General features: G+C 71.9%; 50 protein-coding genes and 1 tRNA gene (2 of these 51 only partly in view). 23 read left to right on the forward strand and 28 right to left on the reverse strand.

Going from position 1 to position 56,875, the window contains the following annotated elements; genetic code table 11:
• Window positions 1-225, forward strand: the final stretch of a protein-coding gene (locus ACIBA9_RS05755) for an SUKH-3 domain-containing protein (RefSeq protein WP_399360084.1). 270 nt of this gene lie to the left of the window's left edge; only the last 225 of its 495 coding nucleotides appear in the window; the start codon falls outside the window, past its left edge; the stop codon is at window positions 223-225.
• 29 nt (window positions 226-254) lie between these two features.
• Here ACIBA9_RS05755 and ACIBA9_RS05760 read toward each other — a convergent pair whose 3' ends face one another.
• Entirely contained in the window at window positions 255-1,565 is a 1,311-nt protein-coding gene (locus ACIBA9_RS05760) for a sensor histidine kinase (protein WP_399360085.1), read from the reverse strand.
• Window positions 1,566-1,731: 166 nt separating this feature from the next.
• Between ACIBA9_RS05760 and ACIBA9_RS05765 the strand changes: the two genes are divergently transcribed.
• The 7 genes from ACIBA9_RS05765 to ACIBA9_RS05795 all read left to right on the forward strand — a co-directional run bounded on the left by ACIBA9_RS05765 (window position 1,732) and on the right by ACIBA9_RS05795 (window position 7,449).
• Window positions 1,732-2,589: a hypothetical protein gene (locus tag ACIBA9_RS05765; RefSeq protein WP_399360086.1), complete on the forward strand. Its 858-nt coding sequence runs from the start codon at window positions 1,732-1,734 to the stop codon at window positions 2,587-2,589.
• A 28-nt stretch (window positions 2,590-2,617) separates the two neighbouring features.
• Window positions 2,618-2,689 (forward strand) — tRNA-Gln (locus ACIBA9_RS05770).
• Between the two features lie 117 nt (window positions 2,690-2,806).
• On the forward strand, window positions 2,807-4,255 hold the full coding sequence (glmU, locus tag ACIBA9_RS05775) for a bifunctional UDP-N-acetylglucosamine diphosphorylase/glucosamine-1-phosphate N-acetyltransferase GlmU (protein ID WP_399360087.1): 1,449 nt from the start codon (window positions 2,807-2,809) through the stop codon (window positions 4,253-4,255).
• A gap of 154 nt (window positions 4,256-4,409) precedes the next feature.
• Window positions 4,410-5,390, forward strand: coding sequence for a ribose-phosphate diphosphokinase (locus ACIBA9_RS05780; protein ID WP_399360088.1), 981 nt, complete (start codon window positions 4,410-4,412; stop codon window positions 5,388-5,390).
• Window positions 5,391-5,609: 219 nt separating this feature from the next.
• Entirely contained in the window at window positions 5,610-6,209 is a 600-nt protein-coding gene (locus ACIBA9_RS05785; protein ID WP_399360089.1) for a 50S ribosomal protein L25/general stress protein Ctc, read from the forward strand.
• Window positions 6,210-6,284: 75 nt separating this feature from the next.
• The gene (pth, locus tag ACIBA9_RS05790; protein ID WP_362158188.1) at window positions 6,285-6,890 is read left to right on the forward strand and encodes an aminoacyl-tRNA hydrolase; all 606 of its coding nucleotides are present in this window, start codon (window positions 6,285-6,287) and stop codon (window positions 6,888-6,890) included.
• A gap of 52 nt (window positions 6,891-6,942) precedes the next feature.
• Window positions 6,943-7,449, forward strand: coding sequence for a hypothetical protein (locus ACIBA9_RS05795; protein ID WP_399361217.1), 507 nt, complete (start codon window positions 6,943-6,945; stop codon window positions 7,447-7,449).
• A 65-nt stretch (window positions 7,450-7,514) separates the two neighbouring features.
• On the opposite strand, the gene ppc is transcribed toward ACIBA9_RS05795, so the two are convergent.
• A complete protein-coding gene (gene ppc / locus ACIBA9_RS05800) occupies window positions 7,515-10,259 on the reverse strand; it encodes a phosphoenolpyruvate carboxylase (protein ID WP_399360091.1) in 2,745 nt (914 codons plus the stop codon).
• Window positions 10,260-10,558: 299 nt separating this feature from the next.
• On the opposite strand from ppc, the gene ACIBA9_RS05805 reads away from it, so the two are divergent.
• Both ACIBA9_RS05805 and ACIBA9_RS05810 read left to right on the forward strand, forming a co-directional pair.
• Entirely contained in the window at window positions 10,559-11,566 is a 1,008-nt protein-coding gene (locus ACIBA9_RS05805; protein WP_399360092.1) for an acyl-CoA desaturase, read from the forward strand.
• Complete coding sequence (locus ACIBA9_RS05810; RefSeq protein ID WP_362158197.1) at window positions 11,563-12,240, forward strand: TetR/AcrR family transcriptional regulator; 678 nt, start codon at window positions 11,563-11,565, stop codon at window positions 12,238-12,240. The genes ACIBA9_RS05805 and ACIBA9_RS05810 overlap by 4 nt, the downstream gene beginning before the upstream one ends.
• Window positions 12,241-12,317: 77 nt before the next feature.
• On the opposite strand, the gene ACIBA9_RS05815 is transcribed toward ACIBA9_RS05810, so the two are convergent.
• Window positions 12,318-13,130, reverse strand: a complete 813-nt coding sequence (locus ACIBA9_RS05815) for a trans-aconitate 2-methyltransferase (protein WP_399360093.1) — start codon at window positions 13,128-13,130, stop codon at window positions 12,318-12,320.
• A gap of 89 nt (window positions 13,131-13,219) precedes the next feature.
• Here ACIBA9_RS05815 and ACIBA9_RS05820 point away from each other — a divergent pair, with 89 nt between their 5' ends.
• Window positions 13,220-13,717, forward strand: coding sequence for a MarR family winged helix-turn-helix transcriptional regulator (locus tag ACIBA9_RS05820; protein WP_399360094.1), 498 nt, complete (start codon window positions 13,220-13,222; stop codon window positions 13,715-13,717).
• Here ACIBA9_RS05820 and ACIBA9_RS05825 read toward each other — a convergent pair.
• The gene (locus ACIBA9_RS05825) at window positions 13,676-14,443 is read right to left on the reverse strand and encodes a response regulator transcription factor (RefSeq protein ID WP_362158205.1); all 768 of its coding nucleotides are present in this window, start codon (window positions 14,441-14,443) and stop codon (window positions 13,676-13,678) included. The two genes, ACIBA9_RS05820 and ACIBA9_RS05825, sit on opposite strands and share 42 nt — an antisense overlap.
• A 311-nt stretch (window positions 14,444-14,754) precedes the next feature.
• Here ACIBA9_RS05825 and ACIBA9_RS05830 point away from each other — a divergent pair, with 311 nt between their 5' ends.
• The gene (locus tag ACIBA9_RS05830) at window positions 14,755-15,210 is read left to right on the forward strand and encodes a GNAT family N-acetyltransferase (RefSeq protein WP_399361219.1); all 456 of its coding nucleotides are present in this window, start codon (window positions 14,755-14,757) and stop codon (window positions 15,208-15,210) included.
• A gap of 16 nt (window positions 15,211-15,226) precedes the next feature.
• On the opposite strand, the gene galK is transcribed toward ACIBA9_RS05830, so the two are convergent.
• Genes galK through galT form a run of 3 tightly spaced genes read right to left on the reverse strand, consistent with a single transcriptional unit; the run spans window position 15,227 to window position 18,425 of the window.
• Window positions 15,227-16,381 carry a galactokinase gene (gene galK / locus ACIBA9_RS05835; protein WP_399360095.1) on the reverse strand — a complete coding sequence of 385 codons (1,155 nt, stop codon included), beginning with the start codon at window positions 16,379-16,381 and terminating at the stop codon, window positions 15,227-15,229.
• Window positions 16,381-17,343 (reverse strand): UDP-glucose 4-epimerase GalE, encoded by a 963-nt coding sequence (galE, locus tag ACIBA9_RS05840; RefSeq protein ID WP_399360096.1) that lies wholly within the window; start codon window positions 17,341-17,343, stop codon window positions 16,381-16,383. Before galE ends, galK begins: the two co-directional genes overlap by 1 nt.
• Entirely contained in the window at window positions 17,340-18,425 is a 1,086-nt protein-coding gene (gene galT / locus ACIBA9_RS05845; protein ID WP_399360097.1) for a galactose-1-phosphate uridylyltransferase, read from the reverse strand. Before galT ends, galE begins: the two co-directional genes overlap by 4 nt.
• A gap of 176 nt (window positions 18,426-18,601) precedes the next feature.
• Between galT and ACIBA9_RS05850 the strand changes: the two genes are divergently transcribed.
• Entirely contained in the window at window positions 18,602-20,293 is a 1,692-nt protein-coding gene (locus ACIBA9_RS05850) for a sodium:solute symporter family protein (protein WP_399360098.1), read from the forward strand.
• Window positions 20,294-20,314: 21 nt separating this feature from the next.
• Entirely contained in the window at window positions 20,315-20,659 is a 345-nt protein-coding gene (locus ACIBA9_RS05855) for a hypothetical protein (protein ID WP_399360099.1), read from the forward strand.
• A 122-nt stretch (window positions 20,660-20,781) separates the two neighbouring features.
• Here the strand turns inward: ACIBA9_RS05855 and ACIBA9_RS05860 are convergent, their stop codons facing one another.
• The 10 genes from ACIBA9_RS05860 to rsmI all read right to left on the reverse strand — a co-directional run bounded on the left by ACIBA9_RS05860 (window position 20,782) and on the right by rsmI (window position 33,808).
• Window positions 20,782-21,477, reverse strand: coding sequence for a LuxR C-terminal-related transcriptional regulator (locus tag ACIBA9_RS05860; RefSeq protein WP_399360100.1), 696 nt, complete (start codon window positions 21,475-21,477; stop codon window positions 20,782-20,784).
• Between the two features lie 226 nt (window positions 21,478-21,703).
• Complete coding sequence (locus ACIBA9_RS05865; RefSeq protein ID WP_399360101.1) at window positions 21,704-23,554, reverse strand: PQQ-binding-like beta-propeller repeat protein; 1,851 nt, start codon at window positions 23,552-23,554, stop codon at window positions 21,704-21,706.
• Window positions 23,555-23,637: 83 nt separating this feature from the next.
• The gene (locus tag ACIBA9_RS05870; RefSeq protein ID WP_399360102.1) at window positions 23,638-25,476 is read right to left on the reverse strand and encodes a PQQ-binding-like beta-propeller repeat protein; all 1,839 of its coding nucleotides are present in this window, start codon (window positions 25,474-25,476) and stop codon (window positions 23,638-23,640) included.
• Window positions 25,477-25,729: 253 nt separating this feature from the next.
• Complete coding sequence (locus ACIBA9_RS05875) at window positions 25,730-27,538, reverse strand: ABC-F family ATP-binding cassette domain-containing protein (protein ID WP_399360103.1); 1,809 nt, start codon at window positions 27,536-27,538, stop codon at window positions 25,730-25,732.
• A 161-nt stretch (window positions 27,539-27,699) separates the two neighbouring features.
• Entirely contained in the window at window positions 27,700-28,614 is a 915-nt protein-coding gene (locus ACIBA9_RS05880; protein WP_399360104.1) for a 4-(cytidine 5'-diphospho)-2-C-methyl-D-erythritol kinase, read from the reverse strand.
• Window positions 28,615-28,692: 78 nt separating this feature from the next.
• The gene (gene rsmA, locus ACIBA9_RS05885; RefSeq protein WP_399360105.1) at window positions 28,693-29,562 is read right to left on the reverse strand and encodes a 16S rRNA (adenine(1518)-N(6)/adenine(1519)-N(6))-dimethyltransferase RsmA; all 870 of its coding nucleotides are present in this window, start codon (window positions 29,560-29,562) and stop codon (window positions 28,693-28,695) included.
• 65 nt (window positions 29,563-29,627) lie between these two features.
• Entirely contained in the window at window positions 29,628-31,142 is a 1,515-nt protein-coding gene (locus ACIBA9_RS05890; protein ID WP_399360106.1) for a ubiquitin-like domain-containing protein, read from the reverse strand.
• A 150-nt stretch (window positions 31,143-31,292) separates the two neighbouring features.
• Window positions 31,293-32,216, reverse strand: a complete 924-nt coding sequence (locus ACIBA9_RS05895; RefSeq protein ID WP_399360107.1) for a TatD family hydrolase — start codon at window positions 32,214-32,216, stop codon at window positions 31,293-31,295.
• 42 nt (window positions 32,217-32,258) lie between these two features.
• Window positions 32,259-32,675 (reverse strand): hypothetical protein, encoded by a 417-nt coding sequence (locus ACIBA9_RS05900; protein WP_399360109.1) that lies wholly within the window; start codon window positions 32,673-32,675, stop codon window positions 32,259-32,261.
• 284 nt (window positions 32,676-32,959) lie between these two features.
• Window positions 32,960-33,808, reverse strand: a complete 849-nt coding sequence (rsmI, locus tag ACIBA9_RS05905) for a 16S rRNA (cytidine(1402)-2'-O)-methyltransferase (protein WP_399360111.1) — start codon at window positions 33,806-33,808, stop codon at window positions 32,960-32,962.
• Window positions 33,809-33,972: 164 nt separating this feature from the next.
• Here rsmI and ACIBA9_RS05910 point away from each other — a divergent pair, with 164 nt between their 5' ends.
• A complete protein-coding gene (locus ACIBA9_RS05910) occupies window positions 33,973-35,730 on the forward strand; it encodes a dolichyl-phosphate-mannose--protein mannosyltransferase (RefSeq protein ID WP_399360112.1) in 1,758 nt (585 codons plus the stop codon).
• Window positions 35,731-35,767: 37 nt separating this feature from the next.
• On the opposite strand, the gene ACIBA9_RS05915 is transcribed toward ACIBA9_RS05910, so the two are convergent.
• On the reverse strand, window positions 35,768-36,886 hold the full coding sequence (locus tag ACIBA9_RS05915) for a hypothetical protein (protein WP_399360113.1): 1,119 nt from the start codon (window positions 36,884-36,886) through the stop codon (window positions 35,768-35,770).
• Between the two features lie 267 nt (window positions 36,887-37,153).
• Between ACIBA9_RS05915 and ACIBA9_RS05920 the strand changes: the two genes are divergently transcribed.
• From ACIBA9_RS05920 to ACIBA9_RS05930, 3 genes are all read left to right on the forward strand, one after another.
• Window positions 37,154-37,693 (forward strand): tachylectin-related carbohydrate-binding protein, encoded by a 540-nt coding sequence (locus tag ACIBA9_RS05920; protein ID WP_399361222.1) that lies wholly within the window; start codon window positions 37,154-37,156, stop codon window positions 37,691-37,693.
• Between the two features lie 166 nt (window positions 37,694-37,859).
• Window positions 37,860-39,497, forward strand: coding sequence for a penicillin-binding transpeptidase domain-containing protein (locus ACIBA9_RS05925; RefSeq protein WP_399360114.1), 1,638 nt, complete (start codon window positions 37,860-37,862; stop codon window positions 39,495-39,497).
• A 95-nt stretch (window positions 39,498-39,592) separates the two neighbouring features.
• A complete protein-coding gene (locus ACIBA9_RS05930; RefSeq protein ID WP_399360115.1) occupies window positions 39,593-41,260 on the forward strand; it encodes a penicillin-binding transpeptidase domain-containing protein in 1,668 nt (555 codons plus the stop codon).
• Window positions 41,261-41,302: 42 nt separating this feature from the next.
• Here the strand turns inward: ACIBA9_RS05930 and ACIBA9_RS05935 are convergent, their stop codons facing one another.
• Window positions 41,303-41,641, reverse strand: a complete 339-nt coding sequence (locus ACIBA9_RS05935; RefSeq protein WP_362158252.1) for an SsgA family sporulation/cell division regulator — start codon at window positions 41,639-41,641, stop codon at window positions 41,303-41,305.
• Between the two features lie 179 nt (window positions 41,642-41,820).
• On the opposite strand from ACIBA9_RS05935, the gene ACIBA9_RS05940 reads away from it, so the two are divergent.
• From ACIBA9_RS05940 to ACIBA9_RS05955, 4 genes are all read left to right on the forward strand, one after another.
• Window positions 41,821-42,882 (forward strand): energy-coupling factor ABC transporter permease, encoded by a 1,062-nt coding sequence (locus ACIBA9_RS05940; protein ID WP_399360116.1) that lies wholly within the window; start codon window positions 41,821-41,823, stop codon window positions 42,880-42,882.
• Window position 42,883: 1 nt separating this feature from the next.
• Entirely contained in the window at window positions 42,884-43,645 is a 762-nt protein-coding gene (cbiQ, locus tag ACIBA9_RS05945; RefSeq protein ID WP_362158257.1) for a cobalt ECF transporter T component CbiQ, read from the forward strand.
• Complete coding sequence (locus ACIBA9_RS05950) at window positions 43,633-44,397, forward strand: ABC transporter ATP-binding protein (RefSeq protein ID WP_362158260.1); 765 nt, start codon at window positions 43,633-43,635, stop codon at window positions 44,395-44,397. The genes cbiQ and ACIBA9_RS05950 overlap by 13 nt, the downstream gene beginning before the upstream one ends.
• A gap of 103 nt (window positions 44,398-44,500) precedes the next feature.
• The gene (locus ACIBA9_RS05955) at window positions 44,501-45,697 is read left to right on the forward strand and encodes a serine hydrolase domain-containing protein (RefSeq protein ID WP_399360117.1); all 1,197 of its coding nucleotides are present in this window, start codon (window positions 44,501-44,503) and stop codon (window positions 45,695-45,697) included.
• Here ACIBA9_RS05955 and ACIBA9_RS05960 read toward each other — a convergent pair.
• The 6 genes from ACIBA9_RS05960 to ACIBA9_RS05985 all read right to left on the reverse strand — a co-directional run bounded on the left by ACIBA9_RS05960 (window position 45,687) and on the right by ACIBA9_RS05985 (window position 51,507).
• On the reverse strand, window positions 45,687-45,962 hold the full coding sequence (locus ACIBA9_RS05960; RefSeq protein ID WP_362158264.1) for a DUF1876 domain-containing protein: 276 nt from the start codon (window positions 45,960-45,962) through the stop codon (window positions 45,687-45,689). The two genes, ACIBA9_RS05955 and ACIBA9_RS05960, sit on opposite strands and share 11 nt — an antisense overlap.
• Before the next feature lie 90 nt (window positions 45,963-46,052).
• A complete protein-coding gene (locus ACIBA9_RS05965; protein ID WP_399360118.1) occupies window positions 46,053-46,943 on the reverse strand; it encodes an NAD(P)-dependent oxidoreductase in 891 nt (296 codons plus the stop codon).
• 92 nt (window positions 46,944-47,035) lie between these two features.
• Window positions 47,036-47,881, reverse strand: coding sequence for an EamA family transporter (locus ACIBA9_RS05970; RefSeq protein WP_399360119.1), 846 nt, complete (start codon window positions 47,879-47,881; stop codon window positions 47,036-47,038).
• Entirely contained in the window at window positions 47,878-48,393 is a 516-nt protein-coding gene (locus ACIBA9_RS05975) for a YbaK/EbsC family protein (RefSeq protein ID WP_362158273.1), read from the reverse strand. The genes ACIBA9_RS05970 and ACIBA9_RS05975 overlap by 4 nt, the downstream gene beginning before the upstream one ends.
• A gap of 126 nt (window positions 48,394-48,519) precedes the next feature.
• On the reverse strand, window positions 48,520-50,739 hold the full coding sequence (locus ACIBA9_RS05980; protein WP_399360120.1) for an MMPL family transporter: 2,220 nt from the start codon (window positions 50,737-50,739) through the stop codon (window positions 48,520-48,522).
• 162 nt (window positions 50,740-50,901) lie between these two features.
• Entirely contained in the window at window positions 50,902-51,507 is a 606-nt protein-coding gene (locus ACIBA9_RS05985; protein ID WP_362158278.1) for a TetR/AcrR family transcriptional regulator, read from the reverse strand.
• A 168-nt stretch (window positions 51,508-51,675) separates the two neighbouring features.
• Here ACIBA9_RS05985 and ACIBA9_RS05990 point away from each other — a divergent pair, with 168 nt between their 5' ends.
• Window positions 51,676-54,957 carry a S41 family peptidase gene (locus tag ACIBA9_RS05990; protein WP_399360121.1) on the forward strand — a complete coding sequence of 1,094 codons (3,282 nt, stop codon included), beginning with the start codon at window positions 51,676-51,678 and terminating at the stop codon, window positions 54,955-54,957.
• A 111-nt stretch (window positions 54,958-55,068) separates the two neighbouring features.
• Here ACIBA9_RS05990 and ACIBA9_RS05995 read toward each other — a convergent pair whose 3' ends face one another.
• The 3 genes from ACIBA9_RS05995 to ACIBA9_RS06005 form a co-directional block, all read right to left on the reverse strand.
• Window positions 55,069-55,383, reverse strand: coding sequence for a hypothetical protein (locus ACIBA9_RS05995; RefSeq protein ID WP_399360122.1), 315 nt, complete (start codon window positions 55,381-55,383; stop codon window positions 55,069-55,071).
• Between the two features lie 94 nt (window positions 55,384-55,477).
• Window positions 55,478-56,362, reverse strand: coding sequence for an SDR family oxidoreductase (locus ACIBA9_RS06000; protein ID WP_393898884.1), 885 nt, complete (start codon window positions 56,360-56,362; stop codon window positions 55,478-55,480).
• A protein-coding gene (locus ACIBA9_RS06005; protein ID WP_399360123.1) for an alpha/beta fold hydrolase crosses the window boundary here: on the reverse strand, window positions 56,359-56,875 show its 3' portion. It continues 404 nt past the right edge of the window; only the last 517 of its 921 coding nucleotides appear in the window; its start codon lies beyond the right edge, outside the window; the stop codon is at window positions 56,359-56,361. The genes ACIBA9_RS06000 and ACIBA9_RS06005 overlap by 4 nt, the downstream gene beginning before the upstream one ends.

Here is a 56,875-nt window from a genome sequence, read left to right on the forward strand (position 1 = left end):
GGCCTCCACCACGCCCGCACCCTCGGCGACCTCGGCCGCGCCCTCGGCACCGAACTGAGCCCCCTCGGAGAGGAGACCGACACCACGGCCCTCCTCGCCATCGACGCCGAAGGCCGCGTCTACGCCCTCGACCACACCGGCGACTGGTACGTCGGCCCCGACATCGACCACGCCCTGGCCACCCTCGTCACCGGCGTCGAACCCATACGCCTCACCGCCGGCTGACCCGCCCGCCCCAGCGCGGGGACCCACCCCTACGCCGGAATCACCGCCGACACCCGAAAGCCACCCGCCTCCGTCGGCCCCGACACGAACACACCACCCAGCGCCACGACCCGCTCCCGCATCCCCACCAGGCCGTTCCCGCCCGACGGCAACCGCGCCGCCGACGCCGACGAAGGCTCCGGCGGCGGCCCGTTCTCCACCTGCATCGCGATCTCCGACACCCGGTGCGCCAGCCGCACCCGCGTCTTCGCACCCGCCGCGTGCTTGTGGACGTTCGTCAACGCCTCCTGCACCACCCGATACGCCGTCTGCTCGACCTCCGCCGCGTAGGAGCGCCCCTCCCCCTCCACCGACAGGTCCACCACCATCCCCGCCGCCGCCGACTGCCCGACCAGCTCCTCCAGCTCCGACAGCCACGGCCCCTCCGCCGCGCCCTCCTCACCGGCCGCCCGCCAAGCCGCCGCCGCGGCCGCCTCCCGCACCGCCGCCAACGGCACCGGCGCGGCCCGCCGCCCCGCGTCCTCACCGGCCCGCAGCACCCCGAGCATCTCCCGCAGCTCGGTCAACGCCTGCCGGCCCATGTCCCCCACCAGCGCGGCATTGCGCACCGCCTTCTCCGGGTCCTTGCGCGCCACCGCCTGCAACGCCGCCGCGTGCACCACCATCAGACTCACCCGATGCGCGACGACGTCGTGCATCTCCCGGGCGATCCGGGTGCGCTCCTCGCTGCGCGCCCACTCCGCCCGCTCCTCCGCCCGCTCCGCGAGCAGCTGGAGCTCGCGCTCCAGGGAGTCCGCCCGCTCCCGCAGGCTCTCCATCAACCGCCGCCGAGCCCCCACGTACAGACCCAGCAGCACCGGCGGCGCCGTCAGCCCCAGCGACGTCGTGACCGCCGCGAACGGCACGAACCAGTCACCGAGCGTCAGATCACCGCGCGCCATGTCCTGCCGGACCCGCACGAACGTCACGATCATCGTGCCCACCAGCGACATCCCCGCCAGGGCGCCGATGACCCGCCGCGGCAGCTCACACGCCGCCAGCGTGTACAGCCCGACGACGCCCATCAGGAAACCCATCTCGGCCGGCGTGATCGCGATCGCCACCAGCACCACCGCGATCGGCCACCTGCGCCGCACCAGCAGCGCCGAACCGGCGACCAGCCCGAACACGATCCCCACCGCCATCGGCAGGCCCGCGTCCCGGGCGAACGGGATCCCCTCCGCGCCGCACTCCACCGCCGACACCAGCGCGAGACTCCCGTCGAGCACCGCGCTGCGCCACCTCGCCCACCACCAGGGGCCGGTCAAGCCCCTGTCATGGTCTTCCCCCGTCGTGGTCATGTGTCCAGCCTACGGGCGACACGTGCGGCATTTCCGGTGAGTTTCCCCGACCTCCACACACCACACCCACGGCCGTACGGCCTCGAAACCGACCCCGATCGCTCGAACTGGTGAACCCCCGCCGTTCGAGCCCGCGAGGGGGCCTCCCCCGCGGACGGTAGGGCGTATGACACACGGTTTCGGCGAACGCGCCGACCTCGACACCCTCCGCGAGCGGGCCGTCGCCCTGCGCCGCGCCGGCCACAGCCTCCGACGGATCCGGGACGAACTGAAGGTCTTCAACAACGACCTCCTCAACCAGCTGGTCGGGGGCGAACCCCCGCCCGAGCCGACGAAACACCCCCGGGCCAGGGACGACCTGCGAGCCAAGGCCCGCGAACTACGCCTGCGGGGCTGGACCTACGACCGCATCCAGCTCGAACTGGGCTGCTCGAAGAGCTCGGTCTCCCTATGGGTACGGGACCTTCCGAGGCCGGAGCGGCGCGACCCCACGGAGCAGGCGAAGCTCGCGGCCGCGAAACGCTGGGAGCACGAGCTGGCCGTACGGGACGAGACGCGACGCCGGACCAAGTCGGCCGCCGCCGCCGAGATCGGCGCACTGAGCGAACGCGACCTCTTCCTGACGGGCGTCGCCCTCTACTGGGCCGAGGGCGGCAAGGACAAGCCGTACGCACGGCGCGAGAACGTGGAGTTCGTCAACAGCGACCCCGGCGTGATCCGGATCTTCCTCGCCTGGCTGGACCTGCTCGGGGTCGAGCGCGAACGCCTCCGCTGCCGGGTCATGATCCACGCCACGGGGGACATCGCGGGCGCCGAACGCCACTGGGCCGACATCGTCGGCCTCGACGTCTCCATGTTGCAGCGGACCACCATCAAGAGGCACAACCCGAAGACCGTTCGCAAGAACGTCGGCGACAACTACCGGGGCTGCCTTGTCGTCAAGGTCTTGCGGGGAGCGGAGCTGTACCGTCGCATCGAAGGCTGGTGGTGCGGCATAGTAGGTGCCGCGACCTCAACGGACTAGCTAAATGTCCGTTTAGTGAGCTATATAATCCCCTGTGGTGTAATCGGCAACACGGGTCACTTTGGATGATTTGTTCCAGGTTCGAGTCCTGGCAGGGGAGCTGCACACGCGACCGGGCCCTGACACCACCGTCAGGGCCCGCACTCGTACCCCCTCCAACCCGCCCCGGTATCCTGCGGCTGTCACCCCCACCCATCCAGAGCCGAAGGGCAACCCCGTGAGCGCCATCCGCCCGGCAGCCGTCGTCGTTCTCGCAGCGGGTGAGGGCACCCGTATGAAGTCGGCCACACCCAAGGTCCTCCATCAGATCTGCGGCCGCTCCCTGGTCGGCCACGTCCTGGCCGCCGCCCGCGAGTTGGACCCCGCGCAGCTCGTCGTCGTCGTGGGGCACGCCCGTGAGCAGGTCACCGAGCATCTGACCGGGATCGACCCGCAGGCGCGCACGGCCGTACAGGCGGAGCAGAACGGCACCGGGCACGCGGTGCGCATGGGCCTGGAGGAGCTGGGCGGGGCCGTGGACGGCACCGTGGTCGTGGTGTGCGGGGACACCCCGCTGCTGACCTCGGACATGCTGGCGCGGCTCGCGCGGACGCACGAGGCGGACGGCAACGCCGTCACCGTGCTGACCGCCGAGGTGCCGGACGCGACGGGTTACGGCCGGATCGTGCGGGACGAGGCGACCGGTGCGGTGACGGCGATCGTGGAGCACAAGGACGCCTCCGACGCCCAGCGGTCGATCCGGGAGATCAACAGCGGGGTGTTCGCGTTCGACGGGCAGTTGCTCGCGGACGCGTTGAAGAAGGTGCGGACGAACAACAGCCAGGGCGAGGAGTACCTGACCGACGTGCTCGGGATCCTGCGGGAGGCCGGGCACCGGGTCGGTGCCTCGGTGGCCGCGGACCATCGGGAGATCGCCGGGATCAACAACCGGGTGCAGCTCGCCGAGGCCCGCCGGATCCTCAACGACCGGTTGCTGACCCGGGCGATGCTGGACGGCGTGACGGTCGTCGACCCGGCGACCACCTGGGTGGATGTGACCGTGACCTTCGAGCAGGACGCGATCGTGCATCCGGGCACGCAGCTGAGCGGGTCCACGCATCTGGGCGAGGGCGCCGAGGTCGGGCCGAACAGCCGGCTGAAGGACACCAAGGTGGGTCCGGGCGCGCGGGTGGACAACACGGTGTCGGACGGGGCGCGGATCGGCGCTCAGGCGTCCGTGGGGCCGTACGCGTATCTGCGTCCCGGTACCCGGCTGGGTGTGAAGGCGAAGATCGGCACGTATGTGGAGACGAAGAACTCCGCCATCGGCGAGGGGACGAAGGTGCCGCACCTGTCCTATGTCGGTGACGCGACGATCGGTGATCATACGAACATCGGCGCGGCGAGCGTGTTCGTGAACTACGACGGTGAGAACAAGCACCACACCACGATCGGTTCGCACTGCAAGACCGGTTCGGACAACATGTTTGTGGCTCCTGTCACGATCGGGGACGGTGCCTACACCGCCGCCGGGTCCGTGATCACGAAGGATGTGCCGCCCGGTTCGTTGGCCGTGGCCCGTGGCCAGCAGCGGAATATCGAGGGTTGGGTGGCGCGCAAGCGTCCTGGTAGCGCGTCGGCGAAGGCGGCCGAGGCGACGTCCCGGCGGGGCGAGAGCGAGGACTGACCGGAAACGGGCGCGTCGAACACGGCGTACCGTGATAAGTGCACATCCGCACGTGTGCATCCCGCATCCTTGCCAGCTGATACGGCCTCTCCTGCCCAGCCGAGTGGTCGCCGAGCAGCAGGCTGGCTGAGACAACCTCTGAGGAGACAGTGCTGTGACCGGGATCAAGACGACCGGCGAGAAGAAGATGATGTTCTTCTCCGGCCGCGCCCACCCCGAGCTTGCCGAGGAGGTCGCCCAGCAGCTGGGTGTCGGGGTTGTCCCGACGAAGGCCTTCGACTTCGCGAACGGTGAGATCTACGTCCGTTACCAGGAGTCGGCGCGGGGTGCGGACTGCTTCGTGATCCAGAGCCACACGGCTCCGATCAACCAGTGGATCATGGAGCAGCTGATCATGATCGACGCGTTGAAGCGTGCTTCGGCGCGTTCCATCACGGTGATCGTGCCGTTCTACGGTTACGCGCGGCAGGACAAGAAGCACCGGGGTCGTGAGCCGATCTCGGCGCGTCTGATCGCGGATCTGATGAAGACGGCGGGTGCCGACCGCCTGTTGACGGTGGATCTGCACACGGACCAGATCCAGGGCTTCTTCGACGGCCCGGTGGACCATCTGTTCGCGTTGCCGCTGCTGGCGGACTACGTGGGTCGCAAGGTGGACCGGCAGAAGCTGACGGTGGTGTCGCCGGACGCGGGCCGCGTGCGGGTGGCGGACCGGTGGTGTGACCGGCTCGGTGCGCCGCTGGCGATCGTGCACAAGCGGCGTGACAAGGACGTGGCGAACCAGGTGACCGTCCACGAGGTCGTGGGTGAGGTCAAGGGTCGCGTGTGTGTGCTGGTGGACGACATGATCGACACCGGTGGGACGATCTGCGCGGCCGCGGACGCGCTGTTCGCGCATGGCGCGGAGGACGTCATCGTGACGGCGACGCACGGTGTGCTGTCGGGTCCGGCGGCGGACCGGCTGAAGAACTCGCGGGTGAGTGAGTTCGTGTTCACGAACACGCTGCCGACGCCGTCGGAGCTGGGCCGGGATCTGGAGAAGATCACGGTGTTGTCGATCGCTCCGACCATCGCGAGCGCGGTGCGTGAGGTCTTCGAGGATGGCTCGGTGACCAGCCTCTTCGACGAGCAGTGAGGTTTCTGCGGGTCTTTCGCCGCGTTGGTTCGGCGAGCTGACCGAAGATCCTTTTGGTGCGGCCTGCCTCGCCGAGTAAACTACTGCAGTTGCTCGGCGAGGGAGGCCGTACTCCGTTTCAGGACGGGTGCGGTGATCCGTTATCGACGCGCTCTTCGTAGCAGGCCGTTCGTGGCCGGGTGACCACGTCCGTTCCGAGTTCTACGAGGAGTGATCCGTATGTCCGAGGTCAAGCTCACCGCCGAGACCCGCACCGAGTTCGGCAAGGGTGCCGCGCGCCGCATCCGCCGCGACAACAAGGTTCCGGGTGTTCTCTACGGCCACGGTTCCGACCCGCTGCACCTGACCCTCCCGGGCCACGAGCTGCTGCTGGCGCTGCGTACGCCGAACGTCCTGATCTCCCTGGACATCGACGGCAAGACCAACGAGCTGGCGATCCCGAAGTCCGTGGCGCGCGACCCGCTGAAGGGCTTCCTGGAGCACGTCGACCTGCAGCTGGTCAAGCGCGGCGAGAAGGTCACGGTCGAGATCCCGGTCCACACCGAGGGCGAGCTGGCCCCCGGTGGCAACCTGCTCGAGCACGTGCTGAACGCGCTCCCGGTCGAGGCCGAGGCCACCCACATCCCCGAGGCCGTCACGGTCTCCGTCGAGGGCCTGGCGGCCGGTGCCTCCATCCTGGCCAAGGACATCTCCCTGCCGTCCGGCGTGAAGCTGACCGTCGAGGACGACGCCGTCGTCCTGCAGGTCCTGGCCGCGCAGGCCGAGGAGACCGAGGGCGAGGCGTCCGAGGGCGAGGGCGAAGAGGCCGCCGAGGCCTGATCCGGGCCGGCGGCATCATCTGTTCAGCCGTCGCTTCCCTCGCGGGGAGCGGCGGCTGGCGCGTATCAAGGAGACATGGACGTGACCACCCCCGTCAGTGGCGGACCCTGGCTGGTCGTCGGGCTCGGCAATCCCGGGCCGGAGTACGCCATGAACCGGCACAACGTCGGTTTCATGGTGGCCGATCTGCTCGCCGAGCGGATCGGGGGGAAGTTCAAGCGGGCGGGCAAGGCGCAGGCGCAGGTGCTGGAGGGGCGGATCGGTCCGGCGGGGCCGGGGAGCCGCCGGGTGATCCTGGCCAAGCCGATGTCGTACATGAACCTGTCCGGTGGTCCGGTGAACGCGCTGCGGGACTTCTACAAGGTGCCGGTGGGCAACGTCGTCGCGGTCCATGACGAGCTGGACATCGACTACGGCACGCTGCGGCTGAAGCTGGGCGGTGGCGACAACGGGCACAACGGGCTGAAGTCGATGACGAAGGCGATGGGGGCGGACTACCACCGGGTGCGGTTCGGGATCGGGCGGCCGCCGGGGCGGATGCAGGTGGCGGACTTCGTGCTGAAGGACTTCGCGTCGGCGGAGCGCAAGGAGCTGGACTACTTCGTGGACCGGGCGGCGGACGCGGTGGAGTGTCTGGTGACGGAGGGGCTGGAGCGGGCGCAGGGTTCGTACAACTCCTGACTTGTCCGCCCCTGGCGTCCGGGGAAGTTGACCGCGCGTGCCGGCATGGCCAATGATCCCGGCCATGCCCGCCACCCCTGTGTCCGCTCGCCAGGCGTCCGTGTCCGCGTTGCGTCTCGGACGGGTCGCCGCCATGGGGGCTCTCGCCGCGCTGATCGTGTTCGCCGGGGTGTGGGGTTCCTGGGGGACCGCGCAGCACGTGATGCTGCCGAAGGGCCGGGAGCAGGGCACGGTGCGGGTGTCGGCCTGCGCGGGTGACGTGTGTACGGGGCCGTTCAGACCGGTGTCGGCCGGCGCGTCGGCACGCCCGCGGGTGGAGCTGGCGCGGTCGGTCGTGGTGCGCCGGGGGGCGACGTACGACGTCGTGCTGAAGCCCGGCACGGCGGACGCGGTCCGTTCGGGGCCGGCGGGGGTGCTGTACGCGTGGTTGCCGCTGGGCGGGGCGCTGCTGCTGGCCTCGGTGGTGGTCGCGGGCGGGATGCGGCTGACGCGGGCGGCGTGGCTGCTGGGGCTGTCGGGGCTGGCCTTGCTGACGGCGGCGTTCGTGGCGTCGCAGTGAGCGTGGACGGGGCCGCCCCCGGGATCGAGGATCCCGGGGGCGGCTTTTTCGCGTGTGGGTGAGGGTCAGCCGGTGTTGCGCAGGCCGGCGGCCACGCCGTTGACGGTGAGCAGCAGGGCGCGCGCGAGCAGCGGGTCGGGCTCCGCGCCGGCGGCGGCCGCGTCACGCTGGCGCTTGAGCAGGGTGACCTGGAGGTAGGAGATCGGGTCCAGGTAGGCGTCGCGGATGGTGAAGGTCTGCTTCAGTTCGGGCTGGGCGTCGAGCAGTTCCTTCTCGCCGGTGATCCGCAGGACCTCGCGGACGGTCAGTTCGTGTTCGGCCTTGATGGTGTCGAACACGTGCTTGAGTTCGTCGGGGACGAGGGTGTCGACGTAGTGCTGGGCGATCCGCAGGTCGGTCTTGGCGAGGGTCATCTCGACGTTGGACATGAAGTTGCGGAAGAAGTGCCACTGCTGGTGCATCTCGTCGAGCACGGTGTCGCCCTCCTGCCGCAGGCCGCTCTCGCGCAGGGCCTTGAGGCCGGAGCCGACGCCGAACCAGCCGGGGACGATCTGCCGGGACTGGGTCCAGCCGAACACCCACGGGATGGCGCGCAGGCCGTCGAGTGAGACGCCGGAGCCGGGGCGGCGGGAGGGCCGGGAGCCCAGGTGCAGGTCGGCGAGCTGGTCCACCGGTGTCGACGCGAGGAAGTACGTCGGCAGGTCCGGGTCCTCGACGAGGGCGCGGTAGGCGGCGTGGGCGGCTTCCGAGACGACGTCCATCGCGGCGTCCCAGCGGGCGAGGGCCTCGTCGGACTGGCGGGGCGCGGTGTGCAGGGCGGAGGCCTGCAGGGTGGCCGCGACGGTCAGTTCCAGGTTCTCCCGGGCGAGGGAGGGGATGAGGTACTTGTCGGAGATGACCTCGCCCTGCTCGGTGACCTTGATCTCGCCCTCCAGGGTGCCCCAGGGCTGGGCGAGGATGGCGTCGTGGGAGGGGCCGCCGCCGCGGCCGACGGTGCCGCCGCGGCCGTGGAAGAGGCGCAGGCGTACGCCGTAGCGGTGGGCGACGTCGCGCAGCCGGCGCTGGGCGCGGTGGATCTCCCACTGGCTGGTGGTGATGCCGCCGAACTTGGAGGAGTCGGAGTAGCCGAGCATGACCTCCTGGACGTCGCCGCGCAGCGCGACCAGGCGCCGGTAGGACGGGTCGGAGAGCATCTCCTCGAGGATGGTGTCGGCGGCCCGCAGCTCGTCGGTGGTCTCCAGCAGGGGGACGATGCCGATCTTCGCCCAGCCGGCGTGCAGGTCCAGCAGGCCGGCCTCGCGGGCGAGGACGGCGGCGGCGAAGACGTCGTCGGCGCCCTGGCACATGGAGATGATGTAGGACTCGATGACCTCGGGGCCGAAGACCTCCAGGGCCTTCTTGACGGTCTCGAAGACGCCGAGCGTCTTGGTGCCGGCCGCGTCGACGGGTGCCGGGGAGGAGGCGAGGGGCCGCCGGGAGCGCAGTTCCTTGGCGAGGAGCCTGGCCCGGTACTCGCGGGGCATGTCGGCGTAGCGCCAGGACTCCTCGCCGAGGCGGTCGAAGAGCTGGCCGAGGGCGTGGTGGTGGGCGTCGGCGTGTTCGCGCACGTCGAGGGTGGCCAGCTGGAGGCCGAAGGCGGCCAGGGTGCGGATGGTGCGGGCGAGGCGGCCGTCGGCGAAGAGGCCGCCGCGGTGCTCGCGCAGGGAGGTCTGGATGATCCGCAGGTCGCCGAGGAGTTCGCCGGTGCCGAGGTAGTCGCGGCCCTCCTCGTGCGGGATGCCCTTGGCGAGGCGCTGCTTGGTGTTCTCCAGCTTCTGCCGGATGCAGGTGGCCTTGAGCCGGTAGGGCTCCTCGGCGTTGAGCCGCTTGTAGCGGGGGCTGATCTCGGGCAGCTTCTCGAGGTCGGCGCGCAGGGACTCCAGGAGTTCTTCCGTGGCTCCGGTGTAACGGATGGAGTTGGAGAGCAGGCCGCGCAGCTCGTCGATCATCTCCAGGGCGTCGTTGATGCCGTGCTCGTGCTGGAGGATGAGGACGTCCCAGGTCACCTGGGGGGTGACGTTGGGGTTGCCGTCGCGGTCGCCGCCGATCCAGGTGCCGAAGGTGAGGGGGCGGGTCTCGTCGGGCAGCTTGACGCCCACCCGCTCCAGTTCCGCGGTCAGGTCCTCCAGGACGTCGCCCACGGCGTCGGCGTGCAGCTCGTCGAGGTAGTAGATGGCGTTGCGGGCCTCGTCGGCGGGCTCGGGGCGGACCACGCGCAGTTCGTCGGTCTGCCAGACGAGGTCGATGTTCTCGGCGAGGCGGATGTCGTGGCGGCGACGGTCGGAGACGAGGACGGGGGTGTCCAGGAGCGCGGCGATGCGCCTGAGCTTGTTGAGGACCGACCGGCGGGCGGCCTCGGTGGGGTGCGCGGTGAACACCGGGCGCACGTTCAGGTGCCGCACGGTCTGGCGCAGGTGCTCGGGATCGGCCTCCTTGAGCCGGTCGGCGGTGCGGGCGAGCAGGCCGCCCTCGGCCGCCCGCTTGGCGCGCAGCTCGCGGCCGCGGTGCACCTGCTCGGTGATGTTGGCCAGGTGGAAGTAGGTGGAGAAGGCGCGGACCAGCTTGGCCGCGGTTTCCAGTTCGATGCCACGCAGCAACTCGGCGGCGGCCTCGCCGTCCTCACGGGTGAGGTGGCGGACCTTCTCGACCAGTTCGAGGAGCTCGGGGCCCTCCTGCCGGACGAGGGTCTCCCCCAGGAGATCACCCAGGCGGCGGATGTCGGCGCGCAGCTCGCTGCCGGTCGTGGTGGTCTGGTCGTCGGCACTGCTCACAGGTGCGGCTCCTTGCAGTGTTGAAGCTCGTCTGGGAGGGAACCCGTCCGTCTGCCACGCGGCGGCGGGCGCCGCATACGGGCCGGAGCGTCCGGGAAGAAACTTCAGCGGACCGCGCTGTCCGACCGAGACCAGGATAGGTGTCCGTCGGGACGCGCAGGCCACGGGGCTCTTGCCGCCGCCCGGCGCGCTGCCATACTTACGTTGCCGTAGGTTACGGAACCGTAGGGTGCCGTCGAGTCCCTTACGGTCCCGGCGGCCCGCACAGAACTTGACCCTCGACCCCACAGGGGACGCGCATGACCTCGAGTTCCGACGTGATCGACGAAGCCCGTAAGGCCACCGACACATCTCCCCCCTCCGCCACGCTGGGCGGCGAGCAGAAGCGTTCGATCGAACAGATCACGCTGCTCCTGTTCATCGTCGTGCCGTTCCTGGCACTGGTGGCGGCCGTGCCGCTGGCCTGGGGCTGGGGGGTGAGCTGGCTCGACGTGGGCCTGCTGGTCTTCTTCTACTTCCTGGGATGCCACGGCGTCACCATCGGTTTCCACCGGTACTTCACCCACGGTTCGTTCAAGGCCAAGCGGCCCCTGCGGATCGCGCTGGCGATCATGGGGTCGATGGCGGTCGAGGGTCCCCTGGTGCGCTGGGTGGCCGATCACCGCAGGCACCACAGGTTCTCCGACGCCGAGGGCGACCCGCATTCGCCGTGGCGGTTCGGGGAGACGCTGCCGGCGCTGATGAAGGGCCTGTGGTGGGCGCACATCGGCTGGATGTTCGACGAGGAGCAGACCCCGCAGGAGAAGTACGCGCCGGATCTGATCAAGGACAAGGCGATCCGGGCGATCTCCCGCCAGTTCGTGCTGTGGACGGCGCTGTCGCTGGCGCTGCCCGCGCTGATCGGCGGTCTGGTGACGATGTCCTGGTGGGGGGCGTTCACCGGGTTCTTCTGGGGCTCGATGGTGCGGGTGGCGCTGCTGCACCACGTGACGTGGTCGATCAACTCGATCTGTCACGCGGTCGGCAAGCGGCCGTTCAAGTCCCGGGACCGCTCGGGCAACGTGTGGTGGCTGGCGGTCCTGTCCTGCGGCGAGTCCTGGCACAACCTGCACCACGCCGACCCGACGTCGGCCCGGCACGGGGTGATGCGCGGGCAGATCGACTCCTCGGCGCGTTTCATCCGCTGGTTCGAGCTGCTCGGCTGGGCGTATGACGTGCGCTGGCCGTCACGCTCGCGTATCGATTCCCGCCGCGACCGCGACCAGGGTGGCTCCCGGCGCCGGAAGGCGGCGGCCGAGGCGGCATGATGGAGGCCGTGGCGACCGATTCCAGCAGCAATCCCGGCAACGACAAGCAGCGGCGGACCCGCCGGACCCGAATGACCGGCGCCGAGCGCCGCCAGCAGCTGCTGGAGATCGGTCGCACCCTCTTCGCGGCGAAGGGATTCGAGGGCACCTCGGTGGAGGAGATCGCGGCGAAGGCCGGGGTGTCCAAGCCGGTGGTGTACGAGCACTTCGGCGGCAAGGAGGGGCTGTACGCGGTGGTGGTCGACCGCGAGATGCGGCGCCTGCTGGACATGGTGACCAGCTCGCTGACCGCCGGCCACCCCCGCGAGCTGTGCGAACAGGCCGCCTTCGCGCTGCTGGACTACATCGAGGAGTACACGGACGGGTTCCGCATCCTGGTGCGCGACTCGCCCATCCCGCAGTCCACGGGTTCCTTCGCCTCGCTGATCTCGGACATCGCCACCCAGGTGGAGGACATCCTGGGCCGCGAGTTCAAGTCCCGCGGCTTCGACTCCAAGCTGGCCCCGCTGTACGCCCAGGCGCTGGTCGGCATGGTGGCGCTGACCGGCCAGTGGTGGCTGGACGTGCGCCGCCCGAAGAAGGCGGAGGTGGCGGCCCATCTGGTGAACCTGGCCTGGCACGGCCTGGACGGCCTGGAGCAGAAGCCACGGCTGATAGGCCACCGCAAGAGCTGAGGTTCGCCGCGAGAGGTGGCCTCGGCGGGACGGCGGACCGGCTCCGTAACCCGCTCGCAGCCGGTCGGCACCCCTTCTCACGTCTCCTTGACGGCCACCGCGAACAGTCGGCGAAACGGCAGGACCGTGCCGTACGGGGCGGTCGGGTAGGCATCCCGTAGCAGGTCCCGGTATTCGGTGAGGAAGGCGTCGCGGGCCTCGGGGTCGTCGGCCAGGGCGGTCAGGGCGGGGCGCAGGCCGGTGCCCTTGACCCAGTCCAGGACCGGGTCGGGGCCGCGCAGGACGTGGAGGTACGTCGTGCGCCAGACGTCGGTGGAGCAGCCGAGGCGGGCCAGGCGGTCCAGATAGGCGCCGGGGGTGTGCACGGAGTCGGTGCGCCGCAGGATGCCGGCGAGGCGGTCCGTCCAGCGGGGGGTGGCGGCGAGGCCGCGCATCAGGGTGTGCAGCGGGGCGTCGATGTTGTCGGGGACCTGGAAGGCGAAGGCGCCGCCGGGCCCGAGTGCGGCGACCCAGTCGGCGAAGCGGTCGGCGTGGCCGGGCACCCACTGGAGGGTGGCGTTGGAGACGATCAGGTCGTACGGCTCCTGGGGCCTCCAGGTGCGGGCGTCGGCGTGGGCGAAGTCCAGCCGGCCGCCGCCGGGCGTGGGGCCCTCGTGGTCGACGTGCGCCTTGTCGAGCATCTCGGGCGAGTTGTCGTAGCCGGTGATGTGCGCGTCGGGCCAGCGCTCGGCGAGCAGCGCGGTGACGTTGCCGGGGCCGCAGCCGAGGTCGGCGATGCGGGGCCGGCCGCCGGGGAGCTCGGGGACGCGGGCGAGGAGGTCGGCGAAGGGGCGGGCGCGGTGGGCGGCGTGGCGGAGGTACTGGGCCGGGTCCCAGCGGGGCGTCGTCATGCCTCCCACCTTCCCCGTCGAGTTATCTTGATGTCAAGAGACTCGGTATCAAGAGACTTCATGTCGACACAACCACTACACTGATCTCCATGGAGGACGAGGTCGATCGGCTGGTCGCAGCGTGGCGCCGGGAGCGTCCGGACCTCGACGTGGAGCCGCTGGAAGTACTCAGCCGGGTGAGCCGACTCGCCCGGCATCTGGACCGCGCGCGCCGGCTCGCCTTCGCCGAGCACCAGCTGGAGCCGTGGGAGTTCGACGTGCTGACCGCGCTCCGGCGCGCGGGCACGCCGTATCAGCTCTCCCCCGGGCAGTTGCTGACCCAGACCCTGGTCACCTCGGGCACGATGACCAACCGCATCGACCGGCTCACCAAGAAGGGCCTGGTCGAGCGGTTGCCCGATCCCAGCGACCGGCGGGGCGTGCTGGTCCGGCTGACCGGGACCGGCCGGGACCGCGCGGACCAGGCACTGGCGGGCCTGCTGGAGCAGGAGCGGGCGATCCTCGCCGAGCTCTCCCGCGGCCAGCGCGGCGAACTGGCCGGACTGCTACGCCAGTTGACCGCCCCGTTCGACAACATCCCGGGCTAGGTCGACCGGTCCGACGCCGGCCCGCCGGGCGAGTGCCACGGCGGCCAGGGTGGAGTGGACGCCGAGCTTGCCGAGGACGTTCTGCATATGGGTGCGCACGGTGTGCGGGGAGAGGAACAGCCGTTCGGCGACCGCCTTGCGGCCGAGCCCGGCGACCATGCAGCGCAGTACCTCGCGCTCGCGCGGGGTGAGGGACTCCACCAGCCGCTCGCTCTCGGTGCGGTGCCGGCGCGCGGCCGTCAGTTCCCTGAGCACCCCGGTGAGCAGCGCCGGCGGCAGATGGGTCTCGTCGCGCAGCACACCGCGTATCACCGTCAGCAGCCGCGACAGCGAGGAGTCCTTGGCGACCCAGCCCGAGGCGCCGGCCTGCAGGGCGAGGGCCGCGCGGCGCGGGTCGTCCTTCTCGGCGATGACGACGACGCGCACGCCGGGCTGAGCGGTCCGCACCCCGGCGACCAGCGAGATCCCGTCGACCAGGCCCTCCTCGTCACCGGCCTGCACGGGGACGGCCGGGCGGGCGCCGGACAGGGTGCCCCCGAGGTCGGAGTCGGCCAGCAGAACGTCGTAGCGGCGGCCCTCGGCGGCCGCGCGCTCCAGACAGCGCAGCGCGGCCGGGCCGCTGCCGGCGGCGGAGACGTCCACGTCGGGCTCGGCGGCCAGGGCGGCGGCGAGCGACTCGGCGAAGATGCGGTGGTCGTCCACGACCAGGACTCGGATACGAACCACGAAACCCCCTTCCCCAGGCTCCGCGCGGAGCAGGGGATACCCAAGGTCCGGAAAGGGTCCGGCGCGCGCCGGTCCGGAGAACAACCCGGCAACGGTCCGGAAACGACGACTCGCGCGGGTACGACACCCAGCGGAGAGGACGCCCGCCGCACGGCCGCCGCCGTCGCGGGGAGTGCTACCCCCACCGCGGGCACCGTACCCGCCTGTCTCGCCCCCTGATCGGCACCGGCCCCCACCGGCACCGTTTTTCAGAGTACGGATGGGAGCGGACAGGGGAAGGCGATTTGCAGAACTGGCCGTCCGACGCGTTTATGGTGTGCCGCATGTTTCGTATTGAGGCGGAAGTCGACAACGACCGACGTGATCTGCTCCGCTCGCGGCTGCGGGACACCAACCTGGCGGCGTCCCCGGTGCTGGCCGCCCTGCGCGGCACGCCCGGCGAACGCGAAGTCCCCCTGCACGTGTGGGCGTCGGATTCCTCGGGCGGCCTGGCCGGCGGTCTGGTCGGCCACACCTGGGCGACCTGGCTGCACGTCACCTACCTGTGGGTGGACGCCCGGTACCGGGGCGCGGGGCTGGGCGGGCGGCTGCTGGCGCGGGCGGAACGCATCGCCCGCGCCGACCGCGCCTGCACCGCCGCCCGCCTGGAGACCTGGGACTTCCAGGCCCCGGACTTCTACACCGGACAGGGCTACGACGTGGTGTCCGTGATCCCCGACTATCCACCGGGGATCACGGAGTACACCCTGACCAAGCGGCTGCGCTGACGGACGCCCGGGGCCGTCAGTCCAGGCGGTGGGCGCCCGCCGACGGCACCGCCTCGAAGACGCGCGGGGTCGTGAACCCGGCCCCGGCGAAGGCCTCCTCGATCGCCTTGGTGAGGGTGTCCACCTCGGTGACCTCCGTCAGGACGATCGCCGACCCACCGAAGCCGCCGCCCGTCATCCGGGCGCCCAGGGCGCCGGCGGCCAGGGCCGTGTCCACCACCAGGTCCAGCTCCGGACAGGAGATGCGGAAGTCGTCGCGCAGCGAGACATGGCCCTCGGTGAGGACGGGACCGATGGCCCGGACCTCCCCGGAGCGCAGCAGACCGACGACCCGCTCGACCCGCTGGTCCTCCGTCACCACATGCCGGACCAGGCGGCGGACCTCCTCCTCGTCACCCAGGCCCGCGAGGGCGGCGTCCAGGCCGTCGTAGGGCACGTCCCGCAGGGCGTCGACGCCGAGCAGCGCGGCGCCCTTCTCGCAGCCGGCCCGGCGCTTGCCGTACTCGCCGCCGCTGTGGGCGTGCTTGACCTGCGTGTCCACCACCAGCAGGCGCAGACCCCCGGCCGCGAGGTCGAAGGGGATCTGGTGCTGGGACAGGTCCCGGGTGTCGAGGAACAGGGCGTGCCCCGGCTCGCAGCACGCGGACGCCGTCTGGTCCATGATGCCGGTCGGCGCGCCGACGTAGAGGTTCTCGGCGCGCTGGCACAGCCGGGCCAGCTGCCACCGTCGCAGGCCGAGACCGTACAGGTCGTTCAGCGCGAGCGCGACGACGACCTCCAGGGCCGCCGAGGAGGACAGGCCCGCTCCCGTGGGGACGGTGGAGGACAGGTGGATGTCCGCGCCGGCGACCGCGTGGCCCGCCTCGCGCAGCGCCCAGACCACGCCCGCCGGGTACGCCGTCCACTCGGCGTCGCCCCCCGGCGCGAGCGCGGTGGGGGCGAGCTCCACCACGCCGCCCTCGACGTCCGCCGAGTGCAGGCGCAGCACCCCGTCGTCCCGGCGGGAGACCGCCGCGACGACCTGGTGCGGCAGCGCGAACGGCATCACGAAGCCGTCGTTGTAGTCGGTGTGTTCGCCGATCAGGTTGACCCGGCCCGGGGCCGCCCACACCCCCTGCGGCGCGGCCCCGTACAGCTCGGTGAAGCGCTCCGCGACCCGCTGTGCCCCCACTAGTGCTCCTTCGTGTTGCGCCGCGCGAAGTCCCACGCGTCCGCGACGATGCCCGCGAGGTCCGCGCGGGACGGATTCCAGCCCAGCTTCTCGCGGGCGGTGTCCGCCGAGGCGACCAGCACCGCGGGGTCACCGCCCCGGCGCGGGGCGATCACCTCGGGGATCGGGTGGCCGGTGACCTCGCGGACGGTCTCGATGACCTCGCGGACGGAGAACCCGCTGCCGTTGCCGAGGTTGCAGATCAGGTGCTCGCCCGGCCGGGCCGCGGTCAGGGCCAGCAGATGGGCCTCGGCGAGGTCCGCGACGTGGATGTAGTCGCGTACGCAGGTGCCGTCCGGGGTCGGGTAGTCGTCGCCGTAGACGGAGATCGCCTCACGGCGGCCGAGGGCGACCTGGAGGACGAGCGGGATGAGGTGCGACTCGGGGTCGTGCCGCTCGCCGCAGGTGCCGTAGGCGCCGGCCACGTTGAAGTAACGCAGGGACACCGCCGCCAGGCCGTGGGCCTTCGCCTCACTGGTGATCATGTGGTCGACGGCGAGTTTGGTGGCGCCGTAGGCACTGGTGGGCCGGGTCGGCGCACTCTCCACGATCGGCACCTGCTCGGGCTCGCCGTAGGTCGCGGCCGTGGAGGAGAAGACCAGCTTGCGCACTCCCGCCTCGCGCATCGCGCCGAGCAGGGCCATGCTGCCGGCGACGTTGTTGTCCCAGTACTTCTCCGGCTTCACGACCGACTCGCCGACCTGCGAGAAGGCGGCGAAGTGCAGCACGGCGTCGTAGGAGGAGTCGAGCCACTTGGCGGCGTCGCGGATGTCGCCCTCGATGAAGGCGGCGCCGGCCGGGACGCCCTCGCGGAAGCCGGTGGAGAGGTTGTCGAGGACGGTGACCTCGTGGCCGGCCTCCAGCAGATGCCGGGCCACGACCCCGCCGACGTAACCCGCGCCACCCGTCACCAGGTACTTCATGAAGTCGCTACCTCTCGCAGTCGTCCGGCCGCGCGTTCCGGCGGCACGTCGTTGATGAACACGCTCATGCCGGACTCGGAACCCGCGAGGAACTTCAGCTTGCCGGAAGTGCGGCGGATGGTGAAAAGCTCGAGGTGGAGCGCGAAGTCGTCCCGGGTGACACCGTCGAAGTCCGCCAGCGCGCCGAAGGGGGCCTGGTGCCAGGCCGCGATGTACGGCGTCACGCCCTCCCCCTCGCCCGCGCTCGCGCTCCCTCCGGTGTCGAAGAGCCGGTCGAAGCGCCTCAAGAGTTCCAGATAGACCTGGGGGAACTCTGTGCGTGCCGCCTCGTCGAGCGCGAGGAGGTCCGGGACGCGACGCCTGGGGTACAGGTGGACCTCGTAGGGCCAGTGCGCCGCGTACGGCACGAAGGCCACCCAGTGTTCACTCTCAAGGACGACCCGCTCCGCGGCGCTCTCCCGCTCCAGCACGGCGTCGAAGAGGTTCTGGCCGCCGGTGGACTCCTTGTGGGCGGCGAGCGAGCGGAGCATCAGCGCGGTGCGCGGGGTGGTGAAGGGGTAGGCGTAGATCTGCCCGTGCGGGTGGCCCAGGGTCACACCGATCTCGGCGCCGCGGTTCTCGAAGCAGAACACCTGCTCCACGGAGGGCAGATGGGACAGCTCGGACGTGCGGTCGGTCCAGGCGTCGAGCACCAGCCGGGCCTGTTCCTCGGTGAGGCTCGCGAAGGAGGCGTCGTGGTCGGAGGTGAAGCAGACGACCTCGCAGCGGCCGGAGTCGCCGGCGAGCGAGGGGAAGCGGTTCTCGAAGACGACGACGTCGTAGGAGGAGTCCGGGATCTCGCTCAGCCGGTCGCCCCGCGTCGGGCACAGGGGGCACTCGTCGGCCGGCGGGTGGTAGGTGCGGCCCTGGCGGTGTGAGGCGACGGCGACCGCGTCGCCGAGCAGCGGGTCGCGGCGGATCTCGGAGGTGGTGACCGTACGGTCCAGCGGGCGGCGGTCGACGGCGTCCCGCACGGTGTCGTCCCGCAGGTCGTAGTAGATCAGCTCGCGACCGTCGGCCAGCCGGGTCGAGGTCTTCTTCACGCCGGGCTCCTTGCTTCGCACCCACTCACTCAACACGATCAAACATAACAAACCACAACTCGACAACACCTCGGTCGATCACAATCAAACAAAGAACACCACCCGGAGTGTTCAAAAATTGAACACCGCGGCGTAGGTTCCGCATGGATCAGTTCGCGCAACGAAGCGAGTTCTTCATGGAAACCCCCGCAGACGCCCCGACCTATCTGGCGGCGGAGCTACGGCTCCCCACCAACTGGCTGGACTACACGATCCTGGCGATCTACTTCGTCGTCGTCCTCGGCATCGGCTTGGCGGCCCGCCGTTCGGTGAAGACCAGCCTCGACTTCTTCCTGTCCGGACGCTCGCTGCCCGCCTGGATCACCGGCCTCGCCTTCATCTCGGCGAACCTGGCGGCCACCGAGATCCTGGGCATGGCGGCGAACAGCGCCCAGTACGGCGCCTACACCGTGCACTGGTACTGGATCGGCGCCATCCCGGCGATGGTCTTCCTGGGCCTGGTGATGATGCCCTTCTACTACGGCAGCAAGGTCCGCTCGGTCCCCGAGTTCCTGCTGCTGCGCTTCGACAAGGCCGCCCACCTGCTCAGCTCGATCCTGTTCGCGTTCGCCGCCATCCTGATCGCGGGCGTCAACCTCTACGCCCTCGCGATCGTCGTCGAGGCGCTGCTCGGCTGGCCGCAGTGGGTGGCGATCGTCGTCGCCGGCGCCTTCGTGCTCGCCTACATCACGCTCGGCGGTCTGTCCTCGGCCATCTACAACGAGGTCCTGCAGTTCTTCGTGATCCTCGCCGCCCTCATCCCGATCACCATCCTCGGTCTGAAGAAGGTCGGCGGCTGGGGCGGTCTGACCGACAAGCTGAGCGCCACCCACGGGCAGAACTTCACCAGCGCCTGGGGCGGCACCGGCATCGGCAGCGCCAACCCGCTCGGCGCCAACTGGCTGACCATCGTCCTCGGGCTCGGCTTCGTGCTCTCCTTCGGCTACTGGACCACCAACTTCGCCGAGGTGCAGCGCGCCCTGTCCGCGAAGAACCTCTCCGCCGGACAGCGCACCCCGCTGATCGCGGCCTACCCGAAGATCTTCATCGTCTTCCTGGTGATGATCCCGGGCCTGGTCGCCGCCGCGCTCGTCCCCAAGATCGGCACCGCCGGCTCCGGCCTGCAGTACAACGACGCCATCCCCTACCTGATGCAGGAACTGCTGCCCAACGGCGTGCTCGGCATCGCCGTCACCGGGCTGCTGGCGGCCTTCATGGCGGGCATGGCGGCCAACGTGTCGTCCTTCAACACGGTGTTCACCAACGACATCTGGGCCAAGTACGTGGTGCGGGACCGCGAGGACGCCTACTACGTCCGCTTCGGGCGCCTGATCACGGTGATCGGCGTGGCCGCCTCGGTCGGCACGGCGTTCCTGGCGTCGTCGTTCTCGAACATCATGAGCTACCTGCAGACGCTGTTCTCCTTCTTCAACGTGCCGATGTTCGTGGTCTTCATCGTCGGCATGTTCTGGAAGCGCGCGTCCGCCAAGTCCGGGTTCTGGGGCCTGCTGGCCGGCACCACGGCGGCGATGGTCAACTACTTCGTGTTCTACAAGAAGGGGATCATCTCCATCCCCTCCGACCAGGGCGCCAACTTCGTCTCCGCCATCGCCGGATTCGTCGCCGGAGCGGTCGTGATGGTCGCCGTGTCCCTGTTCACCAAGCCCAAGCCGGCGCAGGAGCTGCAGGGTCTGGTCTACGGCACCCGGTCCCCCGGCATGTCCGAACCGCCCGCCGCGGGGGACGACGCCTGGTACCGCAGGCCCGCCCTGCTGGGCTGGGGCGCGGTCGTCCTGGCCGCCGCCTGCTACATCCCGTTCTCGTTCTGACGCGGGAGGATCGAGGAAATCATGAGCGAACACTCCGACCGTCCGGGCCGTTCCGAGCGCTCGGGCTTCTCCGAGCAGGACGTCCAGCGCGAAGTCACCGAACTGGAGGCCAAGTCCGCGACCGCGGCCCGCATCTTCGACCTGCGCCGCATCATCGGCGGCCTGTTCGTGCTGTACGGCGTCATCGTCACGATCGCCGGCATCACCGACTCGCGGTCGGCCATCGACAAGGCCCAGGGCGTCAACATCAACCTGTGGACCGGGATCGGGATGCTGCTGCTGGGGATCTTCTTCCTGGCCTGGCTGAAGCTGCGGCCCACTGTCCCGCCGGCTCCCGCGGAGGTCGCGCGGGAGGGGCAGGAGTAACCGCCGCTCACCCTGGCGAGCACGGGCGCGTGGGACCCGGTCGCGTGGTTCCCCGCGCCCCTTCGGGGCACGGTCGCCTCTCGCCCGCGGGAGGGTGCGGGGGGCTTCGGGTGCCCGGCCGGTCAGGTGGGCGGGGCGGCCGGGGGGTGGAGGGTGGTGGCCGCCCGGTCCAGCAGGCCGGTTCGTGCCGCCAGGGCCGCCGCCTCCAGGCGTGAGCCCACGTCGAGCTTCATCAGCACCCGCTGTACGTGCGTCCGCGCGGTGCTCGGCGCGATGCCCATGCCCGCCGCGATCAGCCGCGTGTCCTCCCCGTCGGCCACCCGCACCAGCACCTCCACCTCGCGCGGCGTGAGCATCCGGAGCAGCCGCTGGGCCTCGTCGTCGGGCTGTGCGGCCGGATTGAGCAGCTCGCCGAACGCCCCCTGCAGCAACTGCGGGGCCACCGCCGCCTCTCCGGCGCGGGCCTTCATGATGGCCCGCTCGACGCCCTCGATCCGCTCGTCGTGCCGCACATACCCCGACGCGCCCGCGGCGAAGGCCGCCGCGATGCCGCGCGGGGACGGCACCGGACCCAGCACCACCACCGCGACCTGCGGCCGCTCCCGTTTGATCTTCACCACCGGGTCGAAGGCGCCCGGCTCGGCCGGTGCCGCCGTACCCAGCAGACAGACCTCCGGCGCCCGCGTGATCACCAGGTCCGCCGCGCCCGCGGCCGGCGCCGCCGCCGCGAGCACGCGGTGGCCGCGCAGCTTCAGAGCCGACGCCAGCGCCTCCGCGAGCAGGCGATGGTCGTCGACGACCATGAGCCGCACTGCCATAGAGCAACCCCCCAGTCCCTCCCCGTGGATGCCCCACTATGGACGTCCACCGGTCCGCCAGGACAGAGGGCCCCCCGGCGCCTCGCCCTTCATGCCCCCGGAAGCTACACGCTTGTTCGACGTCGCGCTGCCGCTCTCGACGAGAAGTGCCCCGGATCGATGAATCCGGGGCACTTCTCGATGGGTCACCCGTTCGGGCGAGGCGGGCGGCGCCGGCCGCGGTCCGTCAGCCGCTCGTGCCGAACCCCATCACCAGGTACTCCTTGCCGTACGTCGAGTCCGTCTTGTGGGCGAACACCGCCGACATGTAGAGGCGGCCCCGCCCGAAGAGGATCTCGGCGTAGTCCGGCAGCAGGCCGGTCTCCGCCTCCCGCACGGTGCGCGTGGAGGGGTTCTCCAGCAGCTTGGTCTGCTTGAAGCTGCCGCCGTCGATGCTGACGATCTGGCCGCCCTTGTCGTACGGCGGCCGCTTGTAGACGAGCAGGTTGGTGCCGTCCATGCGCAGCGGCGACACGATGTAGCCGTCGCCTGCCTCGGCGCGCTGGCCGGTCTGCTTGCCCGTCTTCAGGTCGAACGCGATGACCTCGTTGGTCTTGCTGAAGGACGCGCCCTTGCCGTCGTGCTCCTCGGTCGGCAGGTACAGCCTGCCGTTGCCGGCGACGATCTGCTTGCAGCCGTCGACGCGGGTGATGCCGTCGCAGCGGCCGCCGTAGGTGTCGCCGGGCGCGGAGATGCGGGTGAGCAGTTTGCCGGTCCCGGCGTCGATGGAGAAGTAGTCCGACACCCCGCTGCCGTCGCCGGCGCTGTCACCGACGTCGGCCGCGACCACCAGCGGGTCGGTGGAGACGACGGAGGCGTACTCGACGCCCGCGGGCATCTTGTACTCGGCGATCACCTTCCCCGACTTGGGGTCGATGTTCTGGATGTGCAGCTGCCGGTTGTCGTACTCGCCGCACTTGCGTACGGCGACCAGCCGGGCGCCGCCGGCGTAGCCGGCGTCGTAGCAGGTGTCGCCCGGCTTCGGCTGCCACAGCGGCGCGCCGGAGTCGATGTCGAACGCGGCGCCGCCGTTGAGGCTGCCGACCGCGACGGTGTGCCGGGAGACCGTCACGTTCTGGAAGGTGAGCGGGGTGTCACCGGACTTGACCGACTTCGTCCACAGCTTCTTGCCCGCGCCGAGGTCGATCGCGGCGATCTGGCTGCAGCCCGCGGTGGTGTTCTTCGCGGGCATCCTCGGCTGGAAGGCGACCGCCGTCTTGCCGTCCGAGGTGACCTGGCCGCTGGCCGCGCACACCGGGCCGGGCAGCTTGACCGTCCACAGCCGGGTGCCCTTGGCCGGGTCGTAACCGGTGATCTCGGCGATGCCGCTCTTGGCGTACACCGTGTCGGTCAGCCACGAGCCCGAGGTGACGACCGTGTCGTCCGTCTTGGGCAGCGGGACCTGGAGCAGCACGTGGGAGGCGGGATCGGCCGGCACCTTCTCCTTGCCGCCGGCGGACGTGCCGCCGGCCGAGCCGGTGCCGTTCTTGCCACCGGTGCCGCCCGTGCCGCCGCCGGACGAGGCGGTGTCGTGCCGGTCGCCGTCGCCGCCGGAGGAGTTGGCGTACCAGATGCCGCCGACGACGATCAGCGCGATGGCGACGACCGCCGCGACGACGATGAGCAGGGTGGTGTTGTTCCGCCCGCCCCCGCCCGGCGCGGGATGGGGCTGCATGGGCACGGTCGGCGGCGGGCCCGGGTAGCCGTAGCCCGGCTGCGGGGGCTGGACCGGCTGCGCGTAGGGGTTCTGCGGCTGGGCGCCGTAACCGGGCGGCTGCTGCCGACCGTAGGCCGGGGGCTGGGTGGCGTACGGGTTCTGCCCGCCGCCGGGGTAGCCGTAGCCGGGCTGCGGCTGGGGGGGCGGGGCCGTCTGCGGGTAGCCGTAGCCGGGTTGCGGAGGCTGCGGGGGCGGGCCGGCCGGAGGGGTCGGCGGGCCGGCCACGGGCGGCTGCGGGGGCTGTGGGGTTCCCGGGGTCGGGGGGCCGAAGCCGCCCTGCTGAGGGGGCTGGTTCGGCGGCGGAGGGGGCGGCTGCGTCATGGGAGCGGTTACCTCGGTGAAGCTCGGAAGGCCGTAGGACGGACGGGACTCGGGACTGCGTGCGAGAGGACGGACACCGGGCTTCAGTTGCCGAAGGCCATCATCAGCTTCTCCTTGGAGTCGTCGTTGCCGGAGAGCCGGCCGGCGGAGATGTAGAACCGTCCGCCGGACCAGGCGATGGCACCGTCGTAGAAGGTGTCCTCGATGGCGGCGGTGCCCTGCGGGTTGCGCAGCAGCCGGGTGCTCTGGTGGGAGGAGCCGGTGACCGGGATCGACACCACCTGGCCGCCGGCGTCGTACGAGGGCTGCACGTACGCGATGAGCTTGCCGCCCTCGACCTTCATCGGGGCCATCGGCTCCGCCGCGGGCGACTTGGCCCGCCACTTCGCCTTGCCGTCGGCGAGGCTGATCGCGACGATCTCGTTGGCGCTGCCGGTGGCGTCCGTGGGCAGGTAGAGCGTGTCGGCGTCGACCGCCACGCCCTGGCAGCCCTGCAGGTCGCGTTCGAGGATGGCCCAGCCGCAGCGGGGGGCGAACTTCTCGTCGGCCTTGACCTCGGAACGGAACTTGCCGTCCTTGGTGAAGGTGGAGATGTTCCAGGCCTTCTTGTCCCGGTTGGTCAGATAGACCACGAGCGGGTCGACGGAGTACGTCCGGGCGACCTGCCAGCCCTTCTTGACCGGCTGGGTCCACTTCACCCTGCCGGTCGCCGGGTCGAGATCCGAGATCTCGTCGTGCTCCCTGTCCGTGCCCGCCGCGCAGGAGGCCACCTGGACCAGCCGGTCGGTGCCGCCCGCGAACGCGGTCGGGAAGCAGGCCGCGCCGTACTTCTCCTTGTCGTACAGCTTCTTGCCGCTGCCGATGTCATAGGCCGTGCCCGACTGGGAGCGGCCCACCATCAGGACCTTGCCGCTCACCGTCAGCTCGACGTTGAGCGCGCTGTCGAACAGCCCGCCGTCGGCGACCTCGCCGTGCCAGCCCTTCGCGCCCGTGTCCAGGTCGATCTGCTGGAGCTGGTTGCACTTGGCCCGGTCGCCCGAGCCGTTCATGTACGCCACGACGATCTTGCCGTCGGCCGACTGCCCCGAGGTGGCCGCGCAGATCTTCTGCGGGAAGGTGATCGGGCCCCAGGCGGCGGCGCCGTCGGCGGCGCCGAAGGCGAAGACCTGCTTGTACGCCGCCTTCACCGCGGTCTTGCCGGTGATCCACATGCCGGGCGCGTCCGCGCCGGAACCCGGGGCGTCCGGGGCCGACTTGTACCAGAGCACCTTGGCCTCACCGGCCTGCCGGCCCTGGTTGAGGTCCTCGGGGTCGTCTGCGGCGGCGCTCTGTCCGGACGCGGTCGCCGAGGGGGAGGCCGACCGCTTGCCGTCGTCGCTCTGCTGGGCGACGGGCTTCTTCGCGCCGCCGCCGTCGCCTCCGCTGGTGACGGCGAACACCGTGACGCCGCCGACGACGAGCAGCGCGGCCACCGCGGCGCCGATGATCAGCGCCCGGTTCTTCCCGGGGCCGGACCGGTTCCCGAAGGGCGCGCCGGGCACGGTGGCGGGCGCTGCCGGGTAGGGCGGCTGGTGGGCGTAGCCGTAACCGGGCTGCGGTGCCGCGCCGTAGGGGCCCGGCGGCTGCTGCTGCGGGTAGCCGTAGGGGCCCTGGGCGCCCGGGGCGGCGGGAGCGCCGTACGGGCCGGGCTGCTGGGGGTAGCCGTAGCCGGGCTGGGGCTGCGGCGGGCCGGCGGGCGGCTGGGCCGGGGGCGGCGGCACGGGCGTGGCGCCCGGGGTCGCCTGGGGCGCGCCGAAACCGCTGTGCGCCGGGGGCTGTTGCGGGGGGCCGAAGCCGCCGCCCGGTGGTGGCTGGTCCCCGGGCGGCTGGTCCTGCGGCGCTCCGGGGCCGCCCTGCGGCGGCTGGTTGGGCGGCTGAGTCATCAGCGCTCTTCCCCCTCGTTCACTGATTTTTAGCCACGCCCTGAGGTCCGTGACGCACCCAAGGTCGTATTCAGACGGTTCTCAGGCCGTTCTCGGACGGCTCTTTCGGCTCTTTCTATCACCCGCCACCGACAGCGCACGGCCTCGCTTCCGCCGCCGTTCCCAAGGGAGAACCGGCTCGTGATGGCGCCGTTACGCACCTTCACGCCCCCTTCACGCCCCTCACGCGGGCGGGCGGCCCCGCCCGGCCCGGTCAGGCGTCCTCCGCCAATTCCAGCCAGCGCATCTCCAGTTCGTCGCGCTCGCCGGACAGGTCCCGCAGCTGGGCGTCCAGTTCGGCCACCTTCGCGAAGTCGGTCGCGTTCTCGGCGATCCGGGCGTGCAGCTTCGCCTCCTTCTCGGAGACCTTGTCCAACTGGCGCTCGATCTTCTGGAGTTCCTTCTTGGCGGCACGCTGGTCGGCGGCGCTCTTCTCCGTGGTGGCCGGTTTGGGCGCCGCGGCGGCGCTCTGCGCGGCGACCGTCTCCTCCATGCGCCGGCGCCGCTCCAGGTACTCGTCGATCCCGCGCGGCAGCATCCGCAGCGCGCCGTCACCGAGGAGGGCGAAGACCCGGTCGGTGGTGCGCTCGACGAAGAAGCGGTCGTGGGAGATGACGATCATCGAGCCGGGCCAGCCGTCGAGGACGTCCTCCAGCTGGGTGAGGGTCTCGATGTCGAGGTCGTTGGTGGGCTCGTCGAGGAAGAGGACGTTGGGCTCGTCCATGAGGAGGCGCAGCAGCTGGAGCCGGCGGCGCTCACCACCGGAGAGGTCGCCCACCGGCGTCCACTGCTTCTCCTTGCCGAAGCCGAACGTCTCGCACAGCTGACCGGCGGTCAGCTCGCGTCCCTTGCCGAGGTCGACGCGCTCGCGGATCTGCTGCACGGCCTCCAGGACCCGCCAGGTGGGGTCGAGTTCGGCGACCTCCTGGGAGAGGTAGGCGAGCCGGACCGTCTTGCCGACGACGACCCGTCCGCCCGCGGGCTGCGCCTCGCCCCCCGTGCGGGCCGCGTCGGCCAGGGCCCGCAGCAGGGAGGTCTTGCCGGCGCCGTTGACCCCGACGAGGCCGATCCGGTCGCCCGGCCCGAGCTGCCAGGTGATGTGCTCGAGCAGCACCTTGGGGCCGGCCTGCACGGTGACGTCTTCCAGGTCGAAGACGGTCTTGCCGAGCCGCGAGGAGGCGAAGTTCATCAGCTCGCCGCTGTCCCGGGGCGGCGGCACGTCCGCGATCAGCTCGTTGGCGGCCTCGACGCGAAAGCGCGGCTTGGAGGTACGGGCGGGGGCGCCGCGCCGCAGCCAGGCCAGCTCCTTGCGGATCAGGTTCTGCCGCTTGACCTCCTCGGTGGCCGCGATCCGCTCGCGTTCGGCGCGCGCGAAGACGTAGTCCGAGTAGCCGCCCTCGTACTCGTACACGGCACCGCGCTGTACGTCCCACATGCGGGTTGAGACCTGGTCCAGGAACCACCGGTCGTGGGTCACGCAGACCAGTGCCGAGCGGCGGTTCTGCAGGTGCCGGGCGAGCCAGGCGATGCCCTCGACGTCGAGGTGGTTGGTGGGCTCGTCGAGGACGAGCAGGTCCTGTTCCTCGATGAGCAGCTTGGCGAGCGCGATACGGCGCCGCTCACCGCCGGACAGCGGTCCGATGACGGTGTCCAGGCCCTTGGGGAAGCCCGGCAGGTCCAGCCCGCCGAACAGTCCCGTCAGTACGTCCCGGACCTTGGCGTTGCCGGCCCACTCGTGGTCGGCCATGTCGCCGATGACCTCGTGGCGGACGGTGGCGGCGGGGTCCAGGGAGTCGTGCTGGGTGAGGACGCCGGTGCGCAGCCCGCCGGAGTGGGTGACCCGGCCGGTGTCGGCCTCCTCCAGCTTCGCGAGCATCCGGATGAGGGTGGTCTTGCCGTCGCCGTTGCGGCCGACGACCCCGATCCGGTCCCCCTCCGACACACCGAGCGAGACGCCGTCCAGGAGGGCACGGGTGCCGTAGACCTTGCTGACGTTCTCGACATTGACCAGGTTGACGGCCATTTCACTCCTGCACCACGGGGGTCGGTCAGCCTCCCAGCCTAATGCTCGGCGCGAGCGGTCCCCGCCGCCCGGGACCGGCACCGCTCGTTCCGGCGGCCCCGCACCGGCGGCCGGACCGCCCCGGGCCGGCCTGGGGCGGGCCTGGGGGTGGGCCTCGCTGGTCAGGCGGGGGTGGGCGCCGGCGCCACCACGCTCGCGCCCGGCGCGGGCGCGGTCGCCGTGCGGACGGTCCGGCAGGTGCCCGAGGCGCGCAGGGCCTCGGCCACCTTTGCGCCGGAGTCCGGGTCGCGCACCAGGAAGGCCGTCGTCGGGCCCGAGCCCGAGACCAGGGCGGCCAGGGCGCCGGCGGCGCGCCCCGCGTCGAGGGTGGCGGCCAGCTCCGGGAAGAGGGAGAGGGCGGCGGGCTGGAGGTCGTTGGAGACGGTGGCGGCCAGCGCGTCGGCGTCGCCTTTCGCGAGCGCTTCCAGGAGGTCCGGGGCGGCCATCGGTGCCGGGATGTCGCGCCCCTCGGCCAGCCGGTCGAACTCACGGAAGACCGCCGGGGTGGACAGGCCGCGCCCGGCCATCGCGAACACCCAGTGGAAGGTGCCGCCGGTCTCCAGGGCCGTCAGCCGCTCGCCCCGCCCGACGCCGAGGGCCGCGCCGCCCACCAGGCTGAACGGGACGTCGCTGCCCAGCTCGGCGCAGATCGACAGGAGTTCGGCGCGGGAGGCACCGGTGCCCCACAGCGTGTCGCAGGCGAGCAGCGCGCCCGCGCCGTCGGCGCTGCCGCCCGCCATGCCCCCGGCGACGGGGATGTCCTTGGCGATGTGGAGGTGCACGGCCGGTTCGATGCCGCGCCGGGCGGCGAGCGCGATCGCCGCGCGCGCGGCGAGGTTGGTGCGGTCCAGCGGAACCTGCCCGGCGTCCGGGCCCTCGCAGGTGACCCGCAGCTCGTCGGCGGGGGTGACGGTGACCTCGTCGTACAGGCCGACGGCGAGGAAGACGTTGGCGAGGTCGTGGAATCCGTCGGGACGGGCGGCGCCGACCGCGAGCTGGACGTTGACCTTGGCGGGGACGCGGACCGTGACGCTCACTGCTGACCGGGCTCCTTGGTGTGCGGGCGTGGGCGGCGTTGCCCGACGGTGCCGGGCGCGGTCCGGCACCACCTGGCGTTACGCGGTGGGCGGGGCGTTCTCGGCGATGCGGGCGAACTCCTCGACCGTCAACGACTCCCCGCGTGCCTGCGGCGAGACACCGGCGGCGACCAGGGCGGCCTCCGCGGCGGCGGCGGACCCGGCCCAGCCGGAGAGGGCCGCCCGCAGGGTCTTGCGGCGCTGCGCGAACGCCGCGTCGACCACCGCGAAGACCTGCTTCCTGGTGGCCGTCGTGCGGATCGGCTCGGTGCGCCGGACGAGGGAGACCAGTCCGCTGTCGACGTTCGGAGCGGGCCAGAAGACGTTGCGGCCGATGGCACCGGCCCGCTTGACCTGGGCGTACCAGTTGGCCTTGACGGACGGCACGCCGTACACCCGGGAGCCGGGCGCGGCGGCGAGCCGGTCGGCGACCTCGGACTGCACCATCACCAGTGTGCGCTCGATGCCGGGGAAGGTGTCGAGCATGTGCAGCAGCACCGGCACGGCCACGTTGTAGGGCAGGTTCGCCACCAGGGCGGTGGGGGCGGGGCCGGGCAGTTCGGTGACCCGCATGGCGTCGGAGTGGACCAGCGCGAACCGGTCGGCGCGTTGCGGCATGCGGGCCGCGACGGTCGCGGGCAGCGCGGCGGCGAGCACGTCGTCGATCTCGACCGCGGTGACCCGGTCGGCGCTCTCCAGGAGCGCGAGGGTCAGGGAGCCGAGGCCGGGACCGACCTCGACGACCACGTCGTCGGGGCGGACCCCGGCGGTCCGCACGATACGGCGGACCGTGTTGGCGTCGATCACGAAGTTCTGGCCGCGCTGCTTGGTGGGGCGTACACCGAGCGCTGCCGCCAGCTCACGGATGTCGGCCGGGCCGAGGAGGGCGTCGGGGGTGGGGCTGCTCACGGGACAAGGGTACGGGGGCCCGGCCCGCCCCCTCGCCGGCGGTCCTCGGACCTGTGCGACAGGGCCTAGCCGTGCAGTCGGGCCCCGCAGTGCGGCCAGGGGGTCGCGCCCCGGGTCATGTACAGCTTCTTCGCGCGGAAGGTCTGCTCCTGCGCCGACGCGTCCTGCGGGCGTCCGCTGCCGCCGAGGCTGTGCCAGGTGCGGGTGTCGAACTGGTAGAGCCCGCCGTACGTGCCCGAGGGGTCGACCGCGTGCGGGCGGCCGCCGGACTCGCAGACGGCCAGGGCGTGCCAGTCGAGGTGGTCGGCGCCGTGCACCGAGGGCGGCAGCGGCTTGGTGCCCACCCTCACCAGTTGTCTGCGCGGTCGGCGCACCACCTCGGATCTCTCCCTGCGGGGCTTTTGCCGGACCCCGTTGACGGTGCGCACCAGATAGGTGGTCCGCAGCAGTCCGGGCCGCCCCGGCTCGGCGACGACCTCGGTGCCCTTGAAGAGGGTGGGGTCCTCGGTGCGCTCCGTCTCGTACGGGATCCGCTCCTCCTGGACCTCCCGGGTGCCGCGCACCCGCAGCACGGTCACGGTCTGTCCGTCGCGCGGGAAGCTGTCGGGCGGGACGGAGAGGGTGTCCTGGCCGCGCAGCGTGATCCCGGCCTCCTCGACGGCCTCGTGGACGGTGGCCGCGTTGGTGCGGAGGGTGCGGGCCCGGCCGTCCGCCATGATCGTGACGGCCCGCTCGGTGCGTACGTCGAGGGCGAGCCCGGCGCGTCCGATGCTCTGGGAGCGCGAGGTGGACAGGTAGGCGCCCTCCGCGCGCACGCCGAGTTCGTCCAGGGCCCCCTCCACCGTGCGGGCCGTCGTCCAGACCTCCTGCCGCCGGCCGTCGAGGGTGAGCCGTACGGGGCGCCCGTAGCGCACGGCGACCTCGTCGCCGCTGGCGAGCGCCGTGCCGGGAGCGGGCGCGATCATGTCGTGCGCTCCCACGTGTACGCCCTCTTCGGCGAGCAGTTCGTCGACGTCGTCGGCGAAGGTGTGCAGCGTGCGCGGACGGCCGTCGACGCTGAGTTCGACCGCCTTGTCCTCGGCGACGAACGCGGTGGTGCCGCCGGCCAGGAACGCCACGACCAGGGCCTGCGGGAGCAGGCGGCGCACGGCGGTGTCCGGGCGCTCGGTGTAGCGGGCCCTGCGCCGGCGCGCGGCACGTCCGCTCGCCTCGGCGTGCGAAATGGCGTCGGGCGCCGGTACGGCGACGGCGTACGCCTCCGGCGCGCCCGCCTCGCCGGTGTACGCGGCGCGGGCGCGCGTCCCCTCGGCCGTCCCGCTCCCGCTCTGCCGCGGGAGCAGCGGCTCGCCGGCGCGGGCATGGGCGGGCGGCGCCGCCGGGACGCCGGGCAGTGTCGCGGTCCACGCCTCGGCCGACGCCTCGGTCCGTGTCTCGTACGCGGGCCGGTAGGTGTCCGTGTACGCCATCGCGTAGGTCGGCGTCCGCGCGTCGTGCGGGCCGGGCCACGCGCCGTACGGCGGGCCGGGCGGCGGGGTGTAGGGGCCGTACGCCTCATAGGTCTCGTACTGGGAGTTGCTCACGCCGACACGCTCCAGAGAGCCAGAGGGGTCCGGATCGGGCCCCCAGAACCTAGCGGAGCGCTCGTCACTCTCCAAAGCGGCACGACCACGGAGCGTGGCCACCCTGGCCCCGGCCGACCCCCCGGGCGTTATCGCCTGGTTATCCGCCGGTTACAGTCGGTAGTCGAAGGCTCGGGCGGTGTTCGCGCCCAGCGCTGTCGCCAGCGCGTCTTCGTCGATGCCGCGTACGGCGGCCATCGCGCGGACCGTGACCGGAACGAGATACGGGGCGTTGGGCCGTCCGCGGTACGGGGCCGGGGTCAGGAAGGGCGCGTCGGTCTCCACGAGGACCAGCTCCAGCGGGGCGACGGCGAGCGCGTCCCGCAGATTCCCGGCGTTCTTGAAGGTGACGTTGCCGGCGAAAGACATGAAGTATCCCTCGCGGGCGCAGATCTCGGCCATCTCGGCGTCGCCGGAGTAGCAGTGGAAGACGGTGCGCTCGGGGGCGCCCTCCTCCTTCAGGACGCGCAGGACGTCGGCGTGGGCGTCCCGGTCGTGGATCACGAGCGTCTTGCCGTGCCGCTTGGCGATCTCGATGTGGGCGCGGAAGGACCGCTCCTGCGCCTCCTTGCCCTCGGGGCCGGTGCGGAAGTGGTCCAGGCCCGTCTCGCCGACGCCCTTCACCTGGGGCAGCCCGGCCATCCGGTCGATCTCGGCCAGCGCCTCGTCCAGCGCCGCGTCGCCGCCCGGCTGCCGGGCGCCCTGCCGGGACCAGCCTCCCTCGGGCTCGCCGTGGACGATCCGCGGGGCCTCGTTGGGGTGCAGGGCGACGGTCGCGTGGACGTTGTCGTGGGCGGCCGCGGTCTCGGCGGCCCACCGGGAGCCCTCGAGGTCGCAGCCGACCTGGACGACCGTCGTCACGCCCACCGACGCGGCCTTGGCCAGGCCCTCCTCGACCGTGCCCGACTGCATGTCGAGGTGGGTGTGCGAGTCGGCCACGGGCACCCGCAGGGGCGCCGGGAGCGGAGGCGCGGCGTGCTTGTCGCGCTTGTCGTGCTGGTCCTGCGGGGCGCCGGGGCCGGTGTTCGAGGGCATGTCCCGATCCTACGAAAGGGACACGCCCCGACGGCCGGCCGCTCAGCTCGCCCGGTGCTGGAACGGGTGCAGGAGGTCGGACAGATGCCAGTGGTGCGGCTGCCGGGGCCGTGCGGGTGCCGCCTGCGGCGCGGTCGCCGGCGCCTCGGCCGGGCCGGCCTGGGGCGTGTGCGGGCGCCGCTCCATGCCGCCACGCGCCGACGAGACCTGGCCCGCGCGCATGATCCGCACGAGGTGGCCGTCGCAGTTCTGGCAGCTGGGCCGGCTCAGCGGCGACGGCACGGGCCGGCCGTCCGCCACGTACCGCACGAACGCCTGTCCTTCGGCGTCCCTGTGGTGCTCTATCTCGTACGACTGCTCCCAGCCGTGCCCGCAGCGCATGCAGGCGAACGAATACGACTCGTGAACGACGGCTGTGGCCATACCGCTGAGACCGGTCTGCCCTGCGATGTCACTCATGCCAGCTCCTCTTGTCCGCTGGACACGGGACGGGTGCGTCCCTTCGACCAGTGGACGCCTGCGCGGGCCGGAGCGCAGCAGGCCTGTCGAGTGTTGGAGCCGATTTGGACCTTCCTTGCCGAAAAGGGCCCGTCGGACGCCCGTGCCCTTTGCCATCGGCGACAGCCTTTTGCCCTCCCATGGGGCATCTGCGCTCACCCGAGAAAGGCCGTGCTCAGAGGGTGGGTTCGCGCAGGTCAGGAAGGGCCGAGGAGGAGGGCGCAGGGCCGGCGCCGCCGCGCCGCTCAGCCGGAGGCGCGCTTCGCCGCGACCACCGCGTCGAACACCACCCGCTTGGGCAGCCCCGCCTGCGCCGCCACCGCCGCGATGGCCTCCTTGCGCCGCTCGCCGGCCTCCTCGCGCACCCGCACCCGGCGGACCAGCTCCTCGGCGTCGAGTTCCTCCGGACCCGGTTCGGCGGCGCCCTCCACCACGACCGTGATCTCGCCGCGCACCCCCTCCGCGGCCCACCGCGCCAGCTCCTCCAGCGGACCGCGCCGCACCTCCTCGTACGTCTTGGTCAGCTCGCGGCAGACGGCGGCCCGCCGCTCGGCGCCGAACACCTCGGCCATGGCGGCGAGAGTGTCGTCGAGGCGGTGCGGGGCCTCGAAGTAGACGAGGGTCCGCCGCTCGTCGGCCACCTCGCGCAGCCGGGACAGCCGCTCGCCCGCCTTGCGCGGCAGGAAGCCCTCGAAGCAGAACCGGTCGACGGGCAGCCCGGACAGGGCGAGCGCGGTGAGCACGGCGGACGGTCCGGGCACGGCGGTGACCGGGATGTCCTGCTCCACGGCGGCCGCCACCAGCCGGTACCCCGGGTCGGAGACCGACGGCATACCGGCGTCGGTCACCAGCAGCACGCGCGCGCCGCCGAGCAGCAGCTCGACCAGTTCCGGCGTACGGGCGGACTCGTTGCCCTCGAAGTACGACAGCACGCGGCCCTTGGGCGTCACCCCCAGGGCCTGGGTGAGCCGGCGCAGCCGCCGGGTGTCCTCGGCGGCGACCACGTCGGCGCCGGCCAGCTCCTCGGCCAGCCGGGGCGGCGCGTCCGCGATGGCGCCGATGGGGGTACCTGCGAGGACAAGGGTTCCAGTCACCCCTCCATCCTCCCAGGGCGCGCGCGGGCCTCCTGCCGGGGCGTCCGGGCCGCTGCGGGGCCGCCCCCTCGGACACGGGTTCGACGCACCGGAAAACACATCGCGTCCCGACCGGTACCGCACATGCGCGGGACTCGCACGGAACCGTTCCCTACGATGGCGCGGTGACCAGTACCGCGTCCTCCATGGACCTCCGGCAGGACCAGGCGCCGCACGACCAGCGGCCGCCGTGGCAGCAGCGGCTGCGCCGATTCGGGTACGCGCCGGCGACGGACGCGCCCGAGGGCGACGTACGCGACCGGCTGGTGCCGCCGTACGCGGAGCCGAGCCCCCGGCTGTGGCACGTGCTCGGCGTCTCTCCGGTCCTCGCCGAGCGGCTCACCCGCTGGTCGGGCTGGGGCGGTCCGCTGCTGGTGACGCTGATGGCGGGCCTGATGCGGTTCTGGAACCTGGGCAGCCCGCGCGCGGTGATATTCGACGAGACGTACTACGCCAAGGACGCCTGGGCGCTCGTCCACCACGGTTTCGAGGTCAGCTGGGATAAGTACGGCAAGAACGCCAACGACCTGGTCCTGCAGACGCACGGGCATCTGGCGGTGCCCACGGACCCGGCGTACGTCGTGCACCCCCCGGTGGGCAAGTACGTCATCGGGCTGGGCGAACTGGTCTTCGGATTCGACCCGGTCGGCTGGCGGTTCATGACGGCGCTGCTCGGGACCTTGAGCGTGCTGCTGCTGTGCCGGATCGGGCGGCGGATGTTCCGCTCGACGTTCCTCGGCTGCCTGGCGGGCGCGCTGATGGCGGTGGACGGCCTGCACTTCGTGATGAGCCGGACCTCGCTGCTCGACGGCGTGCTGATGTTCTTCGTGGTGGCCGCGTTCGGCTGCCTGATCGTCGACCGGGACCGCTCACGGCGGAGACTGGCCGCCGCGCTGCCGACCGGCCCCGACGGCCGGGTCCGCCCGGACGCGCACGTCGCGGACACCTTCCGCTTCGGCCCGCGCCCCTGGCGCTGGGGGGCCGGGCTGATGCTGGGCCTGGCCATCGGCACGAAGTGGAACGGGCTGTACGTGCTGGCCGCGTTCTGTGTGATGACGGTGCTGTGGGACGTCGGCGCGCGCAAGGTGGCCGGCGCGCGGCGCCCGTACCTCGCGGTCCTGAAGTACGACACCGGACTCGCCTTCCTCGCGACGGTTCCGGTGGCGGTCGTCGTCTACCTGGTCTCCTGGACCGGCTGGATCCTCTCCCCGGCCGACGGCACCGGCGGCTACTACCGCAACTGGGCGGCCACCGACGGCAGGGGCGGCAGCTGGACCTTCCTGCCCGACTGGCTGCGCAGCCTGTGGCACTACGAGCACGAGGTCTACAACTTCCACGTCCATCTCTCGCAGCCGCACACGTACCAGTCCAACCCGTGGAGCTGGATCGTGCTGGGCCGTCCGGTGTCGTACTTCTACGAGTCCCCCTCCCCCGGCGCCGACGGCTGCCCCGCGGACGCGGGCCAGAAGTGCGCCCGGGAGGTGCTGGCGATCGGTACGCCGCTTCTGTGGTGGGCCGCGTGCCTCGCGATCCTGTACGTGCTGTGGCGCTGGGCGTTCCGCCGGGACTGGCGGGCCGGCGCGATCGCCTGCGGCATCGCGGCCGGCTATCTGCCGTGGTTCATGTACCAGGAGCGGACGATCTTCCTCTTCTACGCGGTCGTCTTCCTGCCGTTCCTGTGCCTGGCGGTGGCCATGATGATCGGCGCGATCGTCGGCCCCCCGGGCTCCAGCGACACCCGCCGAGTGATCGGCGCCTCCACGGCCGGCGTGCTGGTCCTGCTGATCGCCTGGAACTTCATCTACTTCTGGCCCCTCTACACCGGCACCGCGATCCCCATCGACCAGTGGCGGTCGCGGATGTGGCTGGATACCTGGGTCTAGCTGGGCGGACCCGCGCAGCGGAGCGCCGGCCAGCTGGTCAGAAGAGCGCGTCCTGCTCTGCTGCCCTGGGGGCCGAGGCCGGTCCGGGAACGGTTGTAATCATCCCCTCGCGGCGTCGAGCGGCCGGCGTGCCGGTCCAGTAGGTGGTGCACTGCCGGCGGGCGGCCCAAGCCGTGTCCGCCGGCAGGACCGGGTGCCAGACCACTCCGGTGTAGTCCTGCGGAGCGGGATGGGTGCTGCCGGAGGTCCCACCGTCTCGGGTGTAGACGGTGATGCGATAGACCCCGTTCAAGGCCTTCCAGGTCTTCTGGGCAGTGCGGGAGCCGAGCAAGGCAGCGAGCATCTGAAAGCTGTCGATGCGCCCTTGGTCGACCTGCGTCCAGCAGTGTCCGCCGCCCTCGTGCCGATGTCCGTCGCCGGCGATGAGCGCGTCGTAGAGGATCCGGGCTTGGCCGAGTGTCAGCGACGAGATCAAGAGGGGCGGTAGCTGTTTGCCCGGCAGGGTGGCTCGGATCTCGGCCCCGAGATCGGCCCCGATGTAGAAGGGGATGACGCCGTCCGCTCTCCTCTTGTGTTCCTTGAAGGTGTAGCCCCGACTTGTGAAGTACGAGGCGAGGCGGCGGAGCCGCTGGGTCCCCTCGGGGTTGGCTCGTTCCGATTGCGAGACGCTGACGTGGTTCCAGAAGCCGCCCTTCTGCGGTTTGGGGAAGCAGCCTTCCGTGATGATCCAGCCGAGCAGCTCGATGAACTCGTCGGAATAGGGCGACGAAGCGTCGAATGCGCTGGGGGTTCCACCGCCGAAGACGAGTCGGGCCCAGTTCCTGCCGCGCAGGTCCGCCGTGGTGGACCACTGGTGCGGAAGGTCCTGCCCGTTCTTGCGGCCTCGCTCGCTTTGTTCCATCCAGCGGTGCCCTGGCGTGGTCAGCGCGGAGACAGACCTGTGGCTCCACCGGATCAGCGGGCCGTCCTGATCCGATACCCAACGATGCCGGTTGAGGCCGGAAATAGGTGTCCAGCGGATCCGCTTGTGGATGAGATCCATGGTCAGGATGTGATCATCGGCCCGCAACGCGTCGTGGGAGCGCCAACCACCGGGGGTGAGCGCTTCCGTCGCGGCGTCAACTCCATCCGCCGTCAATGATGTTGAGTGGTCCATGAGCCGAGTGTGGCAAGGCGGTCTGACACCACGGGACGGCCCTCCGGCACCGCGCCCGGTACGTCGGGCCGGACGACACCGAGAAGAGCAGTGCCCGAGTGCGCCTACGGTTTCGTCGATGTAACCTGAAAAAGGGTCTTCTGAGCTGCCCCCTTCTCCGGAAAACCGACGCATGCAGCGTGAGATCACCGTGGCATCGTTCGGAAATACACCCCCCGAGGCAACTGCTGGGGGGTCTACGACTGCTTGACCTGACAGGTCACTCGAATTCGCGCGCAGAAGAATCGTGGAGGGAGGAGTGAAATGAGCCTCGCTCACCTCGCGTCAGGCGGCAACGGAATCATATACGGCGTAGTCGCTCAGGACGGGCGCCTGCTCTTCTACCGGGACGAGCACCAAGACGGAACCAACGCACCCAACGGCTCCACCGGCTGGTCCGCCAACTCCGGCAACCAGATCGGCCAACACTGGGAAGGCGCAAGACTCCTGGCCGGTGGCGGAGACGGAATCCTGTACGTGGTGCACCAGGACGGCCGCCTGCTCTTCTACCGAGACGAGCACCAAGACGGAACCAACGCACCCAACGGCTCCACCGGCTGGTCCACCAACTCCGGCAACCAGATCGGCCAACACTGGGAGCAGATCAAACAAATCATCTGCGGACCCAAGGGAGTCATCTACGCCGTGCACCAGGACGGGCGCCTCTTCTACTACCGGGACGAGAGCCGAGACGGAAGCAACGCGCCCGACGGTTCCACCGGGTGGGACACCAACTCCGGCAAGCAGATCGGTCAAGGTTGGGCGTGAGCTCCTCAGGTCCCCGGGGCGCGGCGCCGCCGCGGTCCGGGTCTGATCACGGTTTCGGCAACTTCGGTCGGCGCGGCGGCGCAACCGCCTACAGTGCTTCCGCACCCCCGTTTTTGAACGCGTTCAGGAAAACGGGGAAAACGGGAGAACGGGGAGGATGCGCGCGATGCGTGGAGCGGTCAAGGGCGTGGTCATAGGCGGCGTGTGCGCGGCGATGCTGGGGGGTGCCGGGTACGGCCTCTACAACGTCGCCTCCGCACTGAGCGGTGGCGGCGGTACCGGCGGTGGTGGTACCGCGTCCGTGAAGTCCGGGCCGCCCGGCGCGGACGAGGTGAAGGACACCACGGCGAGGTTCTTCGCCGCGTGGGAGAAGGGCGACGCGCCGGCCGCGGCGTCGTACACGAACTACCCGGAGGCGGCACGGCAGTTACTGACGGCGTACGGCGGCGACGCGCACATCGGCAAGGTGCGCGTCACCCCCGGCGCGGTCACCGGCACGACCGTGCCGTTCACGGTCAGGGCGACGGTGTCGTACGGCGGCACGTCCAGGCCGCTGGCCTACCGCAGCAGCCTGACCGTCGTACGCGGTGAGACCTCGCACCGCCCGCTGGTGGACTGGCGGCCCTCCGTCGTCCATCCGGAGCTGCGCAAGGGGGACACGCTCGTCACCGGCGGCTCCGCGGCCGCGCCCATCCAGGCGGTGGACCGCGACGGCAGGGTGCTCACGGCGGCGAAGTACCCCTCCCTCGCCCCCGTCCTGGACGAGCTGCGCAAGCGGTACGGGGACAAGGCGGGCGGCCGGGCCGGGGTGGAGCTGGACATACGTCATGCCGGCACCGGTGGCACCGGCGCCGCCGACACCCAGCTCCTCACCCTCGTCAAGGGCAGACCCGGCAAGCTCCGTACGACGTTCAGCGCGAGCGCGCAGGCGGCGGCCGAGACGGCCGTGGCGAAGTACCCGAACGCCTCCGTCGTCGCCGTCCAGCCGAGCACCGGCGAGATCCTCGCCGTCGCCAACAACCGTGCCGACGGCTTCGACGCGGCCCTGCTCGGCGAGCGCGCCCCCGGCTCCACGATGAAGATCGTCAGCGCGGCCACCCTCATCGACAACGGCCTGACCAGTGCGGGCGGCAAGGCGCCCTGCCCCGCGACCGCGGTCTGGCAGAGCCAGACGTTCCACAACCTGACGGGCCTGCGGGCGAACGAGAACGCCACCCTCTCCGAGAGCTTCGCCCGTTCCTGCAACACCGCCTTCGTGAAGTTCGCGGACGACGTGTCGCCGGACTCCCTCACCAAGGAGGCCGAGGAGCGGTTCGGGCTCGGACGGAACAACTGGCGGATCGGCGTGCCGTCCTTCGACGGCCGCGTCCCGGCCACCGGCGGCCCCGACACCGCCGCCGCCCTCATCGGCCAGGGCCAGGTCCAGATGAGCCCCCTGAACATGGCCTCCGTGACGGCGACCGCGACGACCGGCGCCTTCCGGCAGCCGGTGCTCGTGCCGCTCTCGCTGGACGGCCGGGAACCGGCACGCGCGCGTGGGCTGTCGTCGGGGACGGTCGCGCAGCTGCGCGCGATGATGAACCGCACCGCGACCAGCGGCACCGCGGCCCCGACCATGGCCGGGCTGAGCGGCAGCATCGGCGCGAAGACCGGCTCGGCGGAGTCCGACGGCCAGGCGAAGTCGGACAGCTGGTTCACCGGGTACCGCGACGACGTGGCGGCGGCCGCGCTGGTCCAGGACGGCGGCCACGGCATCGACGCGGCCGGGCCGATTGTCGCAAGCGTGCTACGGAACGCCCGCTGAGATCACCCCGCGAGGCGGGGACTTTAGGGTGAGGGGCGTCGTTGGGCTGTGCGGGGGCGCGGGGACCCTGGAAAAGGCGTGGAGGAACTGAGGCCGTGGGCAAGAGAAGGCGCGTCGCCGGGCGACGGAAGACCAGACCCGCCGTGCTCGGCGGGATGATCGCCGTCGTCGTCGGCGGCGCCGGGTTCGGCGTCTACGCGCTGTACGGCGGGGGCGCCGCGGCCGACGAGGGGGTGTCCGCCAAGGCCGGCCACCAGGCCGTCAGGACCGGCCCGCTCACCGCGTCGGAGATCCGCACCGCGTCGGCGCGCTTCCTCACCGCCTGGCGGCAGGGCAGGACCGCCGAGGCGGCGGCCGCCACCGACGACCCCGCGGCGGCCCGGCGGCTGCTCACCGGTTACACCAGGGACGCCCACCTGAAGGACGTCACGCTCACCGCCGGGAAGGCGACGGGCGCCAAGGTGCCGTTCTCGGTCAAGGCGACGGTGGCCTACCGCACCCTCAGCGAGCCGCTCGCCTACGGCAGTTCGCTCACCGTCGTCCGCGCCAAGGGCGACGGCAAGCCGCTGGTCGGCTGGCACTCCTCCGTCGTCCACCCGGACCTCGAGGACGGCGACACGCTCGTCACCGGAGCGTCCGGCACCCCGCCCGTCACCGCGCTCGACCGTGACGGCGGCAAGCTGACCGCCGCCAGGTTCCCCTCGCTGGGCACGGTGCTGGACGGGCTGCGGGAGAAGTACGGCAAGAAGGCGGGCGGCCGGGCGGGCGTCGAACTGCGCGTGGTGCGCGGCAAGGCGGCCAGGGCGGCCAAGCTGTCCGACAAGACGCTCGTCGAGCTGAGCAAGGGCACGCCGGGCACGGTGCGCACGACGCTGGACCCCGCCCTGCAGGCGGCGGCCGAGCGGCAGGTCGACCGGCAGGACCGCGCCTCCACGGTCGCCCTGCGTCCCTCGACGGGTGAGATCCTCGCGGTCGCCAACAGCGGGCACGGCTTCAACACCGCCTTCCAGGGCTCCCTCGCCCCCGGCTCCACGATGAAGGTCATCACCGCCTCGCTGCTGATCGACAAGGGTCTGGCGGAGGCGGACAAGAAGCATCCCTGCCCCAAGACGTTCACCTACGGCGGCTGGAAGTTCCACAACGACGACGACTTCGAGATCAAGGGCGGCACGCTCAAGGCGAGCTTCGCCCGCTCCTGCAACACGGCCTTCATCAGCCAGGCGAAGAAGCTGAAGGCCGACGACCTGACCCGGCAGGCGCAGCAGGTCTTCGGCCTGTCCATGGACAACTGGGCGATCGGCGTGCCCACCTTCGACGGCTCGGTGCCGGTGCAGTCGGCGGCGCAGATGGCGGCCTCGCTGATCGGTCAGGGCGGGGTGCGCATGAACCCGCTGAACATGGCCTCCGTGGCGGCGACGGTCAAGTCGGGCACGTTCCACCAGCCGTACCTGGTCTCCCCGTCCGTGGACCACCGCACCCTGGCCACCGCCTCGCGGAGGATGTCGGCCAAGACGCTGTCCCAGCTGCGCGAGATGATGAGCTACACGGCCGGTTACGGCACGGCCGCCAAGGCGATGTCCGGGCTGGGCCCGGACTACGGCGCGAAGACCGGCTCGGCGGAGGTCGACGGCCAGAAGAAGCCCAACGGCTGGTTCACCGCCTACCGGGGCGACCTCGCCGCCGCGGGCGTGGTGCAGGCGGGCGGCCACGGCGGTGACACGGCCGGCCCCATCGTGGCGACGCTGCTGCGGACGGGCAGCTGACCGGGCCCAGCGCCCGGCCCGCGCCGCACGCCGCCCGCCGCCTCAGGTGCGCACCGGCGCCACGGTGTAGGTACGGCGCAGAAATCTGACCAGCGTCTTCGACTCGAACTGCACGACCGCCACACCGCTGTCGGTGTGGAACTCCACGACGGCCTGGACACGTCCGCACGGCCACACACGTACGTCACCGCTCTCGGCCGGTGCCCGCAGTCCCCGTTCCAGCAGCGCGCGGGAGAAGGTCCACTCGTGGGGGCCGGGCAGACCGACCCGCACCGAGCGGGGGTCGCTGTCGGGGTCGTAGCGCAGGATGACGGGCACGGCCCCGGGGTCTTCCTCGTCGGTGACGATGTGGGCCCGCGCGTACTGCTCGACTACAGACATCGGACCGCCCTCTCACGCTGGGTGACGCAAATGGGAACTGCGCATCCGCTTTCTCTCCAATGTCCCATATTTTCCGGTTCTCGCTTCCGGAGACGGAGGATCTCGCGGGCCCGGCGCCCGCCGTCGGACAACCGCGTGGTTCTTGCAAAGGCTTCGCAAGAGGGCTCTAAACTCGACACGTGCATGTACCTGACGGATTCATCGACGCTCCCACTTCCGCGGTCACGGGGGTGATCGCCGCCGGCGCCCTCGCGGTGAGCCTGCGTGGCGCCCGCCGCGAACTCGACGAGCGGACCGCTCCGCTGGCCGGCCTGGTGGCGGCGTTCATCTTCGCCGTACAGATGCTCAACTTCCCCGTCGCGGCCGGAACAAGCGGCCATCTGCTGGGCGGCGCGCTGGCCGCGATACTCGTGGGCCCCTACACGGGCGTGCTGTGCGTGTCGGTCGTGCTGCTCATGCAGGGGGTGCTGTTCGCCGACGGCGGGCTGACCGCCCTGGGCGTGAACATCACCGACATGGCGCTCGTCACCACGGTCGTCTCCTACGCCGTCTTCCGCGGGCTGCTCGCCGTGCTGCCCGGCACGCGGCGTTCGGTGACCGTCGCCTCCTTCGTCGCCGCGCTCGTGTCGGTGCCGGCCGCCGCCGTCGCCTTCACGCTCATGTACGCGATCGGCGGCACCACCGACGTGTCCATCGGCAAGGTCGCCACCGCGATGATCGGCGTGCATGTGCTGATCGGCATCGGCGAGGCGGTCATCACCGCGCTCACCGTCGGCGCCGTCGTCGCCGTACGCCCGGACCTCGTGCACGGTGCGCGCGGCCTGCGCCGGCGACTGCAGCTGCGGGTGAACGGCACCCTGGTGGACGCACCGGCGGCCACGCCGGTCACGGCGCCCGCGGCGGCCCGCACCTCGCGGCGCGCGGTATGGCTGACCGGCCTCGCCACCTCCCTCGTCCTCGCCGGGTTCGTCAGCTTCTACGCCTCCGCCAGCCCCGACGGCCTGGAGAAGGTCGCGCACGACAAGGGGATCGACAGAAGCGAGCGGGCACACTCCTCCGCCGACTCCCCGCTCGCCGGTTACGGCGTCAAGGACATCTCCGACGCCCGGCTGTCCGGCGGCCTCGCGGGCGTGATCGGCGTCGGTGCCACGGTCGTGGCGGGCAGCGCGGTGTTCTGGGCCGTGCGCCGGCGCCGCGACACGGACGTCTCGCCCGCCTCCACGGCGGGCTCCGGCGCCTGACGTGGGAGCGGGACACGCGCACCGGCTCTACCGGCACGGGCACTCGCCCGTGCACGGCCTGCCGCCGCACACCAAGCTGGCCGCCACCTTCCTGTTCGTGGTGGTCGTGGTGTCGACCCCGCGCGAGGCGATGTGGACGTTCGCGGTGTACGCGGTCCTGCTGGCGTTCGTCGCCCACCGGGCGCGGGTGCCCGCCGGCTTCCTGCTCAAGCGGCTGCTGATCGAGGTGCCGTTCGTCGCGTTCGCGGTGCTCATGCCGTTCGTCGCGGAGGGCGAGCGGACGCACGTCCTCGGGATGTCGCTGAGCGTGAGCGGCTTGTGGGGCGCCTTCAACGTGCTCGCCAAGGGCACCCTCGGCGTCGCCGCCTCCGTACTGCTCGCGGCCACCACCGAACTGCGCGAACTGCTGCTCGGGCTGCAGCGGCTGAGGCTGCCGCCGCTGCTGGTGCAGATCGCCTCCTTCATGATCCGCTACGGCGATGTCATCGCCGACGAGATGCGCCGGATGCGGATCGCCCGCGAGTCGCGCGGCTTCGAGGCGAAGGGCGTGCGCCACTGGGGCGTGCTCGCCAAGTCCGCCGGCGCGCTGTTCATCCGCTCCTACGAGCGCGGCGAGCGGGTGCACCTGGCCATGGTCAGCCGGGGCTACGCCGGCTCGATGCCGGTCATCGACGAGGTGACCGCGTCCCGGGCGCAGTGGTCGTACGCCCTCGCCCTCCCCTTCGCCGCCCTCGCCGTCTGTCTGCTGGGATGGATCCTGTGACGACACCCGCCTCCCTGGAGGTCTCCGGCCTCGCGTTCGCCTACCCCGACGGCCACCAGGCCCTGTTCGGCGTCGACTTCACCGTCGCGCGCGGTGAACGGGTCGCGCTGCTGGGCCCGAACGGCGCCGGCAAGACGACCCTGGTGCTGCACCTCAACGGCATCCTGGGCGGTGGCACCGGCACGGTGACCGTGGCCGGGCTGCCCGTCGGCAAGCGGCACATGGCCGCCGTCCGGCAGAAGGTCGGCATCGTCTTCCAGGATCCCGACGACCAGTTGTTCATGCCGACCGTGCGGGAGGACGTGGCGTTCGGGCCGGCCGCCGCCGGGCTCAAGGGCGCCGCGCTGGAGGAACGGGTGGCGAGCGCCCTGGAGCGCGTCGGCATGCGGGAGTTCGCCGACCGCCCGCCGCACCACCTCTCCTTCGGCCAGCGGCGGCGGGTCGCGGTGGCCACGGTGCTGGCGATGGAGCCGGAGATCCTGGTCCTGGACGAGCCGTCCTCCAACCTCGACCCGGCCTCCCGGCGCGAACTCGCCGACATCCTGCGCTCCCTGGACGTGACGGTCCTGATGGTGACCCACGACCTGCCCTACGCCCTGGAGCTGTGCCCGCGCGCCCTGATCCTCAGCGACGGCGTGATCGCGGCGGACGGCCCGACCGGCGAACTGCTCTCCGACGAGGCGCTGATGGGGGCGCACCGCCTGGAGCTGCCGTTCGGATTCGATCCGCGAGCGGTGGCCGACCGGCGCTGACGGTGAGAGACACCTCACGTCCGCCCCCGGCCCACCGAGGAATCGGGAGGCGCGCGGGCACTGTTGCACCCACTGTCGCAGGCGATGGGAAGGGACGGCGGGCGTGGACGTGAACGGCACTGTGGCCGAGGGTTTCGAGCCGGTCCGGGAGGCGTTCGCGGCGAACTTCGCGCTGCTGGGCGAGCGCGGCGCGGCCGTCGCCGTCTACCGCGACGGGCACCGGGTCGTGGACCTGTGGGCCGGCGCCAAGGACGTGGACGGCGACGCGGACGGCGACGCCCCCTGGGAGCGCGGGACCGCGCAGATCGTGCGCTCGGCGACCAAGGGCGTCGCCGCCGCCGCGCTCCTGCTGTTGCACCAGCGCGGCGAGCTGGACCTGGACGCCCCGGTCGGCGCCTACTGGCCGGAGTACAAGGCGGCCGGCAAGGAGCACACGCGCGTGTGGCATCTGCCGGCGCACCGCGCGGGAGTGCCGGTGCTGGACCGTCCCCTGACCCCGGCGGAGGCCGCCGACCCCGACCTCGCGGCGGCGGCCGTCGCCGCGCAGGCGCCGGTGTGGGAGCCGGGCACCGAGCACGGCTACCACGCGCAGACCTACAGCTGGCTCACCGGCGAGCTGATCCGGCGTGTCACCGGCCGCCCGGCGGGCGAGTGGATCGCGGACGAGATCGCGGGGCCCGTCGGCGCCGACCTGTGGCTCGGCCTGCCGCCGTCGCGGCGGGAGCGCGCGGGACGCGTCGGTCCCCTCAGGGCGCCCACGGCCCCGGGCGCCCTGAGGACGCGCCCCAAGCGCGCGGTCGCCGAGGCCTACGCCGACCCGCACTCCCTGACCAGCCGGGCGTTCGCCGCGATCACCCCGCTGCCGGACGAGAACGACCCCGCCTACCGTGCCGCCGCCCTGCCCGCCTCCAACGGCATCGCCACCGCCGACGGGCTGGCCCGTGTCTACGCCTCGCTCATCGGCGAGGTGGACGGCGGCACCCGCCTGTTCACCCCGGAGACGACCCGGCTGGCCGGCGCCGAGCGGTCCGCCGGGCCGGACCGGGTCCTCGTCGTCAATACCCGCTTCGGCCTCGGGCACATGCTGCACGGCTGCGCGTCCCCGCTGCTCTCCCCGCACTCCTTCGGCCACCCGGGCCGCGGCGGTGCCCTCGCGTTCGCCGACCCGGAGGCAGGCGTCTCCTTCGGCTACGTCACCAACGGCTTCCGCGCGAGCGTGACGGCGGACCCGCGGGCGCAGTCGCTGATCCGGGCGCTGCGCACGGCGCTCGCCCAGGCCGGCTGTCCGGTCACACGTTGATCGGGTGCGAGATCCGGCCGGAGTCCGCGTCGATCTCCTCGTGGGCCTTGGCCAGCATCTGCGTGGCCAGCTCGTTGAGGGCGCGGGCGCCGGCGATCTCCTCGCCCACCCGGGGCTGGTCGGCGTCGACGCGGTGCCGGCTGGCGCGGCCGTGCGCCCGCACCTCGGTGCCGTCGGGCAGCCGCACCATGGCCACCGCGCGCGTGTGCTGCCCGTCTTCCACGAACTCCAGCTCGACATGCCATCCCACAGCGGTGTGCATCATGTCGACCACCTCCGAAGACCACTGCTTCCAGAGTGCGCCCGGCCGCCCCGGCCGTCATGTCGACACGGGCCGACGACCCACGGCGACCGCTCAGGTGGCCGGTTTCTTCTCGAAGCTCGCGAAGTAGGCGGCCGCCATGTCCTCGTCCGCGTGGCCCTGGGCCGCGGCGCGGGCCAGGCGGTCGGCGGTGGCGGCGGCGACGTCGAGCCGTACGCCGGCCCGTTCGCCCGCCGCGACGATGAGCCGGGCGTCCTTCTCGGCGGTGGTCACCGCGAACGAGGCCGGGGAGAGCTTGTCCTCCAGCACCAGCGTGGCCTTGGCCCGCAGGTAGCCCATGTCGAGCGGACCGCCCGCGATGAGGTCGAGGAACTGCCGGGGGTCGACGTCGAGGGCCTTGGCCAGGGCCAGGGTCTCACCGGCCGCGGCGGTGACGGCGAGCACCCAGCTGTTGGCGACCAGCTTGAGCCGGCTCGCGCTCCCCGCGCTCCCGTCGTCGCCGGTCCACACGGTCTTGGCGCCCACCGCGTCGAAGACCGGCGCGACCCGCTCCCGGCCCTCTTCGGGACCGGCGGCCAGCACGGTCAGCTGACCGGTCTCGGCGGGCTCACGGGTGCCGAGGACGGGGGCGTCGTAGAAGACCAGCCCGTGCTCGTCGGCGAACGCGGCCAGTCGGCCGATCAGGTCGGTCCCGACGGTGGTGCACTGCGCCCACACCGTGCCCGGGCGCAGTGCCGGGGCGGCCTCGCGCAGGGTGTCCAGGACGGTCTCGCCGTCGTAGAGCATGGTCACGACGACGTCGGCGCCCTCGACGGCCTCCGCGGGCGAGTCGGCGACCCGGGCTCCGGCGGCGGCCAGTGGCTCGGCCTTCTCCCGCGTGCGGTTCCAGACGCGGACGTCGAGCCCGGCGCGGCACAGGTTGCGGGCCATCGCGGCCCCCATGATGCCGGTGCCCAGGACGCTGACGGTCGGCTTGTCGGTCATTGACGGCTCCAGTCGTGCGGTCGCTGCTCGTGGTCCGACGCCATCTTCGTACGGATGGCATCCGGGCACATCCGGTGTGTCGCCGCGGGCGCCTACCCGGCGTGCAGCATCAGGCCGATCCCGACGACCAGCAGCCCCGCCGCCGCGATCCTGGGTGCTCCGAAGCGCTCCTTGAAGAGCACTGCGCCGATGGCCGCGCCGACGATGATGGACGACTCGCGCAGGGCGGCGACGGGGGCGAGCGCCGCGCGGGTCTGCGCCCACAGGACCAGGGCGTAGGCGGCGACGGACAGGGCGGCGCCGAGGAGGCCGAGGGCGGCGTAAGGGCGCAGCAGCCGGACGGTGTCACCGCGCGCGCGTGCGCACGAGTATGCGGGGAGGACGGCTCCCTGGAGGGCCATGAGCCAGGCGATGTAGCCGAGCGGCGTGTGCGCGGCGCGTACGCCCAGGCCGTCGAGGACCGTGTACGCGGCGATCGTCAGCCCCGTGGCCAGCGCCGCGCCGATCGCCGCCCGGTCGGGCCTGTTGCCGCGCAGCCCCCACAGGCTGACGCCGGTGAGGCCGAGGCAGGACACGGCGATGCCGGCCGCCGTCCAGACGCCGGGCACCTCGTGCGCGAAGACGGCGGCCGGCACGGTGACGAGGAGCGGCGCGCTGCCACGCGCGAGGGGGTAGACCTGCCCGAAGTCGCCTAGCCGGAAGGAGGTCATCAACAGCGCGTAGTAGACGATGTGCACCATCGCCGAGGCCAGCAGGAACGGCCAGGCGGGCCCGGCCGGGAACGCGACGAACGGCGACGCCGCGAGTCCGATCAGCAGCCCGCCGCCGGAGATCAGGGTGAAGCCGGCCAGCTTGTCGGTGATCCGGTGGGCGATGGCGTTCCAGCCGGCATGGGTGACGGCGGCGAGCAGGACGGCCGCCGCGACGAGCGGTGTCACGCGTTCCGCTCGCGCACGTCCACCAGGGTGGCGCCCGCGTGGGCGACGAGTTCGCTCGGTGCGATCGGGAAGACGGTGTACGGCGTTCCGGCCGCGGCCCAGACCAGGTCGTGCGCGAGCAGCGCGCGGTCGGCGAGGACACGCGTGCGCGTGCGGTGCCCGAAGGGCGGCACACCGCCGATGGCGTACCCGGTGGTCTCGCGGACGACGCCGGCGTCCGCCCGGGTCACCTGTCCGGCGCCCAGTTCCCGCCGCACCCGTTCCAGGTCCACGCGCGAGGCGCCGTCCATCAGGACCAGCACCGGCACGCCGTCGGCGGCGAAGATCAGTGACTTGCAGATCCGGCTCGGTTCGCAGCCGACCGCCGCGGCGGCCTCGGCGGCGGTGCGGGTGGCCTCGGGGAACCGGCGTACCCTGCCGACCAGTTCACCCAGCCCCTGTTCCCGCAGGGCCTCGGCGAACCGGGGATGGGCTCCTGATCCTTCGGCGTCGGTGGCGGCTGTCGTCGTCATGGAGGGCACGGTAGTGGCCGGTGCGCGGCCCGGGCGAGCGACGTGCGGACACGGAGAAGGCCGGTGAGGGTGCGGCCCGTCCCCACGGGCACCCTCACCGGCGGCTCTCGCGCCGGAGGCGGTACGTCAGGTGCGTACCAGCTCCCGGTCCCCGTCGGGGTCGGCGCCCGCGCGGTCGGCGGCGGTGCGCAGGCCCTCGCCCTCGACGTCGACGTTGGGCAGCGCGCGGTCCAGCCACTTCGGCAGCCACCAGGCACGCCTGCCGAGCAGGGCGAGCACCGCGGGCACGATGGCCATGCGGACGATGAACGCGTCGAAGAACACGGCGATCGCGAGGCCGAAGCCGATCATCTTGACCATCGACTCGCTGGAGCCCATGAAGCCGGAGAAGACGGCGATCATGATGACGGCGGCGGCCGTCACGACGCGGGCGCCGTGCTTGAAGCCCGTGACGACCGCCTGGCCGGCGCTCTCGCCGTGGACGAACGCCTCCCGCATCCGGGTCACGAGGAAGACCTCGTAGTCCATCGCGAGGCCGAAGACGACACCCACCATGAAGATCGGCATCATCGACATGACCGGGCCGGTCTGCTCGACGTTCGTCAGGCCGGACAGCCAGCCCCACTGGAAGACGGCGACCACGGCGCCGAGGGCCGCGAGCACGCTGAGCAGGAAGCCCAGGGCCGCCTTCAGCGGGACGAGGACCGAGCGGAAGACCACGATCAGCAGCAGGAAGGCCAGGCCGACGACCAGGGCGAGGTAGGGCAGGAGGGCGTCGTTCAGCTTCTGCGAGACGTCGATGTTCATCGCCGTCGAGCCGGTGACCAGGACCTTGGCGTCGGTCTCGCGGGCGATGTCCGCGCCCTTGTCCCGGATGGCGTGCACCAGGTCCTCGGTCGTCTTGGAGGACGGCTTGGACTTCGGTACGACGGTGATCGTCGCGGTGTCGCCGGCCTTGTTGGGCGCGGCCGGGGTGACCGTGACGACGTCCTTCAGGCCCTTGATGTCGTCGCCGACCTTGGTGAAGGCCGCCTTGGCGTCGTCGCTGCCCTGGGCGTCGACCACGACCATGAGCGGGCCGTTGAAGCCGGGCCCGAACCCGTCGGAGAGCAGGTCGTAGGCGCGGCGCTGGGTGGTCGAGGTCGGCTGGGAGCCGTCGTCGGGCAGACCGAGTTCGAGGGAGGCGGCCGGGATCGCCGCCGCGCCGAGGCCGATCACGCCCAGCAGCAGGACGGCGACGGGGCGCCGGACGACGAAGCTGGCCCAGCGGGTGCCCATGTTGGGGCGGCCCGGCTTCCTGGGCGGGCGGCCGCCGCCGAGCAGCCTGCTCTTCTGGCCGGTCGGCTTGATCCTGCGGCCGGCGTAGCCGAGCAGCGCGGGGATCAGGGTGAGGGCGATGAGGACCGCGATGGCGACCGTGCCCGCGGCGGCGACGCCCATCTTGGTCAGCATCGGGATGTTGACGACGGAGAGGCCGACCAGGGCGATCACGACGGTCAGGCCGGCGAAGACGACCGCGGAGCCGGCCGTGCCGACGGCCCGTCCGGCCGCCTCCTCGCGTTCACGGCCCTCGGCGAGTTCGGCGCGGTAGCGGGAGACGATGAACAGGGCGTAGTCGATGCCGACCGCGAGGCCGATCATCGAGGCCAGGGTCGAGGTGGTGGTGCCCAGGTCCAGGGCGCTGGCGAGCGCGGTGATGGTGGAGACGCCGATGCCGACGCCGATGATCGCGGTCAGCAGCGGGAATCCGGCCGCGAGCAGCGAGCCGAAGGTGATGACGAGGACGACCGCGGCGATGGCGATGCCGATGATCTCGCTGGAGCCGGTCTCGGGGGTGGCGCTGAGCGCGTCACCGCCGATCTCGACGGTGAGTCCGCCGTCGCGTGCCTGCTGCGCGGCCTTTTTCAGCGCGTCGCGGGAGGAGTCCTCCAGCTCCATGCCGGAGACCTCGTACTTGACCGAGGCGTAGGCGATCGAGCCGTTCTTGCTGACGGCGTGCCCGGTGTAGGGGTCGGCGACGGAGGTGACCTCGGAGCCGCGCCCGAGTTCCTTCACGGTCTTCTCGACGGTCGCCTTGTTGACGGCGTCGGTCATCTTCTCGCCGGCGGGGGCCTTGAAGACGACTCGTGCGGTGGCGCCGTCGGCACTCATGCCGGGGAAGCGCTGTTCCAGCAGGTCGAAGGCCTTCTGGGCCTCGGTGCCGGGGATGGAGAAGGAGCTGTTGCCGGCGGCGGGCGCGGAGGCGGCGCCCACCCCGGCGAGGGTCAGCAGCGCGACCCATATGAGGGCGACGAAGTGCCGTCGCCGGAAGGCGAGGCGGCCGAGTTTGTAGAGGAACGTGGCCACGGAGGCGTACTCCCGGTCAGGTCGTGGGTCATCTGGGCAGGGGTGATCAGCCCGACGACGTGAGCGGTGACGTCAGGTGGTGGGCTTGCTGGGGAGAGGGGGAGATCGGTACCCGATCGGGTGGTGCTGATCCGGTGTGATCAGTCCACCGGCCGGGTGGGATCAGGTGGTGGCGACGCCGAGGGCGGGGAGGACGACGGCGTCGATGTACGAGAGGAGGAAGGATTGCGTCGGCGGCTGCTGGTCGATCATCGTGCGGGCGGCGAACCCGCCGATCATCATGTGGATCAGGAATTCGAGGGCCGGGTTGTCCTCGCGGACCTCGCCCCGGTCGATCGCCCGTTGCAGCACGCGGCGCAGCTCCGCCATCTCCGGTTCGATGAGGTGCTCCCGGAACGCCCGCAGGAGGTCCGGGTTGGAGTGGGTCGCCATGGCCAGGCCCCGCATCAGCGCGGAGTTCTGCTCCATCTCGCAGTCGTCCGCGCGCAGGGTGAGTGCGTGCAGATCGCCTCTGAGCGACCCGGTGTCGATCTCGTCGGCGAGGGTGCCCGGCTTGCCGTGCCGCACCGCCTTCGCCACCAGTTCGGCCTTTCCGCCCCACTGGCGGTAGAGCGTGGCCTTGCTGGACCTGGTTCGGGCGGCCACGGCGTCCATGGTGAGGGCGTCGTAGCCGACTTCGCGGAGCAGGTCGAGCACGGCCTCGTACAACTCGGCCTCGCGCTCGGGCGTGATCCGACTGCGACGCGCCGTTGCGACGACCTCGGTCATGCCAGTCACCTTCCCGCTCCGGTACTTCCCGCTTCCTGCATTCCCGAAGATACCCCCTCCCCATGCGAAACGAAACAGTTTCGTACGTGTGGTGGATCACGCCTGTCGGGTCCTCGTAAGCGCCGTCCAGAAGTTGCCCGGGCCCTTTGACCGGAAAAGCATGGGGAGGTGAGCTATCTGCGCCTTCCCCACCTCAACGGCGACCTGCTGTGCTTCGTGGCCGAGGACGACCTCTGGCTGGCCCCCCTCGACACCCCGGGCCGCGCCTGGCGGCTGACGGCGGACCGCACCAAGGCCGGCCACCCGCGCTTCTCCCCCGACGGCCGCCTGATCGCCTACACCAGCTGGCGCAGTCTCGTCCCCGAGATCCACCTCGTCGGCGTCGACGGCGGTCCCGCGCGGCAGCTGACGTACTGGGGCAGCGCCGACACCCAGGTCTGCGGCTGGACCCCGGAGGGCGACATCCTGGCCGTGGCCTCCCACGGGCAGCCCTTCTCCTACTTCACCTGGGCCTACAAGGTCCCCACCGACGGCGACCCGGGCGGACGCCTGCCCTGGGGCCCGGTCGCCGACATCCAGGTCGCCGACCTCGACTCAGAGCGCAGGAGCCTGCTGCTCACCGGCACCCCGCCGCACGAGCCGGCCGCCTGGAAGCGCTACCGCGGCGGCGCCATGGGCCGCCTCTGGCTGCACGGGCAGCGGCTGCTGCCGGACATCGGCGGCCATCTGGCCTGCCCGATGTTCGTCGCCGGGCGGATCGCCTTCCTCTCCGACCACGAGGGGGTCGGCAACCTCTACTCCTGCGCCCACGACGGCACCGACCTGCGCCGCCACACCGACCACGACACCTTCTACGCCCGGCACGCCGCCACCGACGGCAGCCGCGTGGTCTACCAGTGCGCGGGCGACCTGTGGCTGGTGGACGACTTCTCCCCGTCCGGTGTGCCGCGCCGGCTCGACGTCCGGCTCGCCGGGCCGGCCAGCGGCCGCCGTAGGTACCAGGTGCCGGCCGCGCAGAACGTGGACGGCATCTCCGTGGACGAGACGGGCCGGGCCAGCGCCATCGTCGTACGCGGCAGCCTGTACTGGCTCACCCACCGCGACGGCCCGGCCCGTACGATCACCGACGCACCCGGGGTCAGGGTCCGGCTGCCGGAGATGCTGGGCTCGACCGGGCGGGTCGCCTATGTGACGGACGCCGAGGGCGAGGACGCCGTCGAGATCGCCCAGCTGCCCCGTGCGACCGGCGACCGGCGACCGCGCCGGATGGCCGCCGGCGAGCTGGGCCGGGTCCTGGAGATGGTCGGCGATCCGCTCGGCGAGCGCCTGGCCATCGCCTCGCACGACGGTCGCCTGCTGCTGATCGACGTCCCGGAGGAGTCCGGCGACGGTACGGCGCCGGACTCCGACGAGACCGCCCCCGACGAGACTGAGGGCGGGGTCACCGAACTGATCCGCTCCGACAACGGGCCCGTGCGCGACCTCGCCTTCTCCCCCGACGGCTCCTGGCTCACCTGGTCCCACCCGGGGATCGGCCGCTCCCTGCGCCAGATCAAGCTGGCCCGGATCAAGGACCGGCTGATCGTGGACGTGACCAACGGCCGCTTCGAGGACGAGAACCCCGTCTTCACCCGGGACGGCCGCTATCTGGCGTTCCTCTCCTGGCGCGGCTTCGACCCGGTGTACGACGTGCACACCGGCGATCTGTCCTTCCCGCTCGGCTGCCGCCCCTATCTCGTCCCGCTCTCGTCGGCCACCCCCTCCCCCTTCGCCCTGAACCCCGAGGGGCGCCCCGCCGCCGGCGGACTCGACCCGCTGGAGGACGAGGAGAGCGGTGAGGCCGGCACGGTGACCGTCGAGGTGGAGGGCCTCGCGATGCGGGTCACACCGTTCCCGGTCATCGCCTCCAAGTACTCCGCGCTCCACCCGGTGGCGGGCGGTGGACTGGTCTGGCTGCGCTGGCCGATCTCCGGCGCGCTCGGCGAGACTTTCGCCAGCCCGGACGACACGACCGGCCGCCCCACCCTGGAGTACTTCAACATCACCAAGGCCAAGAAGTCCGAACTCGTCGGCCACCTCGACTGGTTCGCGGTCAGCGGCGACGGCACCCGGCTGGTCGTCGTCGACGAGGGCGACCTGCGGGCCGTGCCCTCGACGGAGATCGGCGACGGCGACACGACCGTCTGGATCGATCCGCGCCGCATCCTGCACGAGGTCGACCCGCCCGCCGAATGGCGCCAGTCCTACGAGGAGGCCGGGCGTCTGACTCGCGCCTACTTCTGGGACCCGGGCATGTGCGGCATCGACTGGGACGCGGTGCTCGCCCAGTACCGGCCGCTGCTCGAGCGGATCACCTCCCCCGACGAGTTCGCCGACCTGCTCCGCGAGGTCTTGGGCGAGCTGGGCACCTCCCACGCCTACGTCACCGCCGCCCGGCGCAACGAGGGGCCGCCCCACTACCAGCGCCGGCAGGGCCTGCTCGGCGCCAACCTCGTCCACCGCGAGGAGGGCTGGACGGTCAAGCGCATCCTCCCCGGTGACTCCTCCGACTCCAAGGCCCGCTCACCGCTGGCCGGTACGGGCATCCGCGAGGGCGCCGTACTGACCCACGTGGACGGCCGCCCCGTCGACCCGGTCACCGGCCCCGCCCCCCTGCTCGCGGGCTCGGGCGGTACGACCGTGGAGCTGACGTTCACCCCCGCCGAGGGCGGCGCCGGACGCCCCCGGCGCGTCGCCGTCGTCCCGCTCGTCGACGAACGCCCCCTGCGCTACCAGGACTGGGTGGCCAAACGCCGGGAAGTGGTGCGTGAGTTGAGCGGCGGCAGGTGCGGCTATCTGCACATCCCCGACATGGGCGGCTCGGGCTGGGCCCAGTTCAACCGCGATCTGCGCATGGAGGTGTCCCGGCCGGCCCTGATCGTGGACGTGCGCGGCAACGCGGGCGGCCACATCAGCGAACTCGTCATCGAGAAGTTGTCCCGCACGATCATCGGCTGGGACCTGACCCGGAACGCGCAACCGGTGTCGTACACCGCCAACGCCCCCCGCGGCCCCGTGGTCGCCCTCGCCGACGAGGCGACCTCCTCGGACGGCGACATGATCACCGCGGCCTTCAAACTGCTGGGGCTCGGGCCGGTCGTCGGCCAGCGCACCTGGGGCGGGGTGGTCGGCATGACCGGCCGGCACCGGCTGGGCGACGGGACGGTCATCACGGTGCCCATGAACGCGGCCTGGTTCGACGCCTACGGCTGGTCCGTGGAGAACCACGGCGTCACCCCCGACCTGGAGATCCTGCGCACCCCGCTGGACTGGGCGGAGGGCCGCCACGCCCAGCTCGACGACGCGGTCCGGCTCGCCCTGGACATGCTGGAGACCGATCCGCCGGCGACTCCCCCCGACTACCGCGACGTCCCGAACCGGGCCCGCCCCCCGCTGCCCCCGCGCCCCTGAGCGCCGGGCCGGGTCGACCGGGCCGCCCCACGAGGAGCGGCCAAGGGGCGCAGGGCGCCCTCCCGTCGGGAGAGCGCCCCACGCGATCCGGCCAAGGCCGAGTGCGCCGAGTCAGGCGTCGTAGTCCTGGTCGAAGCGGTCGGACATCTCCCGCTCCGGGTCCTCGATGTCGCGCACGTTCTGGCGACCACGCTCGGACTGCGGCTGCTGGCCACCGTGTTGCGGGTGCTGCCCACCGCGCTGGGGCTGCCCACCGCGCTGCGGCTGGCCACCACGCTGGGGCTGGCCGGCCCGCTGCGGCTGCTCGCCACCGCGCTGCGGCTGCTCGCCACGCTGGCCGGCACGCTCACGCGCCTGGCCCATCTTGTCCTTGGCCTGGTCCTGCCACTCGTTGGCCTTGTCCTTCATCTGGTCCTTCATACCCATGTGGGTTCACTCCTGTGGTGAGTGAGGTTGGGGAGTCGGCCCCTTGGTGGGGCCTCGACCAGATTCACACGGGTGAACACGGTGCGCATGTGGATCAGTCACGGTGCGTAGCGCGGGCCGCCTCGTCGGCTGCCCCACCTGCGCCGACGAGGCCGGAGTTCATGCCGTGCAGCCGGGGCGCGAACCGCTTCATCTCCCGTCCGCCGACCGCCCCGATGAGCGCCGGGAGGTAGCCGCGTACGCCCTGCATCCCGCGCAGCCACCACTGCCCGTACACATGCGCAGAGCGCCGCTCGATCCCGGCGACGATCCGGTCCACCGCGGGACCCAGCGGGTACGTCTTGTTCGACGGCCAGGGCAGGCGTTGCCGCAACTCGCGCATGACGTCGTCCTGGTCGGCGCCGCGCACCATGTCGGTGTCGGTCCAGGACAGATACGCCACCCCGACGCCCACCCCCTGGTAGGCGACCTCGGCGCGCAGACTGTGCGCGTAGGCCTCCACACCCGACTTGGACGCGCAGTACGCCGTCATCATGGGCGCCGGGGTGATCGCGGCGAGCGAGGCGACCTGGAGCAGATAGCCGCGGCTCTCCACGAGTACCGGCAGGAACGCGCGCGCGGTCACCGCCGAACCGATCAGGTTCACCTCGATCACCCGCCGCCACGCCAGCGGATCGGAGTCGGCGAACGGACCGCCGGTCGCCACACCGGCGTTGGCGACCACGATGTCGACCTTCCCGAACCGCTCCTTCACCTCCCGCGCCACCCGGCCCATGGCCTCGTGGTCGGTGACGTCGGCGTACCAGTACGCGCTCTCGCTGTGCAGCCGGCCCGAGACGTCCTTGAGCGCGTCCTCCTCCAGGCCGACCAGCGCCACCCTGGCTCCGCGCGCGGACAGCTTGCGCGCCAGCAACTCGCCGACTCCGCGCGCCGCTCCGGTGACGACCGCGACCTGCCCCTCGAGGCTGACCCTGCTCATGCGCCCTCCTTGACCTGTGTGACGTAGGTGGTGACGAGTTCACGGATCCGGCGGATCACCGGGCCGGGGGCCTCGATCGGGGTCATGTGGCCGATGCCGGGCAGCTCGGTGAGACCGACGCACTCCGGCAGGGCGGCGACCAGCGCGCGGGCGTGCACGGGGGGCGTGAGCCGGTCGGCCGTGCCGTGCAGCACCGCGGTGGGTATGCGCAACTCCCGTACGCCGTGGTCGAGGTCGAGCGCCTCCAGCACGGCGGCCCAGGCGTGGCGTACGGCACGGGGGCAGGCGTGCACGATCCGGGCGCACGCCTCCACCATGTGCGGGGCCGAACCGGCGCCCATGGTGGCGTACTTGAGGACGCTCTTGGCGACCGGTGTGACCGGCCCGAGGGGGGCGCGCGAGCCGAGGACGCGCCCGGTGATCCAGGTGCGCACGCGTCCGGCGCCCAGCGGCACCACGCGTGCCTCGGCGACCAGTCGCGAACTGCCCGTGCTGCACAGCAGGACGGCGGCG

This window comes from Streptomyces sp. NPDC051452, assembly GCF_044454765.1.
Classification (GTDB): domain Bacteria; phylum Actinomycetota; class Actinomycetes; order Streptomycetales; family Streptomycetaceae; genus Streptomyces.

What these genes read in the sequence shown, in the direction of transcription:
- ACIBA9_RS05960 (WP_362158264.1), bottom strand. Translation starts at nt 45,962, where the DNA reads ATGATGCACACCGCTGTGGGATGGCATGTCGAGCTGGAGTTCGTGGAA.
- ACIBA9_RS05875 (WP_399360103.1), bottom strand. Translation starts at nt 27,538, where the DNA reads ATGGCCGTCAACCTGGTCAATGTCGAGAACGTCAGCAAGGTCTACGGC.
- ACIBA9_RS05760 (WP_399360085.1), bottom strand. Translation starts at nt 1,565, where the DNA reads ATGACCACGACGGGGGAAGACCATGACAGGGGCTTGACCGGCCCCTGG.
- ACIBA9_RS05925 (WP_399360114.1), top strand. Translation starts at nt 37,860, where the DNA reads ATGCGTGGAGCGGTCAAGGGCGTGGTCATAGGCGGCGTGTGCGCGGCG.
- ACIBA9_RS05870 (WP_399360102.1), bottom strand. Translation starts at nt 25,476, where the DNA reads ATGACTCAGCCGCCCAACCAGCCGCCGCAGGGCGGCCCCGGAGCGCCG.
- ACIBA9_RS05950 (WP_362158260.1), top strand. Translation starts at nt 43,633, where the DNA reads ATGGATCCTGTGACGACACCCGCCTCCCTGGAGGTCTCCGGCCTCGCG.
- ACIBA9_RS05935 (WP_362158252.1), bottom strand. Translation starts at nt 41,641, where the DNA reads ATGTCTGTAGTCGAGCAGTACGCGCGGGCCCACATCGTCACCGACGAG.
- ACIBA9_RS05860 (WP_399360100.1), bottom strand. Translation starts at nt 21,477, where the DNA reads ATGGCAGTGCGGCTCATGGTCGTCGACGACCATCGCCTGCTCGCGGAG.
- ACIBA9_RS05865 (WP_399360101.1), bottom strand. Translation starts at nt 23,554, where the DNA reads ATGACGCAGCCGCCCCCTCCGCCGCCGAACCAGCCCCCTCAGCAGGGC.
- ACIBA9_RS05895 (WP_399360107.1), bottom strand. Translation starts at nt 32,216, where the DNA reads ATGCCCTCGAACACCGGCCCCGGCGCCCCGCAGGACCAGCACGACAAG.
- ACIBA9_RS05850 (WP_399360098.1), top strand. Translation starts at nt 18,602, where the DNA reads ATGGAAACCCCCGCAGACGCCCCGACCTATCTGGCGGCGGAGCTACGG.
- ACIBA9_RS05810 (WP_362158197.1), top strand. Translation starts at nt 11,563, where the DNA reads ATGATGGAGGCCGTGGCGACCGATTCCAGCAGCAATCCCGGCAACGAC.
- ACIBA9_RS06000 (WP_393898884.1), bottom strand. Translation starts at nt 56,362, where the DNA reads ATGAGCAGGGTCAGCCTCGAGGGGCAGGTCGCGGTCGTCACCGGAGCG.
- pth (WP_362158188.1), top strand. Translation starts at nt 6,285, where the DNA reads ATGGACGTGACCACCCCCGTCAGTGGCGGACCCTGGCTGGTCGTCGGG.
- ACIBA9_RS05815 (WP_399360093.1), bottom strand. Translation starts at nt 13,130, where the DNA reads ATGACGACGCCCCGCTGGGACCCGGCCCAGTACCTCCGCCACGCCGCC.
- ACIBA9_RS05805 (WP_399360092.1), top strand. Translation starts at nt 10,559, where the DNA reads ATGACCTCGAGTTCCGACGTGATCGACGAAGCCCGTAAGGCCACCGAC.
- ACIBA9_RS05975 (WP_362158273.1), bottom strand. Translation starts at nt 48,393, where the DNA reads ATGACGACGACAGCCGCCACCGACGCCGAAGGATCAGGAGCCCATCCC.
- ACIBA9_RS05965 (WP_399360118.1), bottom strand. Translation starts at nt 46,943, where the DNA reads ATGACCGACAAGCCGACCGTCAGCGTCCTGGGCACCGGCATCATGGGG.
- galE (WP_399360096.1), bottom strand. Translation starts at nt 17,343, where the DNA reads ATGAAGTACCTGGTGACGGGTGGCGCGGGTTACGTCGGCGGGGTCGTG.
- ACIBA9_RS05820 (WP_399360094.1), top strand. Translation starts at nt 13,220, where the DNA reads ATGGAGGACGAGGTCGATCGGCTGGTCGCAGCGTGGCGCCGGGAGCGT.
- ACIBA9_RS05765 (WP_399360086.1), top strand. Translation starts at nt 1,732, where the DNA reads ATGACACACGGTTTCGGCGAACGCGCCGACCTCGACACCCTCCGCGAG.
- ACIBA9_RS05785 (WP_399360089.1), top strand. Translation starts at nt 5,610, where the DNA reads ATGTCCGAGGTCAAGCTCACCGCCGAGACCCGCACCGAGTTCGGCAAG.
- ACIBA9_RS05900 (WP_399360109.1), bottom strand. Translation starts at nt 32,675, where the DNA reads ATGAGTGACATCGCAGGGCAGACCGGTCTCAGCGGTATGGCCACAGCC.
- ACIBA9_RS05830 (WP_399361219.1), top strand. Translation starts at nt 14,755, where the DNA reads ATGGTGTGCCGCATGTTTCGTATTGAGGCGGAAGTCGACAACGACCGA.
- ACIBA9_RS05995 (WP_399360122.1), bottom strand. Translation starts at nt 55,383, where the DNA reads ATGGGTATGAAGGACCAGATGAAGGACAAGGCCAACGAGTGGCAGGAC.
- ACIBA9_RS05985 (WP_362158278.1), bottom strand. Translation starts at nt 51,507, where the DNA reads ATGACCGAGGTCGTCGCAACGGCGCGTCGCAGTCGGATCACGCCCGAG.
- ACIBA9_RS05915 (WP_399360113.1), bottom strand. Translation starts at nt 36,886, where the DNA reads ATGGACCACTCAACATCATTGACGGCGGATGGAGTTGACGCCGCGACG.
- ACIBA9_RS05795 (WP_399361217.1), top strand. Translation starts at nt 6,943, where the DNA reads ATGATCCCGGCCATGCCCGCCACCCCTGTGTCCGCTCGCCAGGCGTCC.
- ACIBA9_RS05855 (WP_399360099.1), top strand. Translation starts at nt 20,315, where the DNA reads ATGAGCGAACACTCCGACCGTCCGGGCCGTTCCGAGCGCTCGGGCTTC.